Here is a 57,671-nt window from a genome sequence, read left to right on the forward strand (position 1 = left end):
CGCCGCGAACTCCCCCGCCGCCCCCGCATCCGCATCGTGCACCCCGACGACCTCGGCACCGAGCGCTCGAACGTTGGTGGCGTCGGTGTACGGGTGCGAGTGCGCGAGTCCGGCGAAGGCCACACGCAGCGGCGTACCGGTCATGCCATCGAAGACAGCTGGTCGCGGGAGACGGTGTGTGCGAGGGAACGCCCCGCGGCGAAGGCCTCGACCTCGTCGGCGACGATCCGCCCCTGACGCAGTCGTCCCTGACTCGTGCCCGCCGCCCGGTGCGGGGTGACCAGCACGCCGGGCAGCGTCCGGAACGGGCTGTCCACGCCGAACGGCTCCTCGTCGAAAACGTCGATCGCCGCGCTGAGCCGGCCGCGCTGGAGTTCCTCGATCAGCGCGGCCTCGTCGACGAGCCAGGATCGCGCGGTGTTCACGAGCCCCGCGCCGTCGCGCATGAGGGCGAGCTCGCGGCGACCGATCAGGTGGTGGGTCTCGGGCAGGGTGGGAGCGTGCACGGCGACGATCTGCGCGCGCGTCAGGGCTTCGTCGAGCGGCAGAAGCTCGGCCCCCAATGCTGCAGCGGCGGCGGCATCGATCGTCGGGTCGACCAGCAGCGGCACGGCGCCGAGGGCGCGGATCAGTTCGAGGTATGCCCGGCCGGTACGAGAGGCTCCGATCACGGCGATGGGTGTGTCGAGGATCTCGCGCTGCACGCCCACGGCATCCGCGTCGTACCAGCCGTCGCCGGCGCGCAGCGCGTTGTGCATCTCGGGCACGCGGTGCAGCAGCGCGAGCGTGAAGGTCAGCGATACTTCCGCGACCGGCCGTGCCATGCCCGCACCCGCCTGGGTCACGACGACACCACGATCGAACAGCTCATCGGTCGCGAAGGGCTTGATGGTGGCGCCGGTGTGCGCGATGAGTTCGAGCTTCGGCAGCGATGCGAGCACCGCGGTGTCGAAGGGGCCGACACCCCAGCTCGTGATGACGATGCGGGCTTCGCCGAGCTCCGCCTCCGCGAGCCGATCGACGCGCACGAATGAGCCTCCGAGACGAGCGGCGACCCCGCGCAGGCGCTCGGCATCCTCGCTCGAGAAGAACTCCGCGAAGAGCTCCTCCGAGACGACCGCGACCACGGTCGGCGCGCTCATGCCAACACTCACCTCGACACTCACCTCAACGCTCATGCCAACCATGCCTCGAGGTTCTCGGCGATGAAGGCGTCGTCGTTCAGGTCGGGATACGCGTGGCGCACCCGCTCGATCTCCTCGGCCTGCCCGGGCGAGAGGCCCTCAGCGGGGTCGAGGCACCAGACGCCGTCGAGCAGACCCTGTTGGCGCAGCATCTCGTGCACGCCGGCGATCACTCCGGCGAAGTCGTTGCCCGGGTCGAACACCGCCTGGTTCACGTCGACCATGTCAGAGGCGACGAGTCCCAGCTCGCGGTAGGCGTCTTCGTCTCCGTCCATCGCCCGCTGCGCGCGTTCGAGGAGTGAGACCGCCGCCCGGGTGCCGACGGCCCACTGGCCGAGCAGCCCTCCGACGAAGCGCAGCGTGCGCGCACCGGAGGGCGACTCCACGTGGAACTCGGAGAGCAGGTCGGCCACGATCGCGTCGTCGTTGCCGGTGTAGAGCGCGATCTCGTCGGCCCGGCCGGAGGCGGCGACCCCGCGCACCAGCTCGAGCGTGCGGTAGCGGTCGAAGGGTGCGGCCTTGACCGCCACGACGGCCGGGATCGAGGCGAACTCGCGCCAGAAGTCCCGGTCGAGCACGGGTCCGCCGATCGCGGTCTGCAGGTAGAAGCCGACCACCGGCAGCACCTCACCCACGGCACGGGCGCGTTCGAGCAGGGCGCGCTCGTCGGCTCCGGCGACACGAGGACTCACCAGCACGGCGTCGTAGCCGAGGTCGCGGGCGAGCTCGGCCTCGGCGACCGCCTGGGCCGTGCCACCGGCCACGCCGGCGATGCGCACCACGTCGGCATCCGCGCGGGCATCCAGCTCCTCCGCGGCGAGCGCGAGCACAGGCTCGAACAGAGCGTGCTCGGGGTCGCGTATCTCGAACTGGGTGGTGTGCACCCCGACGGCGATGCCCCCGGCGCCCGCGTCGAGGTAATACCGGGTGAGGGCGCGCTGGCGGCGTTCGTCGATCCGCCGCTCTGCGGTCAGCGCGAGCGGGTGCGCCGGGATCACGGCCCCGCGGGCGAGGGTGGCTGCGGCCTCCGGTCGCAGGGTGGGAACCGCCATCAGAACTTCCCGTCCCGCACGGCCCACTTGGTCGGCTTGGCGATCATCGGGAGGCCCTTCTCGATCCAGCCGGCCTGCATGCCGATCAGGGTCTCGGCCGAGACGGACGGGTAGCCGAACAGCGCCATGCAGCGACGTGCATCGCTGAGCAGCGCGGTGGGCTGCGGCTCGTCGACGATCTCGACCTCGCGGTCGAACAGGGTGCCGAAGCGGCGGGCGATCGATTCGACGCTCAGCAGCTCGGGGCCGGTGAGGTTGATCGTGAACGGGGCGGTCGAGGCATGCACGAGGCTGCGGAGCACCACCTCGTTCGCGTAGCCCTGCCAGATCACGTTGACGTTGGCGGTGGCGACCGAGACGGGCTGCCCCGCGTGCACGGCGCTGCCGATGTCGGCGAGCACGCCGTAACGCAGGTCGACCGCGTAGTTCAGGCGGATGATGGCGACCTTGGTGCCGCGCTCCTGGGCGCCGAACTCGAACACCCGCTCGCGTCCGAGGCACGACTGCGCGTATTCGCCGATCGGCGCGGGCTGCACCTCTTCGGATGCTCCGCCGGACGACGCCGGCAGGAAGGGGTAGACGTTGCCGGTCGACAGCACCGAGATCGCGCTGTCGCGGTAGCGGCGGGCGACGCGATCGGGCAGGGCGGCATTGACCTCCCACGCCCAGGAGGCGTTGGTCGCAGCGCCGAACTTCGCGCCGGCCATGAACACCACGTTCGGAGCATCAGGCAGCGATGCGAAGTCGTCGTTCTCGATCAGGTCGAACGAGACGACCTTCACGCCCGCGGCCTCCAGACGCTCGCGGATCGCGGCGTCGCCGAACCGGGAGACGGCGTAGACCGCATCGTCCTTGCGCCCGGCGGCGTCCATTCCGCGGCGGGCGAGCATCGCGAGCGTCGGGCCCATCTTGCCGCCCGCACCGAGGATCACGAGGTCGCCCGCCCCGCGCGCGAGGTCGTCGATCAGGCCGGCGCTCGGTGTCGCGAGCGCCTCCTCGAGATCGGCTTCCGAAGCGAAACTGTGCTGAGTCATGTCGTGCTTTCCCTTCTTCTCAGCCCTTGATACCCGTACCGGCCACGCCCTCCTGCACGTACCGCTGAGCGATGAGGTACGCGAGGAAGATGGGCAGCAGCGCCACGACGGATCCGGCGAGCATGGTGCTCAGCGGGACGTTCTGCTGCTGCAGCGACGAGATGCCGACGGTGAGTGTGAACATCGCATTGGACTTCGCGATGATGAGCGGCCACAGGAAGTCGTTCCAGTGCCACAGGAAGACGAAGATGCCCAGCGTCGCCAGGATCGGCTTGCACAGCGGCAGCACGATCCGCAGGAAGATGCGGAACTCCCCTGCTCCGTCGATGCGGGCGGCCTCGAACAGTTCGTCCGGGAGGCCCGAGATGAACTGGCGCATGAGGAACACGGCCTGCGCGTTCGCCAGCGACGGCAGGATCAGGCCCCAATAGGTGTCGACGCCGCCGAGGTTCGCCATCAGGATGAACGTCGGGATGAGGGTGACGTGGAACGGCACCATCACCATCGCGAGGAACGACCAGAACATCACCTCTTTGCCACGGAAGCGCTTCTTGGCGATGGCGTAGCCGGCGAGCGCGGAGAGGAACAGCACCGCGACGACCGAGACGAGCGAGTAGATGAGGGTGTTGCCGAGCCAGCCGAGGATGTTCTGTCCGGCGAGCACCTGCTCGTAGGCGTCGAACGAGATGTCCTGGAAGGGGAGCAGGGAACCCGGGAGCTCGACGACCATGCCGGGCTTGAGGCTCAGCACGACCATCGCGTAGAAGGGGAAGAAGCTGAGGATGCCGGCCAGGCTCAGCCAGATCCACCGGCCGACGACCCCCCAGCCGGTGGGCTGAAGCGCGCGGTAGGCACGACGCTGCTTGGTCGACATCTTCGGCGGCGTCGCCGGCGTCTGGGTCGGAGGCTGCAACAGAGCGGTCATTTCTGCTTTCCGATCACCAGGCGCTGGATGAGCGCGACGACGAGGGTCATGATGAACAGGGCCACACCGATGGCGGCCGCGTAGCCGTAGTCGAAGTAGCGGAAGCCCTGGTCGTAGAGCATGTAGACGAGCGAGTAGCTGGCGTTCGCAGGCCCGCCCTGGGTCATCACGTAGATGACGTCGAAGACCTGGAACGCGGCGGTCGTCTCGATCACCGCGAGGAAGAAGAAGGTCGGCCGCAGCACCGGGAGGATGATGTACCGGAAGCGCTGCCAGGCGTTGGCGCCGTCCATCAGCGCCGCCTCCTCGAGCTCGCGCGGTACGTCTTGCAGGGCGGCGATGAGGATCATCATCCCGTAGCCGAATCGCGACCAGACGCCGACGACGATGATCGCGGGGATCACGAGGACGGTGCTGCCGAGCCAGGATCCACCGAGACCGAGTGGCGTCATCAGCGCCGACCAGGGTCCGTTCGCGGAGAAGATCCAGACGAAGATCGAGCCGGCCAGCACGAGCGAGGTGATGACGGGGAGGAAGAAGATCGAGCGGAAGAAGCGTGCGCCCCGGAAGGCCCGGCGCACACCGAGGGCCATCACGGTGGAGAGCACGAGCGCGATCGGCACGGCGAACACCGTGTAGATGAGGGTGGTGCCCATCGCCCGCCAGAACAGCGGGTCGGCGACCATGCGCTGGAAGTGGTCGAGACCCCGCCAGGAGATCTCACCGGTGATGTCGTAGTCGAAGAAGCTCAGCGCGACGCCCACGATGCTCGGGCCGAAGCGGAAGGCGATGAACAGGAGGAAGGCGGGAAGCACGAACAGGAAGGCGATCCGCGCCTCACGTCGTGCGAGCACCCGCGTGACCCGCCCTGCGGGCCTCTTCGCCGTGGTTGCCGTGGTCATCAGTGGTACCTCACGTGGGTGGAGTGAAGGGGTGGAAGGGGCGTGCGGAGTTCGGGCTCCGCACGCCCCCGATCCTGCTACTTCTCGATCAGCTACTTCTTGATGAGCGGTGCCGCAGCTGTCGCGGCATCCTTCAGCGCGTCCTCCGGAGACTTGTCTCCGAGGAGTGCGGCCTGGATCTCCGGCGCGAGCACGCCCATCAGCGCACGCGACGAGGCGTTGAGTTCGCCCACCGTGGTGTCGGGAACGTACTTCTCGACCTCGCCGAGCAGCGGGTCATCCGCGTACAGCGGCTCGGTGGTGCTGAGCGCCGAGAAGAAGCCGGCGGCCTTCAGGTACGGCTCGACCACGTCGGCGCCGGTCGCGAACTCGGCGAACTTCGCCGCGGCATCCTGCGCCTTGGAGCCCTTGAGCACCGAGAGCGAGCCGACCGTGCCGTAGGCCACCGTCTCCTTGTCGGTCAGCGGTGCGAGGACCTTGACGTTCTCCTCGCCCCAGAAGGGCAAGACCTCGGGGACCGCGTTGTTCCAGGTGCAGCCGACCTTGCCCTGCGCGATGGCGGTCTGCTCGAGCGGCACGTTCGTGGTGAGCGCCTCGGGGTCGAGGGCGCCGGCGTCGGCCAGGTCGGTGAGGAAGGTGAGCGCCTGCTCGCCGGCCTTGCTGTCGAAGCCGACGTCGCCGTCCTTCGTGTAGACCTCGCCACCGGCCTGCCACAGCAGCGGGTAGTAGGTGAGGTTGAGGGTGTTCTCGGCCGATGCCGGGTAGTTCAGGGCGTACATGCCCTTCTCCGTGAACTTGGGGGCCATCTCCTTGATGTCATCCCAGGTCTCGGGGTACTCGGTGACGCCTGCGGCTTCGAAGGCTGCGGCGTTGCAGATGAGGGGCTGGGCACTGGTGAGGATCGGTGCGCCGAGGATGTCGCCGTCGAGCGTGACCGACTTCTTCACGTTCGGCAGCAGGTCGCCCTGGCGCTCCTCGCTCAGCAGATCGTTGAGCGGCGCGATCGACTTCTGGTACGCCGCGAGCTGGTCGGGGATCAGGTAGACGACGTCGGGGCCCTTGCCGGCCGCGATCGCGGTCTGGAGTGCCTCGTCGCGGTTCGCCCACGGGAAGATCTCGTACTTGACGTTGATGTTCTCGTTCTGCTTCTCGAAGTCGGCGATCGTCGAGTCCCAGAAGTCCTTGTGCACCGCCTCATCGGCGATGACCGGGTAGAGCCAGACGGTGATGTCCTGCTCGCCCTCTGCGGTGTTGCCTCCGCCGGCCGAACATCCGGCCAACAGGGTGGCGGCCGCGATTCCCGCGACGACGCCGGTGATCTTGCTGACGCGCATGGTGCTCCTTTGCTTATACCGTGCTGAGTACGGTTCATTATGACACTGCAATGGGATAATTCGTCAAGTACAAGTTCTCAGACCCGTGTTTCAGCCGTGTTTCTCGTTCGAGAACAACAAAGCTTGATCTGAGAATTGGGTGTGCTAATTTGATCGCACCCGGCGACGGAGAAGAAGAAGGGACCCGCACATGGTCGTGACCAGTCCGCTCTCGATCGTTGCGCGATCTGCTCTGCAGCTGCGCGACGCCGGGCCTGCGACCGTGAACGACCTCTCACGGTCGCTCGAGATCTCGCGCACCTCGGTCGAGAACGCCGTGACGGTGCTGGCCGACTCCGGCCTGATCGTCGATGCCCCTGTGCACAACGGCGGCGGTGCCGGACGCCCCGCCCGCCGTTACTCGTTCCACGCCGCTGCCGGGACCGTGGTCGGTGTCGACATCGGCGTCGCGAGCGTCCGTGTCGTGCTGGCCGACCTCGCAGGTCTCGTGATCGCGCAGCGCAGCTACTCCGGAGTCGCCGAGCAGCCGGACGGAGCCTCGAAGCTCGCCGCCGTGATCGACGATGTGCGCCGCACGCTCTCCGCCGTCTCGATCCCCGCCTCGAAGGTGCGGGCGGTCGGCGTCTCTCTCCCCGGCATCGTCGACGACGCCGGGCGCGTGACCACCTCGGTCGTGATCCCCGAGTGGTCGGGCATCGACATCGGCTCGCAGCTGCGGCACGCGTTCGGCTGCCCCGTCGCGGTCGACAACGGAGTGCGTCTGGCCGCCGTCGCGGAACACCATCTCGGAGTCGCGCAGCTCGTCGACGACGTGATCTACCTCTCGGTCGGCAACCGCATCGCGATGGGTCTCATCCTCGGCGGACGCCCTCGCCGCGGCATCCACAACGCCGCCGGCGACATCGGCCGCCTCGCCTTCCGCGGGCTGAACACCGAGACCGGGCAGATCTCGTGGCGCACGGCCCCGACCGCCGCCGAGGTGTTCACCCTCGCCCGCGGCGGAGACACGGCCGCGCAGCAGGAACTCGACGGCTTCATCGACGAGCTCGCCCACGGCATCGCCACCCTGACCATGACCGTCGACCCGGCCATGATCGTGATCGGCGGCGGACTCTCCGCAGCCCACGAGCAGCTGCTCGATCCGCTGCGGGCCGCCCTGCCCGGCCACCTCGGGCTGCCGTTCCAGGTGCCGATCGCCGAAGCACGACTGGGCGCCGAAGCTGCCGCCCACGGCGCGGTCGTGCACGCATTCCACCGGCACGCCGCCGAGATCTACGGCATCGAAGACATGCCGGCACCGCCCATCACCCCCCTGCCGCACGAACCGGCCGGGACCGACGACACGACCGTCGAGAACATCGAGGAGAAGCAGTGAGCACGTTGAAGGTCGGACTCATCGGCGCCGGCGGCATCTCGCGCGTGCACGCCGATGCCTGGCGGGCGCTGGGCGCCGAGGGCTATGTCACCTCGCTCGTGGGGGCGGAGGAGATCGCCGACGAGTACGGGTTCGAGCTCGTCGACGACGTCGACACGCTCATCGGACTGGTCGATATCGTCGACATCGTCACCCCGAGCAGTACCCATGCCGACTTCGCACTGCGGGCCATCGCCGGAGGCTGCGACGTGATCTGCGAGAAGCCGCTCGCGGCCACGGCCGAAGCCGCCACCACCGTCGCGCGGGCCGCAGAAGCCGCCGGCGTTCGGCTCTTCCCGGCCCATGTCGTGCGCTACATGGGCGAGTACGCGCAGATCAAGGCGGGCATCGATGCCGGCCGCATCGGCACCCTCGCGGTGCAGAGGTTCAGCCGGGCAGGGTCCGCACCCCAGGCGCCCTGGTTCTTCACGGAGAGCACGGGCGGCGGAGTGATTCGCGACCTGATGATCCACGACATCGACCAGGCGGTGTGGTTCGCCGGCCCCGTCGCGACCGTCTTCGCGGTGCAGAACCCGCCGACCGTCGATGACAGGGTGCCCGCGCCCGTCACCTCACACGTCGTGCTCACCCACCGCAACGGCGTCATCAGCCACATCCACGGCAGCTGGGTCGCACCGGGCATGCCCTTCCGCACGAGCGTCGAGGTCGCCGGCTCCGAGGGGCGACTGCGCTACGACAGCGCCGACGACAACGCGCTGCGCACCGACGCGGTGGCCCCCGAGGGCGCCACCGACTACCTGCCGCCGATGTCGCCGCAGGAGAGCCCGTACTACGCCGAGATCGCCGACTTCGTCGCCGCGCTGCGCGAAGGCCGTGAGGCCAGGGTCAGCCCTGCGGACGGCATCGAGGCCGTCGCCGTGGCCGAGGCCGCGTACGCCTCGATCGCCGCCGGCGCTCCGGTCACGCTGTCCGACCGCTCCCCTGAACGCTCCGCCTCCGAGGCCGAGGAGGCTGCCCGATGACCACTCCCACCCCGCTGCGGATCGCCGTGCTGTCGTTCGCGCACACGCATGCCCTCAGCTACGTGCACGCGCTGAAGGAGATGCCCGGGGTCGAGCTGATCGCCGCCGACCCCGACGGTGCCACGGCTCCCGACGATGCCCCTCGTGGCGCCGCGCTGGCCACCGAGCTCGGTGTCGCCTACGTCGACAGCTACGACGAGGCCTTCGCCTGGAGCCCGGATGCCGTCGTCATCGCCGCCGAGAACTCCCGGCACCGCGCCCTCGTCGAACGTGCAGCCGCGGCCGGGGTGCACGTGCTCTGCGAGAAGCCGCTTGCCACCTCGGTGGAGGACGCGATCGCGATGCGCGAGGCCTGTGAGCGGGCCGGCGTGATCCTGATGGTCGCCTACCCGGTGCGCTTCGCCCCGAGTGTTCGCGACGCCATCGCCGAGCTGCGCAGCGGCCGCCTCGGGAAGATCCTCGGCGTCACCGGCATCAACAACGGAAAGCTCCCTCAGGACCGGGCGTGGTTCACCGATCCGGAGCTGGCCGGGGGCGGCGCACTCGTCGACCATGTCGTGCACTGCGCCGACCTGCTCGACGAGTTGCTGGGCGAGCGGGCCCGGTCCGTGCGCGCGGTGTCGAACAGCATCCTGCACGCGCAGCGAGAGCTCGAGGTCGAGACCGGCGGACTCGTCACGATCCAGTACCCGAGCGGTGTCATCGCCACGATCGACTGCTCCTGGAGCTGGCCGATGAGCTCGGCCACCTGGGGTGGGCTCACGCTGCAGGTCGTCGCCGAGCGCGGGACGGTCACGGTCAGCCCCTTCGCCAAGGGCGTCGCCGGGCACGATGCGCAGGGGGAGACGTGGAGTCCGGTCGGCGCCGACCTCGACGCCCTGCTGCTCGACGAGTTCATCCGCGCCCTGCGCGAGGGCCGGCAACCCCAGCCCGACGCCGGCGTGGGCATCCGCACGGTCGAGATCGCCAAGGCCGCGCAGGCCTCCGCATCCCGCGGCGGCGAGGCCGTCGCGCTCGACTGACTCCTGGCTGGGCCGCTCGGCCCCGTCAGCTGTACAAGGAAGATGCGAGATCTTGGGCAAGGATGCTCGCCGCCAGAGAAGTCTGAGCAGGATCACCGATCCCCACCTCAGCGCGCCCCGCCATCTCGGCTCCCGGCGAATCCGGCCCACCGACGAAGAGATCGTTCAGTAGCACAAGCGCACGCTCTGTGGTCGGACGACTTAGATTCTGAGCGAGCAGATTTTGCAGGTCGGCCTTCAGCTCTTCAGCCGACGTCGACACCAGGATTCTATAGATATCGTGAGCGTCCTTGTCTTGCCGCCTCCTGGGGTCAAGACGACGCTCCTCGATCTTGTGTAGCTTGGCGACGATCAAAGCAGCATTTCCCGCAACACGGACTTCGACAGCCCGATCGTCCCCATCCTCGAACGCCTCGACAGCCATCACGGAGTTGTCCACCAGAGCCGCTTCAAGGCCCACCGTCCTGCGCATGGCGCGGCGGTCGTGCGGTGGGACCGTGACTCCGCGGCGCCCAGCACCCGCCACAGCATCAGGAACCATCAAGTCGACAGGGGTGCCATCCGCCGACACCCAAGCTCCGGGATTCGGATTGCGAGGGTCGCGTACGAATCCTGCAGCGGTGAGCGCTTCTTCGAGACGTGGATCCGGCCGCAGTCTCCTGGGATCGATCGCCAGGTCGGCATCCGTGGTGAACTCCGCAAGCGCCACCGCCGCGCGCCCCGTCCGCAGGTAGATGGCCTGCGCACCAACGAGAACCGTTGCACCTCGGTGTCGGCCCAGTGCACTGAGCGCGTCCAGCAGTGCCCTTCGCGCACGCACGACCTCTGGGTTCACACCAACCGCCATGCATTCTCGTTGACCCGCATCCAGCGGATCAGCTCTTCTGCCTCCTGAGCGTCCCGCCCGGGGCCATTCAGAAGGTCCGTTGCGACTTGCGCCGGCGCAACACGCCAGATGCCCTCCGCGAGGGTCCCCGCGCGTTCGAATGCGACCGCCTTCGTCGAACGTGGTTCCAACAACACGACGTTCGCCCCGGTATCGGTCGGACGTATGCCCCACCGCTTCGACTCATGCCCGGCATCCAGGACGTACACGAAGATCGACCGAACAGGTGCGACACTCGTCCACGCACGCGATGCTGCGGCACCAGTCACGGCGTATGGCTCACTTCCGACTTGAAGGGACGCTTGGAAGTGCTCGACTCCCCGGGGATCTATATAGCGCGTCACGCTGTTCTCGGTCAGGAAGTTGTAGTCGTCAGCCCACGCACGGAGCAACCGCTCCCATGACGGAATCGTCCAGAGACCTTCTTCGCGATCGGCGAGCCCTTCACGATCGAGATACTCAAGTACCCGATAAGTGGCACCGGTTGAGGCACCGGATTCTGCGATGAGATCCCGGACCTTCCAAGAACGCGAGTAGTCGAGCAGAGCCCGCACCACCCGCGCTGCAGGATCACCCTTGAGTGTCCCCCGAGGTCGCCCAGGGCTTCGTGACGGATCGCGGTCGCCTCCTCGGTCGGAGAGGAAGAACCCCGGCTCGATGGCCGAGACCATGATGTTGCCCGTCGCATCGGCGTAAGAGACCCCGATCCTTTCGATTTCCTCCCTCACCTGCGGCGCGAGGTAACGCGCGAGCAGCAACGGGACCGCCTCCTCCGCAGCGGCACGCTCCCGAAGCTTCTGCGCAATGCCTGCCGCTTGACGTCCCGTAGGAGCGCCGGACTTCACCTCGATCACGATTTTTACCCGCCGCCCATCCGGAGCAGACAAGGCGAACTCTGCATCCGCGGGTGAACGTGGATTGCTGCCAAGAGAAGAGGACGCCAGCGCCCACCCAGGCGGAATCCTCTCGCGAATCAACTCGACCACCGTGCGGAGCACCTGAATATCCGAAGCAGGAACTGTCATGGCGCCCTTCCCTTGAACTTCAGCAGCTATTGCCCGCTGCGAAAGTCGAACTGGCAGCGCCCCTCGAAGATATCGTGCGTTCGGGAAATTGTACAGTTCCGCACGTTGCGGAATACTTCCATAAGACGAACATCAATGCCTGGCCTCGGAGTCGCGGCGCTCGTCATACGGTTGGCGCGACTCCGTGGCGGCTGACGTCAGCGGCCACGGATCGACGGAACGGCCGGTCGGCACTCAGCCGACCGACCGTTCCCTTTCCGGTCGCGTCAGTTCGCGTCGAAGCCCTCACGGCGTCGTCCGCGGACGAACAGACCCACCCCGACTGCGATGACCAGAACCGCACCCACGAGACCCCCGACCGCGATGTCGCCTCCCGTGATCGCGAGACCTGCGGGCGGCGGCGGACGCCGGTCGTGCGTGGTGCTGCACTCCGTGGTGCAGCCAGGGCTCGTCACGGTATTGACGAGCACGCCGTCGCCACCGGTGCCGACGGTGACCGAGTAGGTGATGGTCACCACGTCACCCACGGCCAGGTCGCCCCGCCACGCCAGCATTCCGGTGGCATCGTCGATCGAAGCGGTGCCGGACGACGCCACGAGGTCGTCGTTGTACGCGGCGTCATCCAGCACCTCGGTGAGGTCGTCGTCGAGGAGCGCGCCCGGCACGGCTGCCAGCCCCTGCTGGGTCACGGTCAGCGTGTAGGTGATGACAGACCCTGCCGCTACCGCACTGCCCGATGCGGGGTCTGACTTCTTGACCACCGTGTACCCGCCGACCGGGGTCTCCGTCTTGTCGGGGGGAGTGACCACCGGAGGCTTCCCCGGCGGGATACCGGTTCCGGTCGCGGTGTTGACCACCTGTCCGGCGGCGAGGTCTGCCGCGGTGATCGCGTAGGGCTTGTCGGCCTTGCACACGACCAACTCCGAGGGCGCCAGGGCGTCGGGAGCACAGGTGACGCCGATACCTGCCGCGGTGAGCTTGTCGTCATCGATCGCGAGACCGGTGAGGTTCGTGTTGCCGGTGTTCGTGAGCTGGAACTCCCAGTTGATCTGATCTCCGACGTCGCTGTACCCGTTGCCGTTGACGTCGACGACTCCCGTGACCCGCTTGTCGAGGGTCATCCCCGGAACGAGGGGATCGTTGAACACGGTGCAGATGACGGCGATGCCGGCGACCTGCGGAATCGTGATGCTCCCGGAAGGCCCGGTGCCGGAGCTGATCTTCGCACCCTGCGCCCCGGCCGCGTCGGAGCACTCCCACCGGGCGGCATAGCCTGCGAGATCGGTCGTCCCTGCAGCCGCCTCGGCGAAGTCGTAGGTGACGCCGGGCTGCACGATCACGGAGCCTGCCCGCTCGGCCGGAGACTGCGTCTGGAGTCCGAGATCGGTGCCCTCGGTGATGCCGGTGGTCCCGGCGCCCGGAACGATGCCGCCACCGGTGATCGACAGGGCGAACTGGTCGGTGGGCTGCACCCGGCCGGCGACGTTCTTGAGCACCGTCAGGGTCGGCGGTGCTCCGCAGGTCGCGAAGTCCGACACCAGCGAGCCCGCGATGCCGGTGACCGGAACGTTCCCGACGAGCGCACCCGTGGTCGCGTTGATGCGAAGAATCGGCCCCGACCCGCCACCGACGTACAGCTCGCCTGTTCCGCTGAAGGCGACGGCCGCGTACGACACCCCGGCGACAGGATCGATCGCGGTGAGCAGAGACGAGGTGAACGAGGAGTTGGCGCCGGTTCCGGGGATCGTGCCATCGACGCGGAGCAGTCGGCCTCCGTCGGAGGCGCTTCCCACGATGTACATCTGCCCGAGGGTGTCGAAGGCGAAGTCGCTGTTCGCGAGCGCGACGCCGTCGGGAAGCTGGATGGTCGCGGCGACGCCCAGGTTCGTGTTCGTCGCGGGGTCGTAGACGGCGATCTGATAGCTCGTGCCGCCGAGCCCGAGCCCGCCGTAGTAGTAGAGGCCGTTGGTCGGGTTCACCGCTCCGCCGACGCTGCTGTAGCCGGTGAGCACCTGCGCGGGGGTCGAGACGAAGGAGTCACTCGACATCGTGTAGTTGTACACCTCACCGGCTTTGGTGAAGAAGAGGTTCCCCCCACCCGGCGCGATGCCGACCTGGTTGACGACGTCGCCGCCAGGGAGATCGACGGCTTTGGTGGCGGTGCCGGTCTCCGAATCGATCTGCCAGAGGTCACCGTCACCGGTGCCCTGACTGGTCGCGTAGACCGTGGAACCCGTGCACTGCAGATTCGATGCCGCCTGGGCCGATGGCGCATTCGCGGCAGAGACTCCGACGAGACCTGCCGAGACCATCAACACCGCGGCGATGCCGCCCCATAATCCGCGAGAGCGCGGACGGCCGTGGGCAGTGAACATGGATTCTCCTCCGTTGCGGGTGTGCATCGCTCGAAACCGGGAGGTCGGGGTGGCGCTCAGGTCGGGCCTGGCACGACGACGCGGATGAGAGGCATCGCTGATGCCTCGGACCTCCGGTGCGGTCACGATGATACGTGAAGGTAACCTTCTACCCCTAGAAGGTGAAGTGAAGAATATCGCTCGCGCTGAGGCCTCAACCTCGGTCACTCGCCGTCAGGCGAAGGGCGTATACTGACGCGTTGGGTCATCAGACCCCGAAGAGTCCCGAAAGGCGGTGATGGCGATGTCCGATGATAGTTACGACGCCGCCCTCGCTGCGTCGCGACTCCCTGCGCTAGCTCGTTGACCTTCCGGTCCGCTTTCGCACGTCCTTCTCCGCAGCCGTCGGCGGCGTCATCCGCCCCCTGACGAATCCGCGCACGGAGCTCTCTGCTGCCGTGCACTGCGAGAACGGAGCCGCATCATGGCCCTCATCGACAACGGCGTGTACGTCCACGGACGTCGCGTGGAGACCCCGAAGAACCTGGACGAGACCTACCGGATGCTGGATGCTGCCGGCGGCATCGCCTGGATCGGCCTGTACCGACCCAGCCCCGAGGAAGTGGCGTCGGTCGCTCGCGAGTTCGACCTGCATCCGCTCGCCGTCGAGGACGCTCTCTCCGGTCACCAGCGCTCGAAGGTGGAGCGCTACGGCGACACGCTGTTCGCGGTGCTGCGCCCTGCGCGCTACCGCGACGAGCAGGAGTCGATCGAGTTCGGCGAGCTGCACCTGTTCGTCGGCCCCGACTTCGTGGTGACGATCCGGCATGCCGAGTCGCCGAACCTCGCCGCCGTGCGCGCCCGCATGGAGGCGAACCCCGCCCTGCTCGCGATGGGCCCCGAGGCCGTGCTCTACGCGATCCTCGATGAGGTCGTCGACGGGTACGAGCCGATCGTCGCAGGGCTTTTGAACGACATCGACGAGATCGAGGACCAGCTCTTCGGCGACGGCGATGACGATGACGCCCTCTCCCGTCGCATCTACGAGCTCTCCCGCGAGGTCATCAACTTCCAGCGCGCCGTGCATCCGCTGAACGGGATGCTGGAGTGGCTGCGTCGCGGATCCGAGAAGTACCGCATCGACGAGGAGCTGCAGCGGTCGCTGCGCGACGTGCTCGACCACACGATCCGCGTCAACGAGAAGATCGACTCGTTCCGGGCGATCCTCGAGAACGCGCTGACCGTGCACTCCGCCCTGGTCGCCCGTCGTCAGACCGAGGCCGGGCTCGCGCAGAACGACGAGATCAAGAAGATCTCCTCGTGGGCCGCGATCATCTTCGCCCCGACGCTGGTCGGCACGGTCTACGGGATGAACTTCGACGTGATGCCGGAGCTGCATTGGGCGTTCGGATATCCGATGGCCATCGGCGCGATGGCCGCCTTCGCCGTCGCGCTGTTCGGGGTGTTCAAGTACAAGAAGTGGTTGTGAGGCCGCAGGGTCAAGCCGTCGTTCCGGGCGAACAACGCAAGATACCGGTTTTCGCGTGAAGAACCTCTCTCAGCCCCGCCTCTGAAGGTATGGCATATGCCATACCTTCAGAACGAAACGGAGCAAGAACACATGCGAACCTCACGCAAAATCATCGCCTCGACAGCTATCGCCGCAGCGGCCGCCGGCATCTTCCTCGCCGCACCCGCTCAGGCGGAGGATTACAGCCAGGACGTCACGGCAAAGGTCTCGGACGGTCGCATCTACGTGCAGCGCGGCGAGATCTACACCTACGACGTCATCCTCACCAACCACGCCTCGGAGGCCAAGACGGTCACCGTGAGCGATGCCCTTCCGTCGAAGCTCGCTTTCGTGTCGAGTGACGACTTCGTGGTCGGATCCGACGGCGCGCTCACCACCGAGGTCCAGATCGCAGCAGGCGCGACGGAGACCGTATCGCTCACCGTCCAGGCGAGCAGCACGCAGATCGGCAACGTGAACAACTTCGTCTCGGTCGATTCGAACAGTGGTCTCTCCCCCTGGCGCGCGTGGGACAGCAACGTGATCCGTCTCTGACCAGGATCGCCACGCACTTCATGAGTGCCTCGTGAACAGTCGACGCCCGGGAAGAGTGCCCCGTACTTCTCCCGGGCGTCGATGCGTGACCGCAGGGCCGCACCGGGAGCCCCTCATGCGTATGGTTCCCCGGTGCTGGCGAAGCGGGGATCGTTTCGCCGGGCGAAGCCTCGCGCGCTCTGCGCGGACAGGGCGAGCAGAACGAGGATGTCGAGGGCGACGCTCGCCAGCGACGTCCGGAACGTCACCTGGATGCCCGCGTTCCACCAGTCGAGGAAGACGGCGATGATGCTGATCGAAGCGAAGCTCATCGCCGCGATGCGGGCCCAGTTCGACCCGGCGAACACGAGGCCGGCGAGCACGCCGTAGAAGAGGTACCAGACGCCGAGCGCGCTGATACCGATGATGATGAAGATGTCGGCGACGTCCTGAGGCACGATCAGGACGCCGTCAGCCGAGGCGAAGATCTCCTGCCTGATCGCCGCCCAGTTCAGCACGTAGATGAGGATCGAGACGAATCCCCAGATCACGCGGAGCGACATCAGCACAGTGCCGAGCCCCGTGGCCAGCGGACGCTTCACGACAGGCCTCGCAGCTCCGTGACAGGCGCCTGTTCGACGGGCTCCTCCGCCGCACCGGCCGAGCGCACCGTGGTGACGTGACGGAGATCGATGACCGGCAGGTCGCCGTCGGTGTGGATGCTGTCGCCACCGCCGTTTCGTGAGTGATAGCCCGTCGAGAAGTCGCGGATGATGACGATGCGCACCCCGCTGTCGGCACCGCGAAGGGTGCGGACGATGTGATCGCGTTCGATGTCGATGTCGGCATCGATCTTGTGGGTCACCTGCAACGTGAACAGCGAGAACCCGACCGCGCGGTCGAACGTGCCTGCGGCCACCCAGTCCACCCGGTGCCCACCCGGGAGCATCCATCCTTCGGGACAACGCCAGAACCTGACGTGGTGCCGCTTCGCCGGGTTGCCCGCGACCTCCTGCTGATAGGCGAGATCCTGACGGCGACCGAACAAGAAGAGCGGACTGACGGGAGCCTCGTCGTAGCTGCGTCGCAGCAGGGTCGACAGCACGATCCGCCGAGTCGATGCCGCGGTGACCTCATCGGCCCGCGTCCACCCGGCGTCGGCCATGCATCGGGTGAGTTGCTCCTCGGTGCCGAGGACCGCGAGATTCACCGGGTCGCCGAGCAGCCCATCGCTCGTTCGCGCTCGACCGATGAAGTAGCTGGGCACGTAGATGCGGGTGAGGATGGAGTGCAGCCTCGGCAGCACGAGGTAGGCGAGGATCAGCCAGAACGCGATCGCGAACGCGATGGCCCACCAGCCCCACGAGAACGCCTCGGTGATGATGAGGTAGGCGAGCCAGATCGCTGCGAGCCCTGCGAACACGAAGAAGGCGTCGTCCAGCGCCGCGTTGACCGAGAATCGACGGCGCTGCACGAGCGGATCCCGCCTCTTGACCGGTTCCTCCATGTCCACATCCTAAAGACGCGACGCTCGAGCCGCACCGACTTTCGGGTCTGCCGCAGCCGATCTCACCCCGACCTCACCCCCTCCCGCAGATGCCGGTCTGTCAGGATGGCCCGATGGGTGAAACTTGGGATGCACGTATCGACCGCTTCTGGGAAACGGCGGACGAGGATCAGCCGGACCTCACGATCGCGACGATGCGACAGCTCGTCGATGAACGCCCCGGCGATGACCCTGACGCCACCTACGAGTGGGCGTCGGTGCACGACTTCCTCGGACGGGAGGCCGAAGCCGTTCCGCTGTATCGGAAGGCGCTCGCCGACGGCCTGTCCGGCGACAGGCGTCCTCAGGCGATCATCCAGCTGGCCAGTTCGCTCCGCAACGTCGGCGAGGCCGGTGCCGCCGTCGAGTTGCTGCAGGACGCAGAGGCCGATTCCGTCACCGGCGATGCGGCCCGCGCGTTCCTGGCGCTCGCGCTCTACGACGCTGGACGCCCCGGCGAAGCGCTGCGCGTCGCGCTGAAAGCACTCGCGCCGACCCTCCCCCTCTACAGCCGCTCCGTCTCCTCCTACGCAGACGAGCTCGCGGAGTAGCCTCACCCGGCGGGTGGGTTCGACACAATCATCCGGACAACCGATATATCGGTCTATTGTGAGAGCCGTGAGTGATGACAGCGTCGTCTTGTGGTCGCGTAGCGTCCTGCTGCCCGTGGCCCTCGCGATCATCGCGGCCGAAGGCGGCAGTCACGGCTACCGGATCAAGCAGCTGATGGAACAGAGCGGCTTCCAGCGCCCCGTCGACGGCGCTCTCTACCCGATGCTGCGCACTGCCGAAGCCGAAGGGCTGCTCGAGTCGTCGTGGCAGAAGGGTGAGCGCAAGCCTGATCGCCTGGTCTGCCGGATCACCCCCGCCGGAATGCGTCGCCTCACCGCCGAACGTGACAAATGGGCCACTTTCGCCAAAGACGTCGACCTGATCCTGCAGAGCGGAACCAGCGCAGGGCCACCCGCAGACGGACCTGGCCGTTCCGCGTAAGACGACGGGCCCGCTTCACGCCCTCGCCGCGGCCAGACTCAGAACACTGCGGCGTCCGGCTCCTCAGCGCGGCTGAGGCTCTGCTCGGGCCAGGGCATCGGCGGCACGCACCAGCGCGAGGTGCGAGAAGGCCTGCGGGGTGTTGCCGAGCTGCCGCGCAGAAACCGGGTCGTACTCCTCAGAGAGCATCCCCACGTCGTTCGCCAGAGCGCACAGCCTGTCCATGAGGGCGTGGGCCTCGTCGAACCTGCCGGTCACGGCATACTGCTCGACCAGCCAGAACGAGCACGCGAGGAAGGCACCCTCAGACCCCGCGAGCCCGTCCACACCCGTCCCGGTGCGATAGCGGCGCACGAGCCCGTCCGGCATCAGCGTCTGCTCGATGCGGTCGACCGTCGCCAGCATCCGCGGGTCGTCCGGCTGGCAATAGCCCACCTGAGGAAGAAGCAGCAGGGAGGCGTCGACCTCCGTCGTGCCGTAGTGCTGCACGAAGTGACCGTCGACGACGCCGTCGCGGTCGATCTCCGCACGCATCCGATCCCGCAGGCCGCGCCACCGCTCCACCGGACCTTCCAGACCGTACTCCTCCACCGCGAGCACCGCCCGATCGAACGCCGCCCACATCATCACCCGCGAGTGGGTGAAGAGCTGCGGCTCGCCGCGGATCTCCCACAGCCCCTGGTCGGGGCGCTCGATCTGCTCCGAGGCGAATCGCACCAGGGTCCGCTCCAGCGGCCACGAGAAGTCAGACTCGTCGAGCCCTGCCGCCCGCGCAGCCGAGAGCGTCACGAGCACCTCGCCGACGACATCCGCCTGATACTGCTCCGCCGCACCGTTGCCGATCCGCACCGGCGACGACCCCTCATAGCCGGGGAACTCCGACAGCACCCGCTCGGGGAGATCCCGCTCTCCTGCGGGTCCGTACATGATCTGGAGGTCGGAAGGATCCCCTGCGACCGCTCGCAACAACCACTCCCGCCACTGCCCGGCCACGCCGAGGAACCCGTGGGCGAGCAGCGCCTCGAGGGTGAGGGCGGCATCGCGCAACCAGACATAGCGGTAGTCCCAGTTGCGCACGCCCCCGATCTCCTCCGGAAGCGCCATGGTGGCCGCCGCCGCGATGCCCCCGGTCTCGTGGTTGGTCAGTGCGCGCAGGATCAGGAGCGACCTGACCACCTCGTCCCGGTGCGGGCCGTCGTGCGAGATCCGGTCGGCCCAGTCCTGCCACCACGCCTTCGTGGTCTCGATCTCGTGCTGCACGTCCAGCGTCGGCGGGAGCTCGAGATGCGAGCGGAACCAGGTCAGCTGCAGATCCCGTACGTCACCGGCCTCCACCGCGACCTCACCGCGATGCTGATGATCGATCGCCGTCAGGGGCGCGCCACGAAGGGCGACGGCATCCGGTCCTCCCATCGCGACCAGGCACGGTTCCCCCTCCGACCCGACCTGACGCACCCACGGCATCACCCTCGCGTAGTCGAAGCGGATGCTCAGCCTCTGCTCGAACGTCATCGATCCGCTGATGCCGACCACCCGGCGGATCAGGTCGGTGCGGCGGATCGTCGCGTTCGGATCGAGGCCGATCGGCATGAGGTCGTGCACCTCGGCCACGGCGTCCGCGCTCTCCCAGCGGGTGACGAGCACGAAGGTCTCATCGTCGTAGCGCCGGGTGCTCACCGCATCCGGATCGGTCGGACGGAGCAGCCACCGCCCGTGCGACTCATCGCCGAGCAGTGCTCCGAACGTCGAGGCCGAGTCGAGTCGCGGCAGACACAGCCAGTCGATGCTCCCCCCGGAGGAGACCAACGCAGCCGTTCGACAGTTGCTCAGCAGCGCGTAGTCCTCGATGCGCGCACCTGGATCATCCCCCACGACGATTCATCCCTTCTATTCGGGCGACCGGATGTCGATCCCCTCGAGGTCGATAGCCGCGTCATCGCCGATGGAGACGGCGACCGACCCCGTTCCCGTGGCCTCGACACCGCCGGTGATCGAGACCTCACCCGAGCGCCCCTCCACCTCCAGTGTGACCACGTTAGTCCCCCCGCTGGCGAGCTTTCCGCCGATGGCGAGCGCGTCGACGGATCCGCCCGCCGTGATGCTCAGGGCGATCGCCTTGAGAGTCATCTGCACCCCCTTGACCAAGCTCAGCCCCTCGCCGCCGCTCGTGGCGACGTCGCCGTCGACCGCGAGCCTCCCCATCGGCTTGCTGATCTGGATGCCGATCGACCCGTCGCCGGTGGTGCGGATGCTCTGGAACCTCGCATCGCGCAGCGTGCCGTCGTAGAGGTTGAACCCGCGGGCACCGTTTCCCGTGGTGACGATCGGCGCCCGCACGTCGAGGGTATCGAGTTCACCGAAGTTCACGAAGCCGATGCCGCTGGGACCGTGGGAGGTCACCGCTGCGGTCGCGGTCCACGTGCCGACCGATCCCCAGTTGTCGAGCACCATGTCGTTCGGCCCGTAGGTGGTGACGGGCCCGGTCGACTGCACGACGTCGACCGTCGCACCGCTGATCACGAACACTCCACCCGAGATCAGGTCCGGCGTCCGCGCCGGGATGGCGCCATCGGTGTGCACCTCTCCGGTGCGCAACAGCGTGACGTGCACGGTCCCCCCGTCGCCGTGCCCGTCCTGATCTCCGTGCCCACCGACGAAGATCCCGCTGCCGTACACCGGCTGGGCCTCGGTCCCGGCGGAGATGTCGAGCAGTTCGGCCGTCAGCTTCACCTCCGGATCCGCCTGACGATTCCAGAGCGTGAATCCTCCCTGCAGAGCATCCACACCGAACCCGTGCGGGCGATGGAACCGCCCACGGACGTCCGCGGTGATGACCCGCACGTTCTCCGCCTGCACGTGCCCTGCGCGCACACGATCCTCCGCCAGGATGACGATCTGCCCGCGCGTGGTGACATTGCGCAGCGTGAGGGTTCCGAGATCGGCGACCCCGGTGTCGTTGAGGATCGCCGCCTCCTCATCGGCCGTCAGGATCGTGATGTCTTCGAGCGTGTTGTCCGAGGTGAGGCGCACGCCCCTGGCCCCGAACTGCAGGGTCCCGCCGTGAAGACGCGTGCCGGGCGGAAGGGTGAATCCGGGAGCCCCGTTGATCGCCCCTCGCACCTCGATGTCCTGGGCCCCCGCCGCCAGAGCGTCTGCGAGTTCCTGCGCCGTCGATACCGTCACCATGTCAGCGGCCGCCGTTCTCGTCTGCGGTCAGCAACCCGACGTTCTCACGAGCCCACGTGGGGAAGTCCTTGAGCCCGGGGACCAGCTGTCGCAGCGCCGCCAGGTCGCGCGCTCCGGTGAACTCCGCGTCGAAGTCGCCGTAGTACTGGAACATGTTTGCCGTCTCTTCGCTCCCCGGACCCCCGGCACTGCGGGCGTCGTCGTACGAGACCGACCGGAAGCGCACCGGCTCCCCGAGCACCTCGCCCATCACAGCGGCATACTCGGCTCCGGTGAGGTGGTCGCCGGCCAACCCGATCGTGCGGCCGATGTGCTCGTCGCCGGCAGCCAGGATCGCGAACACCGTGCGCCCGATGTCGGTGACGTCGACACCCGAGAGGCGCTTCCCGTCTTCGATCGGAAGCGAGAGCGTCAGCACACCGTCTTCTTCCCTCTTCGGCCCCATCACGGAGGGCGCGAGGTTCTGGAAGAAGAAGGTCGTGTTCAGATAGGTGGTCGGCACGCCCGCTGCGGCGAAGAGTGCGTTCCCCTCGCCCTTGGCGTCGAAGTGCGGCACGTTGTAGTGCTCTTGGAGCACGGGCATGCGGGGGTCGGTGATCGGGAGCAGGTCTCGCGTGTCCTCCAGGGTCGACCACACGACGTGGCCGACCCCACCGGCAGCTGCCGCCCGAGCGAGAGTTGCGACCTCTTCGAGCTCGCGCGTCGCCGATCCGTGCGCCCAGAAGTTCGTCACCAGGAAGGCCCCGTCGACGCCGTCGAGCGCAGCGACCACGCTCGCCTCATCGGCGAAGTCCGCCTGCACGACTTCCGCACCCCTGGCCGCAAGCGCTCGGGCCGACGCGGATGACGGATCGCGCGTGAGTGCCCGGACGGTGAAGCGCCCCTCGGTGTCGGCGAGGATCGCATCGACAACCCCACCACCCTGCGCACCGGTCGCACCGGCGACGGCGATCTTCTTCGGTTCGTTCATGGTCGTTCCTTCTGTTGTTCTGCAGCGGGATACGGAATCGGGCGCGGGTCGCCTACAGGGCTGCGCGTGCCTCCTGTTCGGTGACCGTCTTGCCGAGACCGCCGAACTCGTGCAGTTCGCCGGACACCTCGATGCGGACGGACTGGTCGAGTCCGCCGACGTTCACGGGCGCGAACCCGGCGGTGCGGATCAGCGCTGCGACGGCGTCGCCCGCGGCCGTGTCATCGGTCGCATAGAAGAGTGCGACCGCGGGATCCTGGCGTGCGCTCACCTTGAGGGATTCTGCGCCGAGGGTTCCGAACGCTTTGACCAGCGAGGCTCCCGCGGGAAGCTTCGCGGCGATGATCTGCCCCGAGGACTCTTCCGGTGCGATGATCTTGACGAATCCGCCCTTCCCGTCGGGGCCGAGGGGGTTGGACGGATCGACGACGATCTTTCCGTCGAACACGTCGGAGTTCTCCTCGATCAGCTTCTTCGACACGTCGAACCAGACGGCGAGGATGACGACGTCGGCAGCGGCGACCGCGGTGCGCACGTCGGCGGATCGGGCGCTTCCACCGACGGCGGCGGCGAGAGCTGCCGCCTTGTCGAGGTCGTGCCCGGCGATGATGAGGTCTTCGCCTCCGGCCGCGAGGTCCTGGGCGATGATGCTGCCGATGTTGCCGGTTCCGATGATGGCTGTAGTCATGAGTGTTCTCCTGTGGTTTCTCTGCGGATGTCGTTGTCTATGCGGACTTGTTGAACATGTAGCGGCTGATCTTCCACTGGCCGTCTTCGACCGCGAACGTGAAGATCTCGCGGTTCGACTCGGCCGTGGAGGTCGAGGTCGCGCGCACCGTCTGGGTTCCGTTGCTGCGGGTCAGTGCCGCCGCAGCGGTATCGCTGAACACGGTCAGCTCGTCGATCGTGAAGACGACCGAGAGGTGGATCGCCGCGAAGACGTTGTCGTAGGCCTGCGTGAGCTCCGGCCCCGCGGCCGTGGGAAGGGTGGTCGGCATGAACACACCGTCCCGCGTGTAGCACGACACGGCGAGCGCGGTGTCGTCGGTGTTGAGTGCCCGTTCATAGGTGGCGAGCAGCTGACGGATATCCTCTTGCGCTGACATGGCCTGTCCTTCTCGTTCGTTTCGCTCTGGAATACTTTCCGCGGAAAGTATATGGTCGATGAAGCGTAACCCACTCGACGCAGGAGGTATTCCTTGAACCGCACGATCGCCGAAGCAGCCCTCGACTCGGCAGAGGATGCGATCATCACCGTGGACACGACGGGCCACATCACCTCCTGGAACCCGGCCGCGCAGACCGTGTTCGGGCATTCCGCCGACGAGGCCATCGGTCAGACGCTGGCGTTGATCATCCCGGCCGAGCATCGCGCCCGCCACATGGCCGGCTTCCATCACGCGATGGATTCCGGAAACCTGACCCATGAAGGACGCCCCGCTCGGGTCATCGGCACGAAGGCCGACGGAGCGCACATCGACCTCGAGATGACCTTGGGGGTCATCGACGGCGAGAACGACGCGCCATCGGGCGTGGTCGCAGTGCTCCGACGGGGTGCCACCGAGCCGATCTCGTTCGTGCCCTGATGAGCGCTGCGATGCACCCCACACCTCTTCGAGGTTGGGCCACTTTCCAAGGAAAGCATATGGTCGAGATGGGCAACCCGATTCACGCCCATCGCCCCCATCGCCCCCAGCCCACCAGGAGTACCCCATGGAGGACCTGCATCAAATCTTCAATGACCTCATCCGCTTCGAGACCGAAGTGTGGGATGCGGTCGAGCGTCGCTTGCGCGCGGACTACCGGCTGCCCTTGAGCTGGTTCGAGCCCATGCAAGTGATCAGACGTGTCGAACGCTGTCGAGCATCCGACATCGCGCGCGAGCTCTCGATCACCGAAGGCGGCACGAGCAAGCTCGTCGCCCGCATCGAGGCCGCGGGCTACTGCGAGCGCGAGACCGCTCCCGACGACCGGAGGGCTTCGTTCATCACGTTGACCGCCGCCGGAGAAAGCGTGCTCCAGGCCGCCTCGCTGAGCTATGCCGACGAGTTGGAACTCTGGTTCCGCGGGGCCGTGCCCGACGCCGAGCTGCGTCAGTTCGCCTCGACACTGGCGATGCTCCGGATGCGCCGGCCGACGCGGACCCAAGAGATCCACGCCCCCTGACGGCTGCGCCTCCCTCCGAAGACCCTCGAAAGAAAACGGCCGGCCCCACAACGGTCCGGCCCCAACCGCAAGGAGTCAGAATGTCCAAGAAACCGACGATCATCCTGGTACACGGGTTCTGGGGAGGCGCCGCCCACTGGTCGAAGGTCATTGTCGAATTGAAGCGGCGAGGCTACGAGTCGCTCCAGGCCGTGGAGAACCCGCTGACCTCTCTCGCCGACGATGCGGAGCGGACCCGGAAGATGATCAAGCAGGTCGACGGCCCCGTCCTTCTGGTCGGTCACTCGTACGGTGGTGCGGTCATCACCGAAGCGGGCGACCTGCCCAACGTCGTCGGGCTGGTCTACGTCGCAGCCTTCGCCCCCGATGCGGGCGAGAACCCCGGCCAGATCAGTGCGGAGCATCCGCCTGCAGCGATCGAGAACCTCGCTCCGGACAGCGACGGGTTCCTGTGGGTCGCGCAGGACAAGTTCCAGGAGAGCTTCTGCCAGGATCTGACGGAAGACGAAGCGCTGGTCATGGCTGTGACCCAGAAGGCTCCGCTCGCGTCGACGTTCGGAGACAACGTCACGGCACCCGCGTGGAAGACCAAGCCCACCTGGTACCAGGTGTCGACGCAGGATCGCATGATCGACCCTGACAACGAACGGCGCATGGCCGCCCGGATGTCGCCTCGCAAGATCGTCGAACTGGATGCCAGCCATGCTTCTCTGGCCTCGCACCCGGGAGCGATCTGCGATCTGATCGACGACGCGACCACGGCACTCGCCGGCGCCTGACCCGACCGGCCGTCGGATGCCGCGGGCCCACGCCGCGGCATCCGACGGTCACTTCTCGTCGGAGTCGCTGATCTCGTCGAGCAGGCCTTCGATTGCGTCGAAGTCGATGCTCTCGGACCCGTCGAGCTCGCGCACCTCGACGCCGTCGACCTCGAGCTCTTCGTTCAGCTGCACGAGGATGCGCGAATCGGGGAACTGCTTCGGCGCGATGAAGGCGAGCAGCGATGCGTCGGCGAACACGACCACGGACGTTGCCTCGAGGTCATCGCGCAAGTCGATCTGCTCGACGATCGGCTCGTCGTCCACGGCATCGTCGATGTCGGTGGCCACCTCGTCGAGCACGGTCCGCCACCTCGACTCGCCTACGGAGAGGATGCGCGAGACCGCAGCGATCAAGGCCTCGTGGTCGACCTCATCGCCATGTTCATCTTCGTCTTCGAGTTCCGGGTCGACATTCACGTTCACCACGGTGCCCGCCGCGTCGATGCTCGCGCGTCCGTACACGAGACCGTTCTCGGCGATGGGGTCTTCGAGCAACCCGCTCTCGACGATGCGGGCCAGAAGGGTGTCGAGCGCAGGCGAAGTCATACCTCCAGTCTTTCGCATCCATCGCGATCGCGGGCGGTCATCGTCTGTGAAGAAGAGGGATGAGGAGCACACCGACGGCGGTGAGAGCCGCAGCGACGCACAGCACCCCGGATGCGCCGGTGAGGCCGTACGCGAGACCGGCGACGACGGGCCCACCGAACGCCCCGAGATTCAGCGCCGCCGTGGCGTAGGCGCCTCCGAGCACCGGAGCGCCCGATGCCTGCGCGACGATGCGGGCGATCAGCGCCGAGCCGACGGCGAACGACAGCATCCCGCCGATCGCCGCACCGACGAAGGCCCCCTGCACTGACCCGAACCCGAGAGCGAAGACAGCCCACGCGGCAGTCGTGGCCACCGTGCCGACGGCGATCCAGGTGCGACCGAAGCGGGCCGCCCACCGACCGGTCACGGTGACTCCGAAGAACGCGCCGACCCCGAAGGCCGCGAGCAGCAACGGGGTGAATGTGTCGGCGACCCCGGCATCCGCGCCGATGACGGCGAGGAACGTGAACACTCCGAAGGTCGCGGCGTTCACGAGCACCGCGAGCATCACGGCGACGAGCACGGACCGACGACGCAGTTGCGCGAACTCCGCACGCACATCGATCCGCGGCGAGGGCGGGAGCGCACCGAGCGTCCGATCTCGCAGCAGCGCGACCACGGCGGGGAGGCACAGCAGCACGACAGCCCAGAAGGTGGACCGCCAGCCGAAGGAGTTCGCCAGCAGGGAGCCGGCCGGCACGCCGACGATCGTGGCCAGTGTCGTCCCCGCGAGCAGGACGGCGACGGCGCGGGTCGTGTATGCCGGAGCCACGATGGCCCGCACGGTCGACAGAGCGATCGCGAGGAATCCGGCGTTCGCCAGTGCAGCGACGACCCGACTGAGCAGGAGCATCCAGAACGAAGACACGACGGCACCCACGACATGGGCGGCGATGAAGACCAGGAGCAGCAGTACCAGCGTGCGACGCGGAGGCCACCGGCTGGCGAACACGGCCATCATCGGGGCACCGACGACCATGCCGATCGCGAAGGCCGAAGTCAGCAGTGCCGCCGTCGCGGGGTCGACGCCCAGATCGGCGGAAAGCGGGAGGAGGAGACCGGCGAGCATGAACTCGCTGGTGCCCTGGGCGAAGATCGCCAGAGCGAGGACAGGGATGAGGAAGGGCATGAAGCATCCAGACGCGGAGACGCCGCTCGGATCGCAGAGAGCGATGAACAGCGTGCGAGAAGGGTCGACACAGATGCGGGGAGCGCACGACGTGCACTCGACCCGCGATCTACGGTCTGTCCGACTCAGGGCTCACGATTCCACCGTAACCGACGCGACGCCGGCCCCATCACGTTGAAACAGGATGAGGGGGCCGCCCACCCTGGACGGCCCCCTCTGTGATGCCTCACTGCTCGGTGCTACCGGGCGCTGCCGTAGTACGCGACCCCGGGGAACGCGACCCCGTCGCCGTTGCCGTTCCAGACACCGGTGAAGGTGATCACGACCGTCTGACCGGAGGCCAGCGGCCCCTTCCAGTCGATGCTGTTGCCGTCGACCGTCGCGTTGCCGCTGGTGGCGGTGACACTGGACGGGTTCCACGAGGAGTCGTCCAGGATGCCGGCGAGGTTGTACGCGATCTCGCTGTTCGCCGAGTCGACGTTGCCGTTGTTGGCGAACTCCATCCGGTACGTCACCGTCTCGCCCGGCTTCGGGTCGGTCGGGCTCGAGTTGAACGTGTACTGGAAGAACTCCCGCTTGACGGTGTCAGTGTCGGTGTCGCACGCCTTCGACGCGTTCGTCCCGACGACACAGGCCTCGTTGGTCAGGGGGCCGGGAGGAGCCGACTGGTTGACCTTGGCGTTGACCTTCAGCGTGACCGACTGCCCAGGAGCAAGGTTGCCCAGGGTGGCGGTCACGTTGCGACCGGCAGAGGTCACCGTGGTTCCCGCCGGACCGCTGCCGGAGACGAAGTCGAGACCGGCCGGAAGCGGATCGCTGACCACGACGCCCTGCGCCTGACCATCGCCGGTGTTCTTCACGATGATGTTGTAGGTCAGAGCCTGACCGAGCGCAACCTCACCGAGGCTGTCGTCCTTGTCGATCGTCAGAATCGGCGTGGTGGGCTTGTTCACCGTGGTGTCGTCCCAGTCGCACGCCTTGCTCGACGAGGTCGCCACGCAGGCGTTGTTGCGCACGTTGCCGACCGGAGTCGACGTGCCGACCGTGGCCTTTACCGTGAGCGTCGCCGAAGCGCCGGGGGCGAGGGAGGCGATGGTGCCCTCGACATGCTGTCCGTTGATCGCGACCTGGCCGGCGGTGCCGGCCGTGTACGCAGCCGAGATCCCGGTCAGACCGGCGGGCAGATCGTCGCTGATGACCACATTGCTGGCCGCACCGTTTCCGGTGTTCTTCACGACGATGTCGTAGGAGAGCTGGTCGCCGATGAGCGCCGCATCGCGGTGATCGTTCTTGTCGATCGTCAGGACCGGCTTGGTGGGCGGCTTGGGCTTGTCCACGTCGATGTCGATGCTGTGCAGGTCGCTGGGCACCTTGGTCCAGAGGGGGATGATCCCGCCGAACGCGCCCTTGGAGAGCATGGTGACCTGGAACTCGACCTTCGAGACCGTGCCGTTGACCTGGACGGTGCCGTTCTTCGCACCGAGGTCGTTCGAGGTGATCGTGCTCCCGGTGACGTCGAGATTCCCGCCGACCGAGCTCAGGCTCACCCCGGGAGTCTTCAGCGTGTACTTCGCGGAGCTGCGGACGATTCCACCGATCGAGTAGACGTCGCCTCCCAGGTTGCCGAGCTTGATCTTCGGGTTCGTCACCTGCTGGCCGAAGTCGACGACCACGGTGCCGCGGACGCACTCCGTGCCGTTCTTGCAGGGGAAGCCCTCGTTGAGTCCGATGATGTTCAGGCCGAGCTCGCCGCCGTTGCGGACGGTGGCGAGGTTGACCGCGTCGCCGGAACTCTTGATCTGCATCTTGTCGGTGGCGGTGATGGTGGCTGTGGCACCGTCGGCAGACGCGGTACGGGTGTCTCCGGTACCGGTCCAGCCGTTGATGTCGACCGCGTTGGCAGCAGGGGCGGCTACAAGGGCACCGACCGCGAGGGCGGCGAGCGCCCCCGCGGTCAGCGCACCCCTGAGCAGGGATTTCTTCTTCATGTGAGCTGTCTTCCTCTCTCGGAGACGATGCCGGTCAGCTGACGGTCGACTGGCGACGACGCAGCACGATCGCACCGGCAGCGCCGGCCGCGAGCACACCGGCGCCGACGAGCCCGATGGCAGGATCGATCAGCGGCACGGCGGGACGCTCGGCGAACTGGTGGTTGTAGGTGTAGGTGAAGCGGGGATCGTCGGTGAACACGCCGCCGGTGTAGAGCACCTGAGCGCTGTTCTCGATGTGCGGGCCCCAGTAGTCCTTGGCGACCTGGAAGGTCGCCAGCGGCTTCTCGATCCGGGTACCGCCGTCATGAGTGACGTTGAAGGTCCACACCACGTTGCTGCCGACGAGCACGCCTCCCGAGTTCGCCGAGACGAAGCTCGTGTGCGCGGGTACGGGAAGGATCACCTTGTACACGCCATCGATCTGCTCGTCGTTGACGAGCTGCACGACAGCGCCTTCGCTGATCTGCGATTCCGGCGTCACGCCCTGGGCGGCCGTCTGGGTGGCCCGACCGAGGTACCCGCGAACCTGCGGCGGAGTCCCCTCTGTCCCGGTCGTGGTGGTCGTGGTGGTGTCCGGCGTGACCGGCTGCTCGGCAGCGAAAGCCGCCTGGCCGCCGAGTACCGTTCCTCCCGCGATCAGCAGGCCGATCCCGGTTGCGCATGCGGACTTGAGGATCTTGTTCATCCTGTGCCCCTTTCATCATTGGTGACGGCGAGCAGACTGCTGCGCCGCCAACTAGACGGAGGAACCTGCGTTTGGTTACGCCCGCCCGCGACGGGAATAGCGCCGGTTCGGATCCCGCCGGAAAAGGCGCAGGTCGGCGATCACGACGACGAAGACCAGGTAGGCAGCACTGAATCCGACGATGCTCAGCACCGAGCCGAGCAGCCGATGGGTGAGCTCATACCCCACTTCGAAGCCCAGCGCCTGGGATCCGAGCGCGATCACGCCCAGTCGCAGCTGGTTGGTGACGAAGATCAACGCCGTGGAGAAGAACAGCGCCTTGCCGACCTGGGCCCAGCCGACGCGGGTCGTGGCGAGGATCACGCCGCTCAGCGCCAGCACGGGGGCGGTGAGGAACGCGATGGTGCACTCGATCGTCACCATGAACGCGATGGTCCTCCCCGGTTCCACCTCGAGGATGAAGTAGTTCAGATAGTGACGCACTCCCCCCGGCACGAACGGGGCGAGCCAGTAGCTGGCGACTCCTGCTTCGAGGATGCGGAACCGTTCTTCGAACAGCACGAGCAACACGGCCGCGACCACCAGGGCGATCCCGACGGTGATGCGGGCGCCCGCATGGACCGGACCGAAACGAGGGCGGTCGCGCTGTGCCGGCTCGTCGACTGTCGTCGTCCGGGAGAGGGTGAGTGTCGACATCATGCATCCTTCGCGATCGGGCCCGCCACGTTGATCTCGCCGTTGCGGCGGGTCTTCGCCCACCCGTTGCGGCCGCGCAGGATCCGGTAGATGGCGCGGGCGCCCGTCAGGTACACGTAGTAGTCGTAGAGCCACATGCCGAAACCCCAGAGCACCCCTGTCCAGAAACCGGCCTGCGGCTCGCTGTAACGACGGTAAAGGGGTCCCCAGATGAAGAACGGGCCGATTCCGAACAGCAGGTAGAAGACGGCGAGGAGCAGCACCGAGCTCAGGGGCAGGGTGACCGCCCCGGAGAGGAGGCCGACGGCGGCTCCGATCACCAGGAGCACGGCCGCGAGGCTCGCGACGACCTGGAACAAGGGCAGCATGAGGTAGTAGCAGACCTCGAGCACGCCGGCGTTGGTGAGCATCGTCGATCGGGCGATCTCCGGGATGTACCGGATGCACTGCATGTTCCCCTGCGCCCAACGGGTGCGTTGGACCGTGAACCGACGAAAGTCGTGCAGAGCCTCCTGAGCGACATACGTGTCATGCAGGTGGCGATTCTTGTGCCCGGCGAGAAGCACATGGATGCCCAGCTCGTAGTCCTCCAGAAGCGATCCGTGCCAGGGGCGATCCGAACGCGCGGCGATGTCGTCCAAGACGGAGAGTCGCGTGAACTGACCGTTGCCGCCGAGCCCGACGGTCTGCGTCCAGCCACGAAGCGACTGGACTGCCGCGATCGGTCCACGGAACTCGAGGTCCTGCATCCTGATGAGGAATCGCCCGAACGTGTTCCGGGCCCACCCCGCTCCCTCGACAGGGTGCCGGTCATCCCGGTTCTTCATGAACACCGTGACCTGGGCAGCACCCACCTCCGGGTCTCCGAATGCGTTCGGCGATGCGGCCTGGCGGAGGATGTTCTCGGCCACCTCACCGTCGGCGTCGACGACGCAGACGACGACGCTCGAGCGATCGGTGTCGTCGGGGAGGAACGCGTTCAACTCGAAGTACGCGGCGTTGAGCGCATCTCCCTTGCCCGTTCTGGCATCGGGGCGTCTGCGCTGCACGAGGTGCACGTACGGGTCCGCATCGGCGGCGGACTGCACGATCGCGGCGGTCCCGTCGTCGCTGTCGTCGTCGATCACCCAGACGTGTGCTTCCGGGACGGTGGTGCGGAGCATCCGGATGGTTCGTCCGATCACGACCTCCTCATCTCGGCACGGCACGAACATGTGCCATTCGAACGCGTCGACCGGGCCCTCGGGGTCCGGTGTGCGGCGCAGGAACGGGACCACGATCAGGAACACGTAGACGAGGAACGTCAGCGTGACGAGGAACGATATCGCGTTAGCGGCTGCGATCACGGCGACCTCGGGGGACGGGAGCAGGGGCTGCCTGACGAAGCAGCCGCCGACGCCAGGTGAGGAAAGCCCCGGCCCCCATCGCGGCTGCGGCGATGATGACCCAGGTGATCATCGAGTCGGGCCCGGTCATCGCGAGCATGCCGACGACGGCGAGCGGGGTGGAGACCTCGGTGCTGTACATCAGCGCCCCTCGACCACGAGAGCGCCGACGACGGACTCGATGTGCGCGGCGATGCGTTCGGTGGCGTGGCCGTCGCCGAACGGGGATGGCAGTGTCGAAAGGCGCGCGAGAGTCTGCTCGACAGAAGAGAGCAGGGCTGCTGCCTCCGTCGAGAGCGTCTGCGGGGTGACGAGCTTGGTGAAGGAACCCAACGCTTCCGGGCGCTCCGTCGAGTCCCGCACGACGAGGACCGGGCGGCCGAGGACCGTGGCCTCCTCCTGGATGCCCCCGGAGTCGGAGACCAGCACGGCGGCGTGCGCGGCGAGGGCGAGGAACCTCTCGTACGGCAACGGCTCTTCGGCGATCAGGGCATCGAGGAGGTGTTCCGCATCGAGCGTGGCCAGCATCGCCCTGGTCCGCGGGTGCACCGGGAAGACGACCGGCCACCCGGATGCTGCGATCTCGTTGAACGCGTGCAGTGTGGCCAGCAGGTTCTCGGGGGAGTCCACGTTCTCCTGCCGATGCAGGGTCGCGAGAACGTACCGAGCGGGATAGAGGCGGAGACGGACGAGTTCGTCGCCATCGGCGTGAGCGGCGGCCCGCTGCGCGCGAACGGCTTCGACCACGGGGTTGCCCGTGACGAGGATGCGCTCCTCGTCGATGCCTTCCGCGAGGAGATTGGCTCGATTCGTCTCGGTTGCGGCGAACAGGTCGTCCGAGATGTGATCGACCATCACCCGGTTGTGCTCCTCCGGCATGCGCCGATCACGCGCCCGCAGGCCCGCTTCGACATGGCCGAGACGGACACCGGCGGCGTTCGCGGCGAGAGCGGCGGCGAACGTGGCATTCGTGTCGCCCTGGACGACGACGTACTTCGGCTCGACCTGCGTGATCGCCTCGGCGATCTGCTCGGCCCCACGCCCGATCTGCGCTGCCCGCGGAAGACCGCCGACGTGGAGCTGGCGGTGGACGCGTTCGATCCCGCACGACTTGAGGAACACCCCTGACATGGCGCGGTCGTAGTGCTGACCGGTGTGGACGACGTAGGCGGCATCGCCGAGGCGACGCACCAGAGGTGCGAGTTTGACGATCTCGGGGCGAGTACCGAACACGATCATCACCGAGGATTTCGGCAATTCGACGGCTCCGGACGGTGTGGAGAACTTCATTTTGGGTACCTCGATCAGCCCCCGGGGGAGAATCCCCCGGGGCCGATGTGCTCAGTGATTAGCGGTTGGACTTGCGACGGGCGCCGACGACGATGAGGAATGCCCCACCGGCGAGAAGGATGACCGCGGGGATGGCGAGAGCGAACGTCGCCCCGGTCTGAGCCAGCCCCGCAGGCGCGGGAGCGGTGAGAGTGGTCACGGCGCACGACCAGGTCTCATCCCCCTCGCAGGCGTTCGCCGCGGTGAGCGGCGGCAGCGCCGGCAGGTCGGACAGGTTCTCCGGGAACGTGATTCCGGCCTGCGCCGCAGCGCCGCGCAGAGCGTCGATCATGGTCTGGTCGTAGGCGACCGTCGCACGGTTGACGACCTTCGCCTTCGCGTCGGCGGGCACCTGGGCCCGCATCGTCATGGTGACCGTCTGCCCTGGCAGGATCTCCTGGACCACCCAGCCGACACGGTCCTTCACGGCGACACCACCGGTCGATGCGGCGATGAACCTCGCCCCATCCGGCAGATCGTCCACCACCGGAATCTGCACCGCGGTGCCGGGGCCGGTGTTGGCCACAGTGATGGTGTAGTCGAGAATCGCTCCGACCTGGGCTGTCGACTGCTTCACCGTCTTGCTGATCTCCAGTGACGCGAGCGCCGGGATGACCGTCATCGCGCAGGCCTGCTGAGCACTGTCGGGGCACGGCGTGAGCACGGTCGGGTCCGGTGTTCCGGCCGGCACGCCGGTCGGGTTCTGCACGCTCGCGCGGTTCAACAGCTGCGCTTCTTCGAGACCGCCGGGCGTGGTGCTGGTCACGTGCAGCTCGACCTCGCCCCCGGCAGGAACCTCGGGGACTGTCCACTTCACGGATCCGTCGGCGACCACACCGCCCTGATCTGCGGATACCGCTTTCAGCCCCGCGGGCAGCTGGTCGACGACCGGCACCCCGGCGGCTGCGGCCGTGCCGGAGTTGGCGACGACCACTGTGTATGTGAGCACCTCACCGTGTCCGGCGATCTGCTTGTCGACGAGCTTCGACACCGACAATGCGGGGAATGCGGCGACGACCGTGGTGGCGCAGGCAGCGGCCGGATCGTCTGAGCACGGGGTCGCATAGACCGGGGCAGGGGTGTCGGTCGGGGCATCAGCGGGGTTCTTCGCGACCACACGGTTCACGAGAGTCGTGCCGGCGCCGGCGCGATCGACGACGCCGGTCACGTGCAGCTGGCTCTGACCGCCGGCGGGGATGCTGTCGATGACCCACGACACCGTCGAGTTCTCGATCTTTCCCCCGCGGTCGGCGGCGGGGGCGTCCAGACCGACCGGGAGCACGTCGGTGACCGGCACCTGACGCGCATCGGCCCGCCCGGTGTTCTTCACGGTGATGGTGTAGTCGAGCTTGTCGCCAGGCACAGCGGCAGCCTTGTCCACGACCTTCGACACCGACAGTCCAGGGAAGGTGGGGTCGGGCGTCGCCGTCGCGGTCACCCCGAAGGCGTAGCCGTCCAGGTTGCCCGTCTGGCCAGGGCTCAGCGAGAAGCGGGCGACGTCGAACACGACCTTGGTGATCTTCGTTCCGGGCACCGTGAAGCTCCCGCACCCACCCGGCCGGTCGGCCGCAGCGCAGTTGATCGCGGCGTCGCCTCGGAAGTATCCGTCTCCGCCGTCGGTGAAGGTCGCTCCTGCAGAGACGGTGGCTTCGGTGGCTCCCCCATCGGCCGAGGCGAAGCGGATCCCATCGGCCACAGACCACCCGCTGATGCCGCTGCCTGCTCCGAACTCGGCGATGTGGATCGCAGGGTTGTCCACCGGGCGGTCGAAGACGATCGTGATCTGACCCTCACCGCATCGGTTCGCCGTGCCGCAGTTCTGCGAGGACAGCATGGTCAAGACCGGGAGATCCTTGGCGGAGACTCCGTCGGCGTACATGGCGTCCCGCCCGCTCCAGTCGCTGAGCGACTTCCCGTCTCCGCTGAACGTGCGGGCTCCACCGCCGGAGATCGTCACCGTCGCGATGGTGCCGTCGGCGAGAGCGAACGTGCCGGTCTTGGCGTCCGTGACGGTCGCGGAACCTGCGGCGAGGGCGGGGGCGGCAGTCGCGGCCACTGCGCCCATCGCGAGCAGGATTCCGAGCATGAACGTGCCCGTTCGTTTCAACATGGCGATTTGGTTCCTATCTCAAGTGCCTGGTCGTCCGTGAGCACCTCGAGGGTGCCGGACGCGTACTGGACGGCGAATGCCGCCGCGCATTACGCGAGGGGAGGAAATCAATCCACGATGACCACCTCCGCCGAGGCGGTGCCCGAGATTCCGGCGATATTGGATTGCACGAAGCTCACGCTGATCGCCGTTCCCGACGGCACCGGATAGGAGCTGACATCAACGCTCGCCTGCCACACGGAATCGCTCGCACACGTACCGGCGGCGATGGTGACGCCGTAGACCGTGACGGTCAGATCGGCGCCGACCTCGCATCTCACGGAGGCCGAGATCCACTCGGTCCGCGAGACCTGGGCGGGAATGCTGATGATCACGGGCGCGGCGGGAACTCTACTCGGGGGCGGCGGCGGCGGAGCCACGGGGCTCTGAGGCTGTTCGGGGGCGGCCGAGGTGACGGGCGCCTGTTCGGGGGGACTCGCCGCGGGCGGCGGCGCAAGGGTGGGGTCGGTTTCAGGGATCAAGGTCGGAAGAGGACTCGATGCCGGCGTCCTCTGGCGCAGATCCACCTCGGCTGCCGAGGTGGCCTCGACCATGGGCGCATTGTTCACGACCGTGGTCGAGACCCCGACGGCGAGTGTGGTCGCGGCGGCGACGGAGAGCATGATCACGCCCGCCTTGGCACTGGCGAGGCCGGCGACAGGTACCGTGACCGCGGTCGGCATCACGGCCGCGTTCGCCGATGATCCTGCGGAGGCGAGAAGCTCCCACCCCTGCGCGCCGGCACCGAACGCGATGCCGGCGGGGATCAGGACCGAGAGCATCCGTGAACTGGCCTGTCGCGCCTCATCTGCTTTGGCGAGGCAGTCCGTGCACTGTTCGAGATGCGCCTGAACCCGTTCGGAGTCGCGGGACGTGAGGCGACGACGAGCGTGTGCACCGAGCTTGCCGAGTGTCCACCGGCATTCCTTGGATGCGGGAGGCCTCGATGCGAGGTGGGCGACGATCCACGCCTGCCGGAGTCCCTCCCTGGCACGAAATGCGAGCACCGCCGCCGCACGTTCGGTGATCTCGAGACGATTCCCGATCTCCTGCATGGAGAGGTTCTCGATCTCGGCGAACCAGAGCACCTCCTGCCAACGGTCCGGGAGAGCGAGGATCGCGGTCGACACGAGGGACGCGTCGAAGTCGGCATCGGCGGCGGCTTCGGTCGAGGCGGGGTCCTCGACCGCTTCGATGTGCTCGATGGGGATCTCGCGGCGGGAGCGCCCCCAGCTGATCGCCAGATTCCGCATCGTGGCGAAGAGATAGGGCTTGAATGCACTCGTCGGGCCCTTCCCCGCCTTGATCGCCTGGTAGATCCGAGTGAAGGATTCGGCGACGAGATCGTCGGGATCGGCCGACCACCAATAAGTGCGAGCGACAGCTCCGGCGATCTGGGAGTAGCGCTGCCAGAGTTCGGCGTAGGCCCGCTGGTCGCCGGTTCGTGTGCGGGCCAGGAGATCGGCGTCCTGGTCCTGCTCGACGTCTGCTCGTTCGTGATTCATGTTTCCCCTTCCCCCCAAAGGAGTTGGCAGGACGAAGCGGCAAGCCTCGTCCTGCGCGATTCACACGCGGCCGGGGCGCTGTCGAACATCGTCGGAAGCGCCCCGGCCGGGTGGTGAAGCTAGCGGCGGAACCGGTGGAACCGTCGCAGGATGATGAGACTCGCTCCCCCGCCGAGCAGCAGCACCGCGACGAGCACGCTCGCTGTCGCCGACGCCATGCCCGTGGTCGCGAGAACCGCACCGGCGGCGCTCGGGGTGGGCGGCGGTGTGACCTTCATCGTCACCGGATTCTCGACCGACACCGTGATCGTCTCGTCGCCGACCGTGAAGCGCTCCGGGCTGATGGACGGTGTGCCCCAGGTGATGCCCTCGAGCGCCTTCGGCGCACGCTCCCGGATGGTGACATCGGCTCCGACGGGAAGGGCGGGGCCGAGGACGGGCGCACCGGCTTCGAGCGTGAGTTCACCCGACCCGGCGGGGAAGCCCGGCCCGGCCGGGTACGAGTACTCGATCACGTAGTCGGTACCGGTGGGCACCAGCGCGGTCGCCGCGGCCGGACCGACGATGGTCTTCACCGCCATGAAGGGCTGCGTCCGCAGAGTCGCGGTGTTCGTCAGCGAGATGTCGACCGCCGCCCCTTCCTTGATCACGAACTCCTGCTGCGAGAAGTCGGGGGTGGCCCAGTCGAGATTCGTCGGCAGCCCGCTCAGCGACTCGGAGAGCGCGACGTTGCTCCCCACCGGGAACTCGGGGCTGGTCCACACCTTCCCCGCCTTGACCGAGAACTCGCCCGACGTGACCGTGCCGTCAGGGGCTGTGACGGTGTAGCCGCCGCGGTAGGCGAGAGCGTCGAGGTTCGCAGAGGCACCGAGAAGTCGCTTGCCGATCGTGAACGTGCCGACCACGGTCCCCTCCCCGGTGCCGGAACCGCCGTGCCGAGTGACCTCTGCGGTGGTGGTGCCGGTCGACTGGGTGCCGACGGTGATCTCAGCCGCGTTCTGATACGTACCTGCCACGCCGCCGTCGGTGACCTTCGACAGGTAGTGGACGTTGTAGAAGTACCCCTCGCTCGCGGTGAAGGAGACGATGGCTCCATCAGCCGAGACGGTGTAGTCGGCCGCCGGTCGCTCGGTGAACGGTCCGGGAACGACCAACCCGCTGGGGAGCGTCTCGAAGGTGTTGGTCGCCCAGAGACTCGGGTAGCGCTCGCCGCTGGCCGATGCGGCCAGAAGTGTCTGGTTCGCTCCGATGACGTCCTTGACGACGACGTTCTGCCCCGCGCTCATGCCCGTGGCGCCGGCGCCGATCGCGACATCCCAGAAGATCGTGTCGGTGCCGTTCTGGTACTCACCGCTCTTGAAGTTCGACCGGCCGGTGAAGCTGCAGGAATCCGTGCACGAGAACGGATTGGGCTTCACATCGACCGTGGCGCTGGCGTCGCCGAAGTCGTACTCCACCGTCGTCTGCTCCGTCACCTCGGTGGTCACGGTCGCCCAGAAGGAGAAGCCTCCGGACAGTCCGACCGGATGGCTGTTCACATAGGCGCTGTCGAGATCGCAGATCAGCTGCGCAGCAGTGGTCTCGCAGCTTCCCATCACTGTGCCGCCGGCGTCGAGCAGGGGGAACGTGTCGGGCAGGCCGCGAAGCCCCTCCGGCAGGTCGACGACGAATCCCGCGGGCGTGGCCGGGTGATCGGGCAGGGACCAGGTGCCGGTCAGTTCCGTCTTCGTCCCGCTCTGGATGACGCTGTCCGTGAACTGCACGGAGTCGAGCGTCGCCTCGGTCGCGTACGGAGGCGCAGCGACCGCAGACAGCGGCGCGAACACGACACCGACGAGTCCGGCAAGCAGGACGGTGAGAGCGGCGGCGCGTCGACCGAGACGGCGTCTCCTCGGCGTATGGGCTCGGACAGGTGGCAGGTCGGTCAACATGATTTCCTCCGGTTTTCGGGCAGCGACCTCTGAGCTTTGGTGCGCTATCGGGAACTAGACGCGGCAACCGGGAAGGCACTACGACGCGCTCGTCAGATTTGAGGTATCCGACAAAGAGGGAGGCTCACATCTCCAATGCGAAACGTCCCGCGCCAGGGACGCCGCCCCCGGGATCCGGTCGCGTGAACGTGAGCTGCGCGCTCCGAACGGCCACGGCGGCGTCTCGGATCCGCACCGACAGTACCCGCCCGGCACCTCTCCTATCGCGCGCATTCGATGGTGCATATCGGCGTTCCGGCATTGCTTCTCCAGTGGGGAATGTGCGGCGGGTCAGGGGAGGGGAGACCCGCCGCACTAAGAGCCGGTTCCGGGGGGAACGACGGCGAGCGGGGAACCCGCCGCCCGGGGTCGCGGATCCCGTCCGCACCAATTACCCCGACCAAGCCCTCGGGAGCAGGACGGCGATAACCCTGATCCATTACGCGCGGCACGCAAGAATTTTTCTCACCTGCAGCGCAGCGGCGTCAGGCTGTACGGGCGCACCCGGCCGATAGGCTCGGAGCCGTGCCGAACGCCGAAACATCCGCCTCCGCAGCCGACTCCGACCTCCGCCGCATCGCCGCGGCCCTCGCCGGCGCCGAGCCGCTGAACTGGGTCATCACCGGCGACTCCATCACCCACGGGCTGGTGCACACGCAGGGCGGACGCAGCTATCCCGAGCACCTGCACGAACTCATCCGCGGCGAGCTCGAGCGCGTGCGCGACATCGTGCTCAACACCGCGATCAGCGGCAACCGCATCGTCGACCTCCTCGAAGACTGGGATCGCCGGGTCGCGTCGTGGAACCCCGACGTCGTGACCCTCATGATCGGCACCAACGACGCCTCGGACGGCGGACCACGCGAAACCATCTCGGCAGCGGAGTACGCCGCTTCATTGCGGGACTTCGTGGCCAGGGTGCGCGAGCTCGGCGCCGTCCCGGTGCTGCAGACCCCGCCGGCGATCGACATCCCCAACGCTCCGGAGCGCGCCAGGATCGGCGAGTTCGCCGAGGCTGTGCGCGACGTCGCCGCGAGCGAGGACGTCATTCTCATCGACCAGTACGCCCACTTCGCCGAACTCGGCGCCGGCGGCGTGCCGTGGGGACTGATGAACGATCCGTTCCACCCGAACGCGACCGGCCACGCCGCCCTCGCACTCGAACTCGCTACCGGCCTCGGCATCCGCCCCGAGGGTCCTCGCGCACGCACCTTCGCCCTGCTCGACGGCGTGGTCGAGGCTGCCCGACTGCACGGCTGAACCGGCCGCGAGACCCCTCACCCGCACTGGACGAAGGTCCCCTGGACGGGAGCTGCGGCCCACCAGTAGGTTGAGCGCATTCGCACTCGACAGTGAGGTGGGACATGGCGCACGTGGTGGCGACCGGGGCCGGCAAGGCCATGATGGAGCGTCGGAACGACCCGACGCACGACTACATCCTCGAGCTCACCGGCAAGGAGCGACCACGGGTCCTCTTCGTCGGCACGGCGACCGGCGACGATGCCGCGTACATCGTGAGCTTCTATTCCACCTACGACTCCGACAAGTGCGCGCCGCATCACCTGCCGCTCTTCCATCGCGCCGTCGACGACCTCGCGGGTTTCGTGAAGGGCTTCGACGTGATCCACGTCGGCGGCGGTAACACGGCCAACATGCTCGATGTCTGGAAGCGCCAGGGCCTCGGCGAGATCATGCACGAGATCTGGGAAGACCCGGCGTCGAACGTCGTCTTCACCGGCGGCAGCGCCGGGGGGATCTGCTGGTTCGAGGGCGGCACGACCGACAGCTACGGACCAACGCTCCAGGTGCTGCCGGAAGGCCTCGGCTTCCTGCACGGCAGCTTCTGCCCGCACTACGACGCCGAAGACCAGCGCCGGCCGCTCTTTCACGCCTCCCTTCTGAGCGGCGAGCTCTCCACCGGGTACGCGGTCGGCAACCTGCAGTCGCTGCACTTCGAGAACTCCGAGTTCGTCACCGCGATCAGTCCGGTCGAGAACGCACTCGCACTGCGGGTCGAGGCCATCGACGGCAAGATCGTCGAGACCGAGCTGCCCACCAAGGTGCTGACCGGGAACGCCCCGATCGTGAAGGGACCGTCGTCGTGAACGACAACGTCTGGATCCTCGTCGCGCAGCTGATCGTCGTCATCGGCGCCATCTACATGGGCACCCGCACGAGCGGGATCGGCCTGGGAGTGTGGGGGCTGGTCGGCGTGGCCGTCCTCATCTTCGTCTTCGGGGAGGCCCCCGGCAATGCACCGGTCGATGCGGTCTTCATCGTCATCACGGTGATCACCGCAGCCTCGACCATGCAGGCGGCCGGTGGTATCGACTGGATGGTGTCGGTCGCGGCGAAGGTCATCAGACGCAAGCCGAAGTCCGTGGTGTTCCTCGCCCCGGCGATGTCGTTCCTCTTCACGGTCGGCGCCGGCACCGGCAACATCTTCTACCCCCTGCTGCCCGTGATCTACGACGTCTCGTACCAGCAGAAGATCCGTCCGGAGCGGGCGCTCTCGGTCTCGGCCGTCGCCTCGCAGGTCGGCATCCTCTGCTCCCCCGTCTCCGCCGCGACCGCCTCGATGGTGGTGCTGCTCGCTCCGCAGGGAGTCGACCTCGGTGGCCTGCTGCTCATCATGTGGCCGGCCTCCATCGCCGGACTCTTCGTCGCCGCGCTCGTCATGATGCGCCACGGCAAGGACCTCGAGGACGACCCCGAGTTCCAGAAGCGCCTCGCCGACCACCAGATCAAGCCGCCGGAGACCGACGCGCACGAGAAGAAGCTGGCACCCACCGCCGTGCTCTCCGCTTCGCTGTTCCTCGCCGGTGTCGGCGTGATCGTGTTCTTCGGCCTCTTCGAGGGACTGCGTCCGGTGATCGGCACCGACGACGCCGGCGACCCGGTGCGCCTCAGCGTCACGGTCATCATCGAGGTCGTGATGGGCATCATCGCCGCGCTGATCTTCGTCTTCTGCAAGGTGAAAGCGGCTGATGTCCCCAAGCAGCCCACCTTCCCCGCGGGCATCGTCGGGGCCATCGCCCTCTTCGGTATCGCCTGGCTCGCCAACACGTTCGTCGCGGCGAACCAGAAGCTCATCGTCGACGGGCTCGGTTCAGTGGTCTCCGGATCGTCGGCCTTCCTCGGCGCACTTCTGTTCGCCCTGGCGCTGTTCGCGGTCGCGATGCTCACCACCAGCCAGTCGAGCGCGACGAACGCCATCGTGCCGATCGGCATCACGATCGGCCTCCCGGCGACGCTCCTCGTCGGCTTGTGGCCCGCGACCATGGGCATCTACACACTGCCCGCCAACGGCAGCCAGGTCGCCACAGTGGCGTTCGACCAGACCGGGACGACGAAGATGGGCAAGTTCGTCTTCGACCACTCGTTCCAGCTGCCGAACCTCATCTACATCGGCGTCGCGATCATCGTCGGCGTGACGCTGTCTCTCCTGTTCGCCTGATCTGAGCGGCCGTCCAGGACATGACCGACAGCGTCGACCGGGCGACACTCCGGCAGTTCCTGCTGGGGCTGGCGCAGGGCATGAACGCCTCGGCAGAGTCGGTCGACCGCATCCGCGACATCATGACCGAGGTGGCGGCGGCCTACGGAGGCGACGACGCCGACTTCGTGGTCCTGCCCACGATCATCCTCATCGAGAGCGGCGAGTCGGAGGAGTCGCGCGTCGCGATCCGCTCGGCGACGAACGCCTCGTTCCGCTTCGATCAGATCGCCGCGCTGTACGAGTTGATCGCCCAGGCCAAGAGCGGTTCGATCCCTCCGCTCGACGGCATCAGGCGCCTCAACGAGATCGGGGCGATGCGTCCGAGACTCGGTTGGGTCACCCGGACTCTCGGCCACGCGGTGCTGACGACCGGGCTCGCGCTCCTCCTCGCCCCGACCTGGCAGGGTGTCGTCGTGGCCTTCGTGCTCGGGGCGGGGATCGGACTGCTGAAGCTGGTCCGCTCGCCGACGCTGCAGCTGATCATGCCGGTGGCCGCGGCGTTCGTGTGCGCGACCGCGGTCTTCCTCCTGGCCGAGGTGATCGAGATCGGCGATCCGATCCGCCTGCTCATCGCACCGCTGGTCACCTTCCTCCCCGGCGGTGTGCTGACGAGCGCGACCGTCGAACTCGCCGCCGGGCAGATGATCTCCGGCGCCTCCCGCCTGGTCTACGGCTTCGTGCAGCTCGCCCTGCTGGCGTTCGGCATCCTTGCCGCGGGAACCGTGGTCGGAGTGGACTCCTCCTCCTACGAGGCTCTGGACGCAGGCACCCCGCTGCCGTGGTGGGTGGCGTTCATCGGGATCCTCGTGTTCGCGCTCGGCAACTACCTGCACTTCTCCGCACCACCCTCGACGTTCGGGTGGGTGCTTCTCGCCCTCGTCGTCGCCTACGCCGGGCAGTGGGCGGGCACCGAGTTCGTCGGAGCGACCGTCGGGGGCTTCGTCGGCGCCGTCGCGATGACCCCCGTCGTACTCTGGATCGCGACCCTCCGGCATGGTGCGCCGTCGCAGCTCACATTCCTCCCGGCGTTCTGGCTGCTGGTCCCTGGCGCCGCCGGCCTGGTCGGACTCACCGAGGCCGTCGCCACGGACGGCGGGCTCTCCGACTTCACGACCGCCCTGATCTCGGTCATGTCGATCGCGCTCGGCGTGCTGATCGGCACCGCCCTCTACCGCGTCGTGCACCACGGAGCCGAGGAGATCGTGCAGTTCGCCGTGGCTCTCCCCGCTCCCGACGAGACCTCAGCGGCCCCGAGGTTCTGGTCACGGCTCACCGCACCGTGGCGTCGATCGTCCGGCGGTTGACGCTGCACCGACACTGACACACGCGCTCTGCCGAGCGACCTCATCGGTGAGCATGATCAGCGGCGCCTGCTCTCGCTCGAGGCCCGGAGCATGCCGTATGCGGAATTGGACATTTGGGACTGCCGCGCGACGCCGCCGCTCACTATGCTCGGCATCACCAATACCGGCGGGCGACACCAATGGAGGTCGCGGTGGAAGCGCTTTTCGTCATTGCTCAAGCATGTGTGGTCATCGGGGCGATCGTCCTGGGCGTGCGAACGGGAGGCGTCGGCCTCGGTCTCTGGGGCGTTGCAGGCACTCTCGTGCTGGTGTTCGCGTTCCGGCTGCCGCCCGGCTCCCCACCGGTGGATGCGTTCTTCATCATCATCGCGGTGATCACGGCCTCAGCGGCGATGCAGGCCGCTGGGGGGATCGACTACCTCGTCGCGATCGCGTCGAAGATCATCCAGCGTAATCCCCGTCGACTCACCTATGTCGCCCCTCTCGTCTCCTTCCTCTTCACGGTCCTCGCCGGTACCGGCAACATCTACTTCGCCCTGATCCCGGTGATCTACGAGACCGCGTATCGCAACGGCCAGCGCCCGGAGCGCGCACTTGCGGCGTCGACCGTCACCTCGGCCCTCGGCATCACCGCGAGCCCGGTCTCGGCGGCGATGGCCGCGTACCTCGTGCTGCTCGAACCGAGCGGCTTCTCGCTCGTGAAGATCCTCGCGATCACCGTCCCCTCCGCGATCGTCGCGTGCCTGCTGACCTCGTTCGTGCAGCAGCGCATCGGCAAGGAGCTGCTGGATGACCCGGTGTTCCTGAAGCGTGTCGAGGAGGGTCGCGTCGAGATCCCGGCCGCCCTCGCCGGCGAAGCGGCTTCACGCGGGATCGCCGTCCGCGCCGCGGGCTCCGAAGGCTCGGGCACCTCGACGGCCGTCGCCTCCGACACCTCAGGCTCCGCTCCACCGTCCGGCGGCGGCGCGGGCATCGAGCACGTCGTCCCGAAGGGCGGAGCGACCGCCGCGTGGATCTTCCTGAGCGCGACGTTCATGGTGGTGCTGATGGGACTCTTCCCGGTACTGCGCCCCTCGTTCCCCACCGGCGAAGACGGAGCGATGCAGCCCATCGGCATGTCGCCCGTGATCGAGATGCTGATGTTCACCGCCGCACTGGTGATCATCCTCGTCCGCCGTGTGAAGCCGGCCGCGATCGTGGAGCAGTCGCTGCTGAAGTCGGGCTTCGTCGCCGCCATCGCCCTGTTCGGCATCGCCTGGATGGCCGACACCTTCATCTCGGCCAACCAGAAGACGATCATCGAGCCCCTCGGCGGTTTCATCGACGTGGCTCCGCTGTTCCTCGCGGTGGTGCTGTTCCTGGTGGCCGGCCTCACCACCAGCCAGTCGGCCACGACGAACACGATCATCCCGATCGCCCTGGCCGCCGGCCTCGGACCGGGCGTCATCACCGCGATGTGGCCCTCGCTCGTGGGTGTGTGGCTGTTCCCCGCGAACGGCTCGCAGATCGCTGTCGTCGAGACCGACCTGACCGGATCGACCAAGCTGTCGCAGCTCCCGATCTGGCATTCGTTCACGATCCCGATGCTCGTCGCCTGGGTGTCGACGGTCGCCGCGGGCCTCGTGATCCAGCTGCTCGTGCACTGAACACATCAACGAACCTGAGCGCATCAAGAACCTGCAGAGAGGAATCCGATGAGAGATTCAGCGGAGGTCGTCGCCGCGACGACCGAGATCATGCCGACCGTGCTCGAGCGTCATGCCGCCCTGGTGCGCATCCCGTCGATCGCGTTCCCCGGTTTCGATCCGGAGCCGGTCCACGCGATGGGGCAGGCCGTCGTCGACCTGTTCACCGAAGCAGGAGCCACCGACGTGCGCCTGCTCGATGTGCCGGGAGGGTATCCCTGCGTGTACGCAGATCTGCCCGGGCCTGAGGGCACCCCGACGGTCCTGCTCTACGCGCACTACGACGTGCAGCCGGCGCCACCGGAACAGGGGTGGAAGACCGATCCGTTCGTGCCGACCACGGGTGACGACGGACGGATCTACGGTCGCGGCTCGGCCGACGACAAGTCCGGGCTCGCGATCCACTTCGGCACGCTGAAGCTGCTCGCCGGCGATCTGCCGTGCCGCGTGAAGATCCTCATCGAGGGCGAGGAGGAGACGATCTCGCACCTGGAGGAATTCGTCGAGGCCAACCCCGAGCTGTTCGCGTGCGATGTCGCGGTCATCGCCGACATGGGCCCGCAGGCGGTCGGGCGCCCCACGCTGACGACCGCCCTCCGCGGTGACGTGGCCTGCACGGTCACCGTACGCACGCTCGGCAGCGCCGTGCACTCCGGCCTGTTCGGCGGTGCGGCCCCCGACGCCATGACGGCGATGATCCGGCTCCTCGACCGGCTGCACGACGAGAACGGCGACACGACCATCCCCGGCGTCGACAGCGGCACGTGGCCTGGGGCGGCGATGGATGCCGACATCTACCACGCGGCATCGTCGATCCTCGAGGGCGTCGACTACCTCGGCACCGGCTCGCTCTCCGACCGCGTCTGGGCAAAGCCCTCCGTCACGGTGCTGGGCCTCGACATCCCGAACACCGCTGAGGCGTCGAACGTGCTGCTCCCCGAGGTCACCGCGAAACTCTCGATGCGCGTGGTCCCCGGCTCCGACGCGGATGCACAGCTCGACGCGCTGATGGACTTCCTGCGCGCCGACCCGCCGTGGAACAGCGTCGTCGAGGTCGCGAAGGTCAAGACGGGGCATGCGTTCGCCGTCGACATGAACGCGCCCGCGATCACCGCCGCCGAGCAGGCACTCGCCGATGTGTACGGCGCCGACGTCGAGGCGATCGGTTCCGGAGGGTCGATCCCGCTGATCGCCTCGATCCAGAAGATCGCCCCCTCGGCCGCGATCATCCTCTGGGGTGCAGAGGACACCGCGAAGGCCAACATCCATGCGGCCGACGAGTCGGTGGATCCGGGCGAGATCGAGCGGATGATCGCCGTGCAGACCCTCCTGCTGGACCGCCTGGGCTCGGCATGAGCACCCCGACGGCGAAGGAGGCGAGCGCCCGCCTCGCTGTCGGGGTGCTGCTCGTCACCTGCATCTCGACGCTCGTCGTCAACGCGAACACCTCGGCCGTCACGATCCTGCTCCCGGCGATCTCCGCCGACACCGGGATGTCGGTCGACACCCTGCAGTGGGCCGTCACGGGGTACTCGTTGATCGGTGCGGCGACGATCGTGACCTCGGGCGCACTGGGAGACGTGTTCGGTCGACGCCGGCTGTTCCTCATCGGTCTCGCACTGTTCATCGCCTCGTGCGTCATGATCGCGCTCGCGCAGGACGGCCTCATGGTCATCGCCGGGCGCTGCATCCAGGGAGCCTCGGGGGCCACGATCCTCGCCTGCGGGATGAGCCTGATCGCCGCCGCTCATACGAAGACAGCCCAGTTGAGGGCGGTCACGCTGTGGGGTGCGGCCTCGGCGATCGGCGCGGCAGTCGGCCCGCTCGTCGGCGGCATTCTGGCCTCGACGACCGGATGGCAGGGTCTGTTCTGGATCGATGCCGCGATCGCCGCGGTCTGCATCCCCATCACACTCGCCTCGGTCAAGGAGTCGAGAGACCCGGCGCGCACCCGCTCCATCGACCTCGCGGGAACCGTGCTCATCGCCGTGATCCTGGCCCCCGTGATCTTCGCGCTGACGAACGGCTCGGCCTGGGGCTGGGCATCCCTCGCGACGATCGGATGCTTCGTGCTGTCGGCCGCCGCTGTCGTGGCCTTCATTCTCGTGGAGCAGCGCGTGAAGGCACCGCTCCTCGATCTGAAGCTGCTCCGCAACCCGGTGCTCGTCGGCGCGACGATCGCCATCCTCCTCGGATCCGGCACGATCAACGCGATCATGTACGTGGTCAGCCTCTACTTCCAGGATCCGGTGGCTCTCGGCCTCTCGCCCCTGCAGGCGGGCCTCGCCACGCTCCCGGTCGCGGCGGCCGCGGTCGTGCTCGCCCCTCTCATCTCCCCGGTCGTGGCCCGCATCGGCGCCCGCGTCACCATCGCCCTCGGGTTCATCATCATGACCGCGTCTTTCGCCCTGCTGGCGGCAGTGAACGCTTCGTGGGTCTACGGGCTCTTCGTGCTCCCGCTCGTCGGCGTCGCTGCGGGCATGAGCCTCCAGAACGGACCGGCATCCTCGATCTCGACGTCGAGCGTCCCGGCGAACCAGATCGGCGCCGCCTCGGGGATCTCGAACATGGCGCGCTACGTGGGCGCGGCAGTGATGACGGCGATCATCGCCTCGGTCTATTCCTCGGTCGACGCGAAGCGCGTGGCAGACGGCGTGCCGAACGCGGATGCACTTGCTGCCGCCCTCTCGTGGTCGGCGATCTCGATGGGCATCTGGTGTGCTCTCGGCATCGCACTGTCGCTTCTGATGGGACGCCACCGCATCGCCAAGCCGACCGCGGTGGACATCGCCGCGGCTGCCGCCAGCACCGCCCATACGATCGCCGTCCCGGTGACGCAGGACGACGACGAGCACGCGCCGAGGGCGGGTTCGCGCTGACCCCACCCTGCTTCTGAGGCTGCCGGGAAGACGCGCGCAGCTTGCCACTACGGCATTTCGGAATATCGTAGAGGTGGGGACCTGGGGAGGTACGGTGTGGCATTTGTCGCGGAGGGGAACGGACAAGTACCACGCGTGTCGGCGCACGTCATCGGCCGTCCACGACTGAATACCGCGCTCGAGACCGGGGCACCCCTGACGCTGATCCGCTCCGCATCCGGTTCTGGCAAGACGACCGCTCTCGTCGAATGGGCGTCCGCGACCGCTTCCCGCATCGTGTGGTTGACCGTGACGCCCGCGATATCGACGAGCGACGCCCTCGCCCTCGCCCTCTTGAGGGCACTGCCTCGCGCGTGTCCCACACACACCGCCGCCGGCGACGAAGGCTGGGCCGCCGTGACCTCACGCCTGCGCGGCACGGAAGGTCCGCTCGTCGTGGTTCTCGATGACGCGGCCGCCATCGATCGTGAGGGCGTCTTCGCGTTGTGCCGCGCCGTCGCCACCACCCCGCTCACCCGCCTGATCGTCGCCACGAACCGCCCCAGTCCCTTCGACAGCGAAGGACTGGATCTCGTGATCGACACCACGCTCATCGCTCCCGAAGACCTCATGTTCGACACCGTGGAGATCCGGCGCGCGCTCGACGTAGACGACGACACGGCCACCGTCACCCGGGAGGCGACCGGAGGGTTCCCCGCCCTGATCCGCGCCCTGGCGCTGCGCGGTGCCGGAGTGGATGCCGCGTCGCTGCGCGCCGCCACCACCGTCATCGAGGACTACCTGCAGGACCGGCTCGCCGAATGCGCGTTCGATCCGCAGACCCTGCAGGGGCTGCTGCGGATCAGCGTCACCGACTCCGTCGACCTTCCGCTCGCGATGGCCCTCACGGGCGACGTCGAGGTCGCCAAGGCTCTGGACCAGGCCGAGACTTTCGGCTTCGGCCGGTGGGCGGTCGACGGGCGCAGCGACTTCGCCCTCACACCGCTCACGCGAGGCATGCTGCGCCGCGAACTCCGACGGACCTTTCCGGAAGATATGGCTCAGCTGCGGCGCATCGCGGCGGAAGGCGCCGTGCGCCGCGACATGCCGCTCGAGGGACTGCGCCTCGCCCTGGAAGACGACGACCTGCGCCTCGCGACGCACGTCACGATGTCGGGGTGGAACCGTCTGCTTCACCGCGACCGGCAGGCCGTCATCGAGATGCTCGGCGACGTGCCCGTTGCGCGCCTCAAGCAGGAGCCTCTCGTGGCCATGCTGCTCGGGATGTGCCTCAAACCCAGTCGGCTCCGGCGCCAGCGGGGACTCCAGCTGCTGCGAATCGCGGTGGCGGCGGCGAACGCCCGTCGGACCACACTCTCGGCGACGGAGCGGATCTTCATCTGGGCCGCCGAGAGCGCGTCGCTGCGCGCGATCGGGCGGCCGGAACGCGCAGCCCAGGTGGCCGCGCGGGCGCTGGCCCTGTTCACCGAGACCCCCGAGTCGCAGTGGGAGCAGTACGCCAGAGACATGCCGCTCTTGTGCACGCACCTGGGCATCTCGCTCTACTACGGCGGACAGCAGGATGACGCCGTGCAGCTCTGGGAGCAGGCCGCGGCCCTCGCCGCGGCACACGGAAGCAGCACCGCCTTCCAAGGGATCTGCCTCCTCGCCGGGGTCCACGCCCTGAACGGGGATCTCCCGGATGCCAGGCACTACGTCGCGCTCATCCGCGACGGCGACTGGGACCCGGCGCTCGTCGACAGCTATCGGGGCACGTTCTACCGTGTGGCCGAGGCGATGCTCGCGGTGGAGGACGGCGACCTCACCGCGGCCAAGCAGCACATCCGCTTCTTCGAGCCCTACCGGGCCACGAGCGAGCATTGGACGACGATGGCCTCCGTGGAGGCGTGGATCGCCCTGCACGAGGGTGAAGCCGCCGCGGGTCTGGAGCGCCTGGAATCGTTCGCCCGTCTCCGAGGAAAGGAGGCGGGTGCAGCGCACGTGCGCCACGCGCTGTCGCGCCCGCGAATGCTCCTGCACCTCGCGCTCGGCGATGTGAGTGCGGCCAGAAGCATCATGCAGCGGGATGCTGTCCCCGATCGTTTCGGCACCGTCCTCAAGCGCGCCCGCCTGGCCCTCATCGACGGCAAGGCTGCCGATGTGCTCCGACTTCTGGGACAGACCCGTCTGCGACCCTCGACCGCCCGAGAACGCGCAGAGGCATCGGCCGTGCACAGCGCCGCCCTGCACCGGGTGTCTCCTGCGGCCGCTCAGCCGTCGAGCGAGGCGTTGAGCGTGCAGCTCACCGACCGGGGTCTCACCACGCCGCTCGTGCTCCTGAGTGCAGAGGACTTCGGTGCCGTGCGGGCCGACCTCGACCCGACCGGTCGTGCGCCCTTCCCCCTGCGATCAGCACTGCCGTCGTTCGCGACCAGGCCCCGGCTGTCATCCCGTGAGCAGGTCGTGCTGCGCGCCCTGACGTCCGGCGCACCGCTGGCTGCGATCGCCGGCGAGCTGAGCGTCTCGCCGAACACCCTCAAGACGCAGCTCCGCAGCATCTATCGCAAGCTCGGCGCCCACAACCGCACCGAGGCGATGGAGCAGGCCGTCCGCCACGGGCTGCTGCCCGAGTGAGACACGGAAGGCCTCGTCCGTCGCATGTGACGGACGAGGCCTTTCCTGTGACCGCTAGGCCTGCGAGCGGCGTCGACGCACGATCAGCAGCACGGCACCGCCGAGCAGCAGAGCGATCGCGAGCGCCAGCACCCACGGTGCGAGCATTCCACCGGTGAGGGCGAGCGGCGTCAGCACCGGGTTCTCGGTCGAGCTCGTCGGCGGCGTGATGGTCTCACCGCCCGGAGGCGTAGCGGTGCCGACGGCCGCGTTGCGCAGCGTCGCCCCTGCCGCGCCGGCGTGCACGGTCACGGAGTACGTGATCGTGACGCTCTCGCCCTCGGCGAGGCTGCCCGACCAGCGCAGCTGCGTGCCGTCCACCACGGGTGCGGCCACCGTGTGTGCGGATGCCGTGCCGTCGCCGACGACCGCGGTCGCACCGGGTCGGAGATCGGCATGCGACAGCACTCCGGAGAGGTCATCGGTGATGACGACCTCGTCCAGTCCCGTCTCACCCGTGTTGGTGCCGACGAGCGTGTAGGTGACGACGCTTCCCGTGGCGACGGCCTTGCCCGAACCGGGATCGGCGGTCTTGACGAAGGTGAATCCCGGGGTGCCGACCGGGTTCTCGGTCGTCACGGGCGGAGGTGTGATCTCCCCGCCACCGGGCGGGGTTGCGGTGCCGGCGACCTTGTTCGCGATCGTCGCACCACCCGCGTCGCCGTTCACGGTCACCGAGTAGGTGATCGTGACGCGCTGCCCCACGGCGAGCGCGCCTGTCCAGGCGAGCTCGTCACCGTCGACGACAGGAGCCGGAGCGGATCCGTCGACCACGGTCGCCGTGGCGTCGCCGTTGTAGGCGGCGTGGGCGAGAACGCCCGACAGGTCGTCGCTGATGCTCACCGGCGAAAGCGTCGTCTCACCGGTGTTCACACCGGTCACCGTGTAGGTGATGACGCTGCCGGGGTCGACCCGCGTGCCGGCGGCCGGGTCTGCCGACTTGCGCACCTCGAAGCCGGGCTCGTTGACAGGATGCACGGTCGTCGCGGGAGGCGTCTCGATCGGAGGCACGCCGCCCGGAGGTGTCGCCGAGCCCGAAGCCGAGTTCTCGAGGGTCGTGCCACCCGCATCCGCGTGCACGGTGACCGAGTACGTGATCGTCACGGTCTCGCCGATCTGGAGAACTCCTCCCCAGGCCAGTCGGTCGCCGGCGACCACAGGAGCGGTCGTCGCGGCCGCGTCGACCGTGGCGGTCGCGTCGCCGTTGTAGTCGGCGTGCGCGAGGACCCCGGAGAGGTCGTCCGTGATCGCGACCGGATCGAGGACCGTCTCGCCGGTGTTCACGCCGATCACGGTGTAGGTGATGACGCTGCCGGGGTCGACTGCCGTGCCCGCCACCGGATCGGCGCTCTTCGACACCGAGAATCCGGGCACGTTGACGGCGTTCGTCGTGATGCCGGGCGGCGGGGTGATGACCGAGCCACCTGGCGGGGTAGCGGTCGCGCTCGCGTTGTTCTCGAGCACGGATCCCACGCCGTCGGCGGTCACTGTCACGGAGTACGTGACGGTGACGGTCTGACCGACCGCGAGGGCGCCCGACCAGCTGAGCTTCGCGCCGTCGAGCGCCACCGCGCCGGCAGGCAGCCCGGCGATGACCGCGGCCGCGTCGTCGTTGTACGACGCGTACGGCAGCACCTTCGACAGGTCATCCGTGATGTCGACCGGGTCGAGGGCGGTCTGACCGGTGTTGACGGCCGTCAGCGTGTACGTGAGAACGTCACCGGGATCCACAGCCGTGCCCGGTGCGGGGTCGACCGTCTTGGCGAACGCGAAACCGGGCTCGTTGACGGGGTGCTCCGTGGTCGACGGCGGCGGGGTGATCGGCGTACCCGGCGTGGTGGGGCTGCCGGGGTCGCTCGGGTCGGTCGGGATCAGCGGAGTCGCCGTGCCGGTCGCGGTGTTGGCGATCGTCTCGCCGCCGGCGGTCGGGTCGACCGTCACCGAGTAGGTGATGACGACGTCCTGCCCGGGGCGCAGCACTCCGCTCCATTCCAGGTCACCGCGTGCCACGGTGACGTCGCCGCGGGTGGCCTTCACGTCGCCGTTGTACGACGCGTGAGCCAGCGCACCGCGCAGGTCGTCGGCGATCGAGGCCGGGTCGAGCACGGTGTCACCCGTGTTGGTACCGGTGACCGTGTAGGTGATCACGCTGCCGGGGTCGACGCGTGATCCCGTCGCAGGGTCGGCCGACTTCATGACGGTGAAGCCGGGGGTGGCGACCGGGTGCTCGGTCGTCGAGGGCGGCGGCGTCACCGGGGTGCCGGGAGTGGTGGGGCTGCCCGGATCCGTCGGGTCGGTCGGGATGAGCGGGGTTCCCTCGCCCGTGGCGGTGTTACGCAGCAGCACGCCGGTCGCATCCGCATCGACCGTCACCGTGTAGGTGATGGCGACACGCGCGCCGGGAGCGAGCGTTCCGGTCCAGGTCAGCGTGGTGCCGTTCACAACGACCGCGCCGGTCGAGGCCGTCGCGTCGCCGCCGTACTGCGCATGCGCGAGCACGGCAGACAGGTCGTCGACGATGGTCGCCGGATCGAGCACCGTGTTGCCGGTGTTGACGCCGGAGATCGTGTAGGTGATCGTGTCACCCGCACGCACGGCGGTGCCGGAGGCGGGGTCGGCGGACTTCGAGACCTCGAAGCCGTTGTCGACGACCGGATGGTTCGTCTCCACGGCCGGCGGGACGATCGGGGTTCCGGGGGTCGTGGGGCTGTCGGGGTCGGCCGGGTCGACCGGGATCCGCGGCGTGGCCGTGCCGGTGGCGACGTTGTGCAGCAGCGCCTTCTGGACGCCGGCGTCGACCGTCACCGAGTAGCGGATGGTGACGGACTCACCGCGGGGGACGCCGCCCGTCCAGGTCAGCGTGCTGTCGGTGACGGTGACGGCACCACGGTCGGCGGTGACGTCGTCGTTGTAGCCGGCGCTGTCGAGCACACCGGACAGGTCGTCGACGATCCGGGCCGGGTCGAGGTCGGTGTCACCGGTGTTGGTGCCGGTGATCGTGTAGGTGACGGTGTCGCCGGCCGAGACGGCCGTGCCCGATGCCGGGTCGGCGGACTTGCTGATCGTGAAGCCCGAACCGATGACCGGGTGCTCGGTGGTGACCGTCGGCGGGACGATCGGCTCGCCCGGCACCTCCGGCCCCTCGGGGTCGCCGGGCTTCGGGGTGGTCGGGGTCGCGGTGCCGGTGACGGAGTTCTTCAGGATCTCCCCCGAGGCCTCCGCATCCACGGTCACGGAGTACGTGATCGTCACGGCCTGCCCTGGTGCGAGTGCGCCGGTCCAGGCGAGGTCGTCGCCGGTGATGGTCGCAGCGCCCGTGGTGAGGGGCGTGCCGGCGACCGAGGTCGAGATGTCGGAGTTGTAGGCGGCGTGCGCGAGCACACCGGACAGGTCGTCGGCGACCGACGCGGGGTTCAGCGTGGTGGCGCCCGTGTTTGTCCCGGTCACCGTGTACTCGATGGTCTGGCCCGGCTCCACGACCGATCCAGCGGCGGGGGCGGAGGTCTTGGCGACGGTGAAGCCCGCGACGGGGTGCTCTGTGGTCACGGTCGGGGGAACGGGCGGAGCGAGAGTGCCGGGCGGGGTGCCCGAGGCGGTGACGCTGTTGGCGATCCGCTCACCCTCGACACCGGCGTCGACGATCACCGAGTACGTCACGGTGAGCACCTGACCGGGCTCGAGCGCACCGGTCCAGGCGAGGTCGTCGCCCGTGACGGTCGCGGCGCCGGAGGCGACGGGGGAACCGTCGATCTTCGTCGCGATGTCTCCCTGATACTCGGCGAAAGCGAGCACACCGGACAGGTCGTCGGTCACGCGGACGGGGTCGAGGACCGTGTTTCCGGTGTTCTCGGCCTCGACCGTGTACGTGAGGCGCTGGCCGGCATGCACGGCGAGGCCATCGGCGGGATCAGACGTCTTGCGCAGAGCGAGGCCCGGCACGAGGCGCACGTTCGTGAACGTGCAGGTGACGTCGGTGCCGTGCGCGCCCGCGGGCTGCTTCACCTCACCTGAAGCGGTCACCGCCACCGGAGTGGTGGAGCCGTCGGGGTTCACCTGCACGCAGTCCAGTGACTCGGCGTAGCGGGTGCGATCGGTCGTGCCGGATGCCGACTCGGACAGCCGGAAGGTGTCGCCCTGGTTGGTGAACACCGGTCCCGCATAGTCGGGCTGCAGCCCGGTGCGCTCTCCGCGCGTGGTGGCATCGGTCTGCGCGACCTGGTAGCCGGCCGGCGACTGGATGCGCAGCGCGAACTGGTCCGTGGCGGCCTGACGGCCCCCGGGGAGGTCCTTCTTCAGGGTGAGCGTGTTCGGGAACGTGCAGCTCGACATGTCGGTGGGCGCGAAGCTCCCGAGCGACGTGGTGTTGACGGTCTGTCCCCGAGGGAGGTCGACCTCGATGATGCGGTTTCCGCCCCCGGACACGGAGACGAAGATGTGACCGAGGTTTCCGAACGCGATGCCGTTGCCCTGCACGCCCGCGCCCATGTCGTGGACCTGCTTGGCTTCGATGGTGGCGGTGCTCGGCTCGAGGGTCTTGGGGAGGTCGGCGGAGTAGATGAAGTTGTCCGCGACCAGGACGAGCTGACCCGAGGCGCTGAAGGCCATGTCTCCGTTGGCACCGAAGGCGCTGCTGCCGGCCGTGGGGCGGAGTGTTCCGACCTGCACGTACGTCTGCGGCGTGACGCTCTCGTTCCACGCGTACAGGTTGATGGCGCCGCTGACCGTGCCGCTGGCGAAGTAGTAGACGCCCGAGTCGGGGTGCACGGCGCCGCGCAGCACAGACGAGTTCAGCGTGAACGAGGTGCGGGTCGTGACGTCGGCGACCCGGTCGTGCTTGGCGAGCACCTTCGGGCCGGCGGCGTTGGTGACGGTGTAGGCGTACTGGCCGCTGGAGGAGATTCCGAGGGCGTTGTTGGAGTGGTCGACACCGAGGGTGGTGCCGCCGAGTGTGCCACCGTCGCCCGGCGCGCCACCCTGCTCGTTCACGACGAACTCGCGCACCTCGGTGGCGCTCTGCACGTACACCGCTCCCGGTGTGCAGAGGAACGGATCAGCCGCTGCCGCCGGAGCGGCCGTCAGCGTCCCGCCGATGAAGACCATCGACGAGGCGACGAGCGCCGTGCTCACGGCGCCTCCGATCAGCTTTCTCGCACGGCTCCGCCAGCGGCTGTGCCGCTCGGACGGAAGGCCATCGGATGTGTGGTCCTTGCGGGCAACACGAAACGCCATGACTGTCTCCCCATTCATCGCTTCACCGGCGCGCATTCGCGCACGGAAGCCCCCGCCCCCTCAGGCGACCGCCGAGCACCATTCGGGCATGGTGATCTCGGTCCGGGCCATCGCCAGCCTGCCCGGACCCCGAGACGCGATCCTGCCGATCCCGAAGAAATCACCCCGACTTTTCACCCCATGGCCCCTGACCTATGACCCCATGGGCCCCTGACTCACGACCCCACTGACCCCTGTCTCCTGACCCCATGCGGAAAGGGGCGCACCGATGACTCCGGTGCGCCCCTTCCCGATCGCTTTACTGGCGCGAGCCGATCTCGTCGATCGGACGTGTGCGCATCGTCGCGGTCGTCCCGACCCACATCGCCACCAGGGCCAGCGCACCCATCGCACCGACGATCGCCAACGAGCCGACCACCGGCAGCACGGGCAGCGGCTGCCCGGAGATGCCCATGCTCACGCCGATGAGCGGCGGGATCGCGACCACGACGCCGAACACCATGGCGATCACCGCGACGAGCACCGCCTCGATCCGCATCATCGCGCGCACCTGCCCTCGGGATGCGCCGATCAGCTGCAGCAGCGCCAGTTCACGCGAGCGCTCGCCCGTCGCCATCACGAGGGTGTTCACCACGGCGATCGCGATGTAGCCGAGGATCACGAGCAGCGCGATGAGATTCACCCACCCCTGCTGCGACTGCGCTCCGGCACCCGCTGCCTCCTGCCCCGATCCGTCGCTCACGAGCAGACCACGCGCACTCAGCGCTGCCCGGACCTCGTCCGTCGCGCCCTCGTCGACCGCCACGAGCGCGAAGGCATCGAGGCCGGCCGTCGTGTGGGCCCTGACCGCATCGGCGGCCATGGTGAGGTCGCCGAAGCCGAGACCCCGCTCGTACACCGCGACGACCGTGGCCTCGAGCGGGGTGCCGTCGCCGAGGTGCCCGACGACCGAATCGCCGATGCCCACGCCGAGGCTCTGCGCGGCATCCGTGCTCACCGCCACCGTCGAGGTGCCATCGAGCTGTGCGAGTGACCCCTCGCGCACGCGCAGGTCGAGGCTGTTCGTGATGTGCCCCGGATCGATGCCCTGCAGCACATGCTCCGCGCGCTCCAGCTTGCCCTCGAGGTCGTGTGAATCGAGCACCGCCGTGCTGA

General features: G+C 68.0%; 47 protein-coding genes (1 of these 47 running past the window's edge). 18 read left to right on the forward strand and 29 right to left on the reverse strand.

The features are described from left to right. Nucleotides 1–140 precede the first annotated feature (140 nt). From CQ040_RS10355 to CQ040_RS10380, 6 genes are all read right to left on the reverse strand, one after another. A complete protein-coding gene (locus tag CQ040_RS10355) occupies nucleotides 141–1,142 on the reverse strand; it encodes a hydroxyacid dehydrogenase (protein WP_105528163.1) in 1,002 nt (333 codons plus the stop codon). A 32-nt stretch (nucleotides 1,143–1,174) separates the two neighbouring features. Continuing rightward, nucleotides 1,175–2,236: a dihydrodipicolinate synthase family protein gene (locus tag CQ040_RS10360; RefSeq protein ID WP_105528162.1), complete on the reverse strand. Its 1,062-nt coding sequence runs from the start codon at nucleotides 2,234–2,236 to the stop codon at nucleotides 1,175–1,177. Then, nucleotides 2,236–3,270 carry an NAD(P)-dependent oxidoreductase gene (locus tag CQ040_RS10365; RefSeq protein ID WP_105528161.1) on the reverse strand — a complete coding sequence of 345 codons (1,035 nt, stop codon included), beginning with the start codon at nucleotides 3,268–3,270 and terminating at the stop codon, nucleotides 2,236–2,238. The genes CQ040_RS10360 and CQ040_RS10365 overlap by 1 nt, the downstream gene beginning before the upstream one ends. Nucleotides 3,271–3,289: 19 nt before the next feature. Then, nucleotides 3,290–4,195 (reverse strand): carbohydrate ABC transporter permease, encoded by a 906-nt coding sequence (locus CQ040_RS10370; RefSeq protein WP_105528160.1) that lies wholly within the window; start codon nucleotides 4,193–4,195, stop codon nucleotides 3,290–3,292. Further along, complete coding sequence (locus CQ040_RS10375) at nucleotides 4,192–5,097, reverse strand: carbohydrate ABC transporter permease (protein ID WP_105528159.1); 906 nt, start codon at nucleotides 5,095–5,097, stop codon at nucleotides 4,192–4,194. The genes CQ040_RS10370 and CQ040_RS10375 overlap by 4 nt, the downstream gene beginning before the upstream one ends. A 92-nt stretch (nucleotides 5,098–5,189) precedes the next feature. Next, nucleotides 5,190–6,431 carry an ABC transporter substrate-binding protein gene (locus tag CQ040_RS10380; RefSeq protein WP_105528158.1) on the reverse strand — a complete coding sequence of 414 codons (1,242 nt, stop codon included), beginning with the start codon at nucleotides 6,429–6,431 and terminating at the stop codon, nucleotides 5,190–5,192. 190 nt (nucleotides 6,432–6,621) lie between these two features. Between CQ040_RS10380 and CQ040_RS10385 the strand changes: the two genes are divergently transcribed. Genes CQ040_RS10385 through CQ040_RS10395 form a run of 3 tightly spaced genes read left to right on the forward strand, consistent with a single transcriptional unit; the run spans nucleotide 6,622 to nucleotide 9,850 of the window. After that, nucleotides 6,622–7,806: an ROK family transcriptional regulator gene (locus tag CQ040_RS10385; RefSeq protein ID WP_105528157.1), complete on the forward strand. Its 1,185-nt coding sequence runs from the start codon at nucleotides 6,622–6,624 to the stop codon at nucleotides 7,804–7,806. Further along, the gene (locus tag CQ040_RS10390) at nucleotides 7,803–8,828 is read left to right on the forward strand and encodes a Gfo/Idh/MocA family protein (RefSeq protein WP_105528156.1); all 1,026 of its coding nucleotides are present in this window, start codon (nucleotides 7,803–7,805) and stop codon (nucleotides 8,826–8,828) included. The genes CQ040_RS10385 and CQ040_RS10390 overlap by 4 nt, the downstream gene beginning before the upstream one ends. Next, complete coding sequence (locus tag CQ040_RS10395) at nucleotides 8,825–9,850, forward strand: Gfo/Idh/MocA family protein (RefSeq protein ID WP_105528155.1); 1,026 nt, start codon at nucleotides 8,825–8,827, stop codon at nucleotides 9,848–9,850. Before CQ040_RS10390 ends, CQ040_RS10395 begins: the two co-directional genes overlap by 4 nt. A gap of 25 nt (nucleotides 9,851–9,875) precedes the next feature. Here CQ040_RS10395 and CQ040_RS10400 read toward each other — a convergent pair whose 3' ends face one another. The 3 genes from CQ040_RS10400 to CQ040_RS10410 all read right to left on the reverse strand — a co-directional run bounded on the left by CQ040_RS10400 (nucleotide 9,876) and on the right by CQ040_RS10410 (nucleotide 14,136). Then, on the reverse strand, nucleotides 9,876–10,697 hold the full coding sequence (locus CQ040_RS10400; RefSeq protein ID WP_219844748.1) for a GSU2403 family nucleotidyltransferase fold protein: 822 nt from the start codon (nucleotides 10,695–10,697) through the stop codon (nucleotides 9,876–9,878). Then, nucleotides 10,682–11,761, reverse strand: coding sequence for a hypothetical protein (locus CQ040_RS10405; protein ID WP_146113949.1), 1,080 nt, complete (start codon nucleotides 11,759–11,761; stop codon nucleotides 10,682–10,684). Before CQ040_RS10405 ends, CQ040_RS10400 begins: the two co-directional genes overlap by 16 nt. 266 nt (nucleotides 11,762–12,027) lie before the next feature. Next, a complete protein-coding gene (locus CQ040_RS10410; protein WP_105596227.1) occupies nucleotides 12,028–14,136 on the reverse strand; it encodes a DUF11 domain-containing protein in 2,109 nt (702 codons plus the stop codon). 463 nt (nucleotides 14,137–14,599) lie between these two features. Here CQ040_RS10410 and CQ040_RS10415 point away from each other — a divergent pair, with 463 nt between their 5' ends. Continuing rightward, nucleotides 14,600–15,604 (forward strand): magnesium and cobalt transport protein CorA, encoded by a 1,005-nt coding sequence (locus tag CQ040_RS10415; RefSeq protein ID WP_105528152.1) that lies wholly within the window; start codon nucleotides 14,600–14,602, stop codon nucleotides 15,602–15,604. A 132-nt stretch (nucleotides 15,605–15,736) separates the two neighbouring features. Next, nucleotides 15,737–16,180 (forward strand): DUF11 domain-containing protein, encoded by a 444-nt coding sequence (locus CQ040_RS10420; RefSeq protein WP_181157065.1) that lies wholly within the window; start codon nucleotides 15,737–15,739, stop codon nucleotides 16,178–16,180. A gap of 113 nt (nucleotides 16,181–16,293) precedes the next feature. Here the strand turns inward: CQ040_RS10420 and CQ040_RS10425 are convergent, their stop codons facing one another. Together CQ040_RS10425 and CQ040_RS10430 are read right to left on the reverse strand one after the other, a co-directional pair. Continuing rightward, on the reverse strand, nucleotides 16,294–16,761 hold the full coding sequence (locus tag CQ040_RS10425; protein ID WP_105528150.1) for a hypothetical protein: 468 nt from the start codon (nucleotides 16,759–16,761) through the stop codon (nucleotides 16,294–16,296). Continuing rightward, nucleotides 16,758–17,666: an LssY C-terminal domain-containing protein gene (locus CQ040_RS10430; protein WP_105528149.1), complete on the reverse strand. Its 909-nt coding sequence runs from the start codon at nucleotides 17,664–17,666 to the stop codon at nucleotides 16,758–16,760. Before CQ040_RS10430 ends, CQ040_RS10425 begins: the two co-directional genes overlap by 4 nt. A 113-nt stretch (nucleotides 17,667–17,779) precedes the next feature. Here CQ040_RS10430 and CQ040_RS10435 point away from each other — a divergent pair, with 113 nt between their 5' ends. Together CQ040_RS10435 and CQ040_RS10440 are read left to right on the forward strand one after the other, a co-directional pair. Beyond that, nucleotides 17,780–18,256, forward strand: coding sequence for a tetratricopeptide repeat protein (locus tag CQ040_RS10435; protein ID WP_258131250.1), 477 nt, complete (start codon nucleotides 17,780–17,782; stop codon nucleotides 18,254–18,256). 67 nt (nucleotides 18,257–18,323) lie between these two features. Beyond that, complete coding sequence (locus CQ040_RS10440) at nucleotides 18,324–18,698, forward strand: PadR family transcriptional regulator (RefSeq protein WP_181157063.1); 375 nt, start codon at nucleotides 18,324–18,326, stop codon at nucleotides 18,696–18,698. Between the two features lie 63 nt (nucleotides 18,699–18,761). On the opposite strand, the gene CQ040_RS10445 is transcribed toward CQ040_RS10440, so the two are convergent. From CQ040_RS10445 to CQ040_RS20700, 5 genes are read right to left on the reverse strand one after another with little or no spacing between them, the layout of a single operon-like run. Beyond that, nucleotides 18,762–20,570, reverse strand: a complete 1,809-nt coding sequence (locus CQ040_RS10445; protein ID WP_105528147.1) for a glycoside hydrolase family 15 protein — start codon at nucleotides 20,568–20,570, stop codon at nucleotides 18,762–18,764. A gap of 15 nt (nucleotides 20,571–20,585) precedes the next feature. Continuing rightward, on the reverse strand, nucleotides 20,586–21,884 hold the full coding sequence (locus CQ040_RS10450) for a hypothetical protein (protein ID WP_219844747.1): 1,299 nt from the start codon (nucleotides 21,882–21,884) through the stop codon (nucleotides 20,586–20,588). A 1-nt stretch (nucleotide 21,885) separates the two neighbouring features. Beyond that, the gene (locus CQ040_RS10455; protein ID WP_105528146.1) at nucleotides 21,886–22,854 is read right to left on the reverse strand and encodes an NmrA family NAD(P)-binding protein; all 969 of its coding nucleotides are present in this window, start codon (nucleotides 22,852–22,854) and stop codon (nucleotides 21,886–21,888) included. Between the two features lie 52 nt (nucleotides 22,855–22,906). Continuing rightward, the gene (locus CQ040_RS10460) at nucleotides 22,907–23,542 is read right to left on the reverse strand and encodes an NADPH-dependent F420 reductase (RefSeq protein ID WP_105528145.1); all 636 of its coding nucleotides are present in this window, start codon (nucleotides 23,540–23,542) and stop codon (nucleotides 22,907–22,909) included. A gap of 37 nt (nucleotides 23,543–23,579) precedes the next feature. Beyond that, on the reverse strand, nucleotides 23,580–23,960 hold the full coding sequence (locus tag CQ040_RS20700) for a nuclear transport factor 2 family protein (protein WP_181157062.1): 381 nt from the start codon (nucleotides 23,958–23,960) through the stop codon (nucleotides 23,580–23,582). Between the two features lie 93 nt (nucleotides 23,961–24,053). Here CQ040_RS20700 and CQ040_RS10470 point away from each other — a divergent pair, with 93 nt between their 5' ends. The 3 genes from CQ040_RS10470 (at nucleotide 24,054) to CQ040_RS10480 (ending at nucleotide 25,799) form a co-directional block, all read left to right on the forward strand. Then, nucleotides 24,054–24,440 carry a PAS domain S-box protein gene (locus CQ040_RS10470; RefSeq protein ID WP_105528143.1) on the forward strand — a complete coding sequence of 129 codons (387 nt, stop codon included), beginning with the start codon at nucleotides 24,054–24,056 and terminating at the stop codon, nucleotides 24,438–24,440. A gap of 127 nt (nucleotides 24,441–24,567) precedes the next feature. Further along, nucleotides 24,568–25,020: a MarR family winged helix-turn-helix transcriptional regulator gene (locus CQ040_RS10475; RefSeq protein ID WP_105528142.1), complete on the forward strand. Its 453-nt coding sequence runs from the start codon at nucleotides 24,568–24,570 to the stop codon at nucleotides 25,018–25,020. 80 nt (nucleotides 25,021–25,100) lie between these two features. Then, nucleotides 25,101–25,799, forward strand: coding sequence for an alpha/beta hydrolase (locus CQ040_RS10480; protein WP_105528141.1), 699 nt, complete (start codon nucleotides 25,101–25,103; stop codon nucleotides 25,797–25,799). Between the two features lie 48 nt (nucleotides 25,800–25,847). Here CQ040_RS10480 and CQ040_RS10485 read toward each other — a convergent pair whose 3' ends face one another. The 11 genes from CQ040_RS10485 to CQ040_RS10535 all read right to left on the reverse strand — a co-directional run bounded on the left by CQ040_RS10485 (nucleotide 25,848) and on the right by CQ040_RS10535 (nucleotide 39,226). After that, on the reverse strand, nucleotides 25,848–26,387 hold the full coding sequence (locus CQ040_RS10485) for a cytochrome C5 (RefSeq protein WP_105528140.1): 540 nt from the start codon (nucleotides 26,385–26,387) through the stop codon (nucleotides 25,848–25,850). Nucleotides 26,388–26,424: 37 nt separating this feature from the next. Then, nucleotides 26,425–27,558: an MFS transporter gene (locus CQ040_RS10490; RefSeq protein WP_105528139.1), complete on the reverse strand. Its 1,134-nt coding sequence runs from the start codon at nucleotides 27,556–27,558 to the stop codon at nucleotides 26,425–26,427. 239 nt (nucleotides 27,559–27,797) lie between these two features. Beyond that, on the reverse strand, nucleotides 27,798–29,546 hold the full coding sequence (locus tag CQ040_RS10495) for a COG1361 S-layer family protein (RefSeq protein ID WP_105528138.1): 1,749 nt from the start codon (nucleotides 29,544–29,546) through the stop codon (nucleotides 27,798–27,800). 34 nt (nucleotides 29,547–29,580) lie between these two features. Beyond that, nucleotides 29,581–30,234 (reverse strand): hypothetical protein, encoded by a 654-nt coding sequence (locus tag CQ040_RS10500; RefSeq protein WP_105528137.1) that lies wholly within the window; start codon nucleotides 30,232–30,234, stop codon nucleotides 29,581–29,583. 75 nt (nucleotides 30,235–30,309) lie between these two features. Next, nucleotides 30,310–30,930: a hypothetical protein gene (locus CQ040_RS10505; RefSeq protein WP_105528136.1), complete on the reverse strand. Its 621-nt coding sequence runs from the start codon at nucleotides 30,928–30,930 to the stop codon at nucleotides 30,310–30,312. Then, nucleotides 30,930–32,276: a glycosyltransferase gene (locus CQ040_RS10510; protein WP_105528135.1), complete on the reverse strand. Its 1,347-nt coding sequence runs from the start codon at nucleotides 32,274–32,276 to the stop codon at nucleotides 30,930–30,932. The genes CQ040_RS10505 and CQ040_RS10510 overlap by 1 nt, the downstream gene beginning before the upstream one ends. Then, nucleotides 32,260–32,457, reverse strand: coding sequence for an LPXTG cell wall anchor domain-containing protein (locus CQ040_RS10515; protein WP_105528134.1), 198 nt, complete (start codon nucleotides 32,455–32,457; stop codon nucleotides 32,260–32,262). The genes CQ040_RS10510 and CQ040_RS10515 overlap by 17 nt, the downstream gene beginning before the upstream one ends. Then, the gene (gene wecB / locus CQ040_RS10520) at nucleotides 32,457–33,605 is read right to left on the reverse strand and encodes a non-hydrolyzing UDP-N-acetylglucosamine 2-epimerase (protein WP_105528133.1); all 1,149 of its coding nucleotides are present in this window, start codon (nucleotides 33,603–33,605) and stop codon (nucleotides 32,457–32,459) included. The genes CQ040_RS10515 and wecB overlap by 1 nt, the downstream gene beginning before the upstream one ends. A gap of 58 nt (nucleotides 33,606–33,663) precedes the next feature. Next, on the reverse strand, nucleotides 33,664–35,754 hold the full coding sequence (locus tag CQ040_RS10525) for a DUF11 domain-containing protein (RefSeq protein WP_105528132.1): 2,091 nt from the start codon (nucleotides 35,752–35,754) through the stop codon (nucleotides 33,664–33,666). Between the two features lie 107 nt (nucleotides 35,755–35,861). Next, nucleotides 35,862–37,298, reverse strand: coding sequence for a sigma-70 family RNA polymerase sigma factor (locus CQ040_RS21175; RefSeq protein WP_105528131.1), 1,437 nt, complete (start codon nucleotides 37,296–37,298; stop codon nucleotides 35,862–35,864). A 119-nt stretch (nucleotides 37,299–37,417) separates the two neighbouring features. Continuing rightward, nucleotides 37,418–39,226 (reverse strand): DUF5979 domain-containing protein, encoded by a 1,809-nt coding sequence (locus CQ040_RS10535; protein ID WP_181157661.1) that lies wholly within the window; start codon nucleotides 39,224–39,226, stop codon nucleotides 37,418–37,420. Between the two features lie 567 nt (nucleotides 39,227–39,793). Here CQ040_RS10535 and CQ040_RS10540 point away from each other — a divergent pair. The 8 genes from CQ040_RS10540 to CQ040_RS10575 all read left to right on the forward strand — a co-directional run bounded on the left by CQ040_RS10540 (nucleotide 39,794) and on the right by CQ040_RS10575 (nucleotide 51,248). Next, a complete protein-coding gene (locus CQ040_RS10540) occupies nucleotides 39,794–40,528 on the forward strand; it encodes a GDSL-type esterase/lipase family protein (RefSeq protein WP_105528129.1) in 735 nt (244 codons plus the stop codon). 104 nt (nucleotides 40,529–40,632) lie between these two features. Further along, complete coding sequence (locus CQ040_RS10545; RefSeq protein ID WP_105528128.1) at nucleotides 40,633–41,373, forward strand: peptidase E; 741 nt, start codon at nucleotides 40,633–40,635, stop codon at nucleotides 41,371–41,373. Further along, nucleotides 41,370–42,725, forward strand: coding sequence for an anaerobic C4-dicarboxylate transporter family protein (locus tag CQ040_RS10550; RefSeq protein ID WP_105528127.1), 1,356 nt, complete (start codon nucleotides 41,370–41,372; stop codon nucleotides 42,723–42,725). Before CQ040_RS10545 ends, CQ040_RS10550 begins: the two co-directional genes overlap by 4 nt. Nucleotides 42,726–42,745: 20 nt before the next feature. After that, nucleotides 42,746–44,071 carry a threonine/serine exporter ThrE family protein gene (locus tag CQ040_RS10555; RefSeq protein WP_105528126.1) on the forward strand — a complete coding sequence of 442 codons (1,326 nt, stop codon included), beginning with the start codon at nucleotides 42,746–42,748 and terminating at the stop codon, nucleotides 44,069–44,071. 191 nt (nucleotides 44,072–44,262) lie between these two features. Next, nucleotides 44,263–45,717: an anaerobic C4-dicarboxylate transporter family protein gene (locus CQ040_RS10560; protein ID WP_105528125.1), complete on the forward strand. Its 1,455-nt coding sequence runs from the start codon at nucleotides 44,263–44,265 to the stop codon at nucleotides 45,715–45,717. Between the two features lie 48 nt (nucleotides 45,718–45,765). Continuing rightward, a complete protein-coding gene (locus CQ040_RS10565; RefSeq protein WP_105528124.1) occupies nucleotides 45,766–47,112 on the forward strand; it encodes a M20/M25/M40 family metallo-hydrolase in 1,347 nt (448 codons plus the stop codon). Continuing rightward, nucleotides 47,109–48,635: an MFS transporter gene (locus CQ040_RS10570; RefSeq protein ID WP_105528123.1), complete on the forward strand. Its 1,527-nt coding sequence runs from the start codon at nucleotides 47,109–47,111 to the stop codon at nucleotides 48,633–48,635. The genes CQ040_RS10565 and CQ040_RS10570 overlap by 4 nt, the downstream gene beginning before the upstream one ends. 135 nt (nucleotides 48,636–48,770) lie before the next feature. Next, nucleotides 48,771–51,248: a LuxR C-terminal-related transcriptional regulator gene (locus CQ040_RS10575; protein ID WP_105528122.1), complete on the forward strand. Its 2,478-nt coding sequence runs from the start codon at nucleotides 48,771–48,773 to the stop codon at nucleotides 51,246–51,248. 54 nt (nucleotides 51,249–51,302) lie between these two features. On the opposite strand, the gene CQ040_RS10580 is transcribed toward CQ040_RS10575, so the two are convergent. Further along, on the reverse strand, nucleotides 51,303–56,414 hold the full coding sequence (locus CQ040_RS10580) for an isopeptide-forming domain-containing fimbrial protein (protein WP_258131251.1): 5,112 nt from the start codon (nucleotides 56,412–56,414) through the stop codon (nucleotides 51,303–51,305). 400 nt (nucleotides 56,415–56,814) lie between these two features. Next, nucleotides 56,815–57,671, reverse strand: the end of a protein-coding gene (locus CQ040_RS10585; RefSeq protein WP_105527060.1) for an ABC transporter permease. The gene runs 1,663 nt beyond the window's last position; 857 of the gene's 2,520 nt are visible here — the last part of the coding sequence; the start codon falls outside the window, past its right edge — the gene reads right to left on this strand; the stop codon is at nucleotides 56,815–56,817.

The organism is Microbacterium sp. MYb54 (genome assembly GCF_002979515.1).
Taxonomy (GTDB): domain Bacteria; phylum Actinomycetota; class Actinomycetes; order Actinomycetales; family Microbacteriaceae; genus Microbacterium.

Coding starts and splice junctions, on each gene's coding strand:
- CQ040_RS10355 (WP_105528163.1), bottom strand. CDS start 1,142: ATGAGCGCGCCGACCGTGGTCGCGGTCGTCTCGGAGGAGCTCTTCGCG.
- CQ040_RS10360 (WP_105528162.1), bottom strand. CDS start 2,236: ATGGCGGTTCCCACCCTGCGACCGGAGGCCGCAGCCACCCTCGCCCGC.
- CQ040_RS10365 (WP_105528161.1), bottom strand. CDS start 3,270: ATGACTCAGCACAGTTTCGCTTCGGAAGCCGATCTCGAGGAGGCGCTC.
- CQ040_RS10370 (WP_105528160.1), bottom strand. CDS start 4,195: ATGACCGCTCTGTTGCAGCCTCCGACCCAGACGCCGGCGACGCCGCCG.
- CQ040_RS10375 (WP_105528159.1), bottom strand. CDS start 5,097: ATGACCACGGCAACCACGGCGAAGAGGCCCGCAGGGCGGGTCACGCGG.
- CQ040_RS10380 (WP_105528158.1), bottom strand. CDS start 6,431: ATGCGCGTCAGCAAGATCACCGGCGTCGTCGCGGGAATCGCGGCCGCC.
- CQ040_RS10385 (WP_105528157.1), top strand. CDS start 6,622: ATGGTCGTGACCAGTCCGCTCTCGATCGTTGCGCGATCTGCTCTGCAG.
- CQ040_RS10395 (WP_105528155.1), top strand. CDS start 8,825: ATGACCACTCCCACCCCGCTGCGGATCGCCGTGCTGTCGTTCGCGCAC.
- CQ040_RS10400 (WP_219844748.1), bottom strand. CDS start 10,697: ATGGCGGTTGGTGTGAACCCAGAGGTCGTGCGTGCGCGAAGGGCACTG.
- CQ040_RS10405 (WP_146113949.1), bottom strand. CDS start 11,761: ATGACAGTTCCTGCTTCGGATATTCAGGTGCTCCGCACGGTGGTCGAG.
- CQ040_RS10410 (WP_105596227.1), bottom strand. CDS start 14,136: ATGTTCACTGCCCACGGCCGTCCGCGCTCTCGCGGATTATGGGGCGGC.
- CQ040_RS10415 (WP_105528152.1), top strand. CDS start 14,600: ATGGCCCTCATCGACAACGGCGTGTACGTCCACGGACGTCGCGTGGAG.
- CQ040_RS10420 (WP_181157065.1), top strand. CDS start 15,737: ATGCGAACCTCACGCAAAATCATCGCCTCGACAGCTATCGCCGCAGCG.
- CQ040_RS10430 (WP_105528149.1), bottom strand. CDS start 17,666: ATGGAGGAACCGGTCAAGAGGCGGGATCCGCTCGTGCAGCGCCGTCGA.
- CQ040_RS10435 (WP_258131250.1), top strand. CDS start 17,780: ATGGGTGAAACTTGGGATGCACGTATCGACCGCTTCTGGGAAACGGCG.
- CQ040_RS10450 (WP_219844747.1), bottom strand. CDS start 21,884: ATGGTGACGGTATCGACGGCGCAGGAACTCGCAGACGCTCTGGCGGCG.
- CQ040_RS10455 (WP_105528146.1), bottom strand. CDS start 22,854: ATGAACGAACCGAAGAAGATCGCCGTCGCCGGTGCGACCGGTGCGCAG.
- CQ040_RS10460 (WP_105528145.1), bottom strand. CDS start 23,542: ATGACTACAGCCATCATCGGAACCGGCAACATCGGCAGCATCATCGCC.
- CQ040_RS20700 (WP_181157062.1), bottom strand. CDS start 23,960: ATGTCAGCGCAAGAGGATATCCGTCAGCTGCTCGCCACCTATGAACGG.
- CQ040_RS10475 (WP_105528142.1), top strand. CDS start 24,568: ATGGAGGACCTGCATCAAATCTTCAATGACCTCATCCGCTTCGAGACC.
- CQ040_RS10480 (WP_105528141.1), top strand. CDS start 25,101: ATGTCCAAGAAACCGACGATCATCCTGGTACACGGGTTCTGGGGAGGC.
- CQ040_RS10485 (WP_105528140.1), bottom strand. CDS start 26,387: ATGACTTCGCCTGCGCTCGACACCCTTCTGGCCCGCATCGTCGAGAGC.
- CQ040_RS10490 (WP_105528139.1), bottom strand. CDS start 27,558: ATGCCCTTCCTCATCCCTGTCCTCGCTCTGGCGATCTTCGCCCAGGGC.
- CQ040_RS10495 (WP_105528138.1), bottom strand. CDS start 29,546: ATGAAGAAGAAATCCCTGCTCAGGGGTGCGCTGACCGCGGGGGCGCTC.
- CQ040_RS10500 (WP_105528137.1), bottom strand. CDS start 30,234: ATGAACAAGATCCTCAAGTCCGCATGCGCAACCGGGATCGGCCTGCTG.
- CQ040_RS10505 (WP_105528136.1), bottom strand. CDS start 30,930: ATGTCGACACTCACCCTCTCCCGGACGACGACAGTCGACGAGCCGGCA.
- CQ040_RS10515 (WP_105528134.1), bottom strand. CDS start 32,457: ATGTACAGCACCGAGGTCTCCACCCCGCTCGCCGTCGTCGGCATGCTC.
- wecB (WP_105528133.1), bottom strand. CDS start 33,605: ATGAAGTTCTCCACACCGTCCGGAGCCGTCGAATTGCCGAAATCCTCG.
- CQ040_RS10525 (WP_105528132.1), bottom strand. CDS start 35,754: ATGTTGAAACGAACGGGCACGTTCATGCTCGGAATCCTGCTCGCGATG.
- CQ040_RS21175 (WP_105528131.1), bottom strand. CDS start 37,298: ATGAATCACGAACGAGCAGACGTCGAGCAGGACCAGGACGCCGATCTC.
- CQ040_RS10545 (WP_105528128.1), top strand. CDS start 40,633: ATGGCGCACGTGGTGGCGACCGGGGCCGGCAAGGCCATGATGGAGCGT.
- CQ040_RS10555 (WP_105528126.1), top strand. CDS start 42,746: ATGACCGACAGCGTCGACCGGGCGACACTCCGGCAGTTCCTGCTGGGG.
- CQ040_RS10565 (WP_105528124.1), top strand. CDS start 45,766: ATGAGAGATTCAGCGGAGGTCGTCGCCGCGACGACCGAGATCATGCCG.
- CQ040_RS10570 (WP_105528123.1), top strand. CDS start 47,109: ATGAGCACCCCGACGGCGAAGGAGGCGAGCGCCCGCCTCGCTGTCGGG.